Raw genomic sequence first — 57,671 nt, 5'->3', positions numbered from 1 at the left:
GTTTCATCCCGGAACATATCTTCTCCAGCAGTCACGCCTATTCCCGCCAGCAAAGGATAGGTATGCATCAATGCCTTGGTTCCGCAATATATATAATCCTTTGTTACAGGATTGTCCTGTCTGTCCGTGATTCCATACGGATTATGCTCCGTCCCAAAAGAAAACAGGTTCCAGGTAAAGATCATCACCTGAATACAACGCGCCTTCGCATATTCCATCACCCATTGCCAAAAGCTTATTTTCTCGTCAATACCTATTTTTTTAACAGTTACCAGACTGTTTTCAAAATCCGGGGAATACATATTTCTTCCTTCCAGGGAAGCTTTAAACGGCCTTGTAGTTCGTTTCACATCATCCAGTGATACCAGTGGATATTCCGGAATTCTTACCAGGGAAGGAAATGGTGATAACGTCCATAAAGACAGCGTATTATATTTATTCAGCGCCATCCTGTCCAAAAATTCCGTCCAGAAATTAGGATCCCACATATTTTCTATATTATGTGATGCGGAATCTGATGCGTCAGAGTAGCTGGGAGTTCTGGCATCCAGCGGAATATTGAATTTGATTCCCCTGCTTTTAATATAAGGTGTCACAGAAGCCGGCTGGATCCCTTTGATGCCGCCGTTATGCTCCACCTTTTTAGCGAGATCAAGAACTCCATACATAACTCCGGCTTCGTCGCCGCCAATAATTTGAAATCTGTCTCCTTCAACTGTCAGATGATATCCCTGTTCTTCTATAGTATCGTCCTGTTTTACCTCCAGCTGCAACACCTTATCGTCAGAGAGGACCTTTTCCAATTCCCCTAAAGCAAATTTGACTGCATCCGTTACACAATAATCATTCCTAATTAAGCTAAGCATATTTTTATCCCCCTATTTTAAGTCAATGGACAACATATCCCATACTTCCAGCTTATCTAATAATATTTCCACTCTGCCTGCAGATTCTTTGTATGAAACATTTTCTTCTCCAATTACAGATCTTACAGCCATAACATGTTTTTTCTCAGGTATTGCAATACTGCAGCTTAGCGAATATACCGGAATTGTATCCATCAACGGTCTTTGTCCTGTTTCATTAACAAGATGAACCAGGATCTGATTATCCTTTTCATATAAGGTTGTCTGTATTCCTGAGGGCATATTTGTTTTCAGCAGCATATCCTCTCCGGACAGCAGCTTTATCATATTGTAAGCCATCCGGTAGTGATCCTTCAGATGAAATGATGCAGCCAGCATATGATAATTGAAAGGAATCAGCAGCACTTTTCCGCTTCCATAACTATGCAGCATTGCCAGCGGTATATCTGTAACAGGTGTAGGTATGGATGCTCTTTCAGGCGGCGCACCGACTACTTCCATAGGGGCAAACGGAGGTACAAGAGTCATCAAAACTTCTGTCTCCCGGAACGGAATACAGTAATTTACCTCTCCCCTGAATGCGGCTTTATCTGTATCCATTCCTTCCTTTATTGGTGCGCCTTTCCCTTCAAAACGCATATAGCTGGCATACAGATATTCTCCCTTCTGGACATTTTTTTCCACACCGAAAAAGTCGGCCAGCTGCGTTATTTCATCCGGTTCGCATCGTTCCGCAAGCAAACTTCCGCCGGCGGATACATAAGCTGCGAGAACCTTATCCAGGCCATCCTTCACAGGAAAGCCCTCTGGTATAATTACCGCTTTATATGTCATCAGCCGTTCCTTATTAATGCGATAATCATGCATCAAATCAAACTGAATATGTTCCTTCATCAAAATATCGGCCCAGTTTTTCCCAGCTTTTGAACCGTTCCATAAAAGCAGGACGTCCGCCTTGCTTTTAGCGCCATGCATATCCTGTTCACATTTCACGATCATTTTATCAACAGCCGTTATTGTATGTATGATTCGCTTATCAGTAATCGTATCATTATAGCCGGTTACCGAATGCCAGATAGTTCCATTTGCCGCAGGCACCTGACACATCCAGGGGAGATATTCGTTTTCCGGAAGCCCCACATGTCTCCAGTCCATTCCCGGACAGGAATGAATAATTCCAAAAGGCAACAGTTCACCATCCTCGGTCTGCCCGGCTTTCATGGACAGCACCGGATGAATTGTTTCCGGAATCTCATTGATGCCATTGCTTAAAACATTCTGTGATTCCGTACATATCAAATCCGCCGTAGCATATCTGTCATAAATGTTATCTCTGTCAAACCTTCCAAATGCCTTTGTTTTGGAAGTAAACGGACAATAATATAAAATCATAGGAACTTCCGGCCTTACATCTTTTATGGCTTTATAGATAACACCGATATTTTCCTTGGTACAATAGGAAAGCCAATCCGATTCAAAATCATCCGGATTGTCCGGCATTTCTTTTCCATATTTCTGAAGATATTTTTCCTGGCACCTTTCACAAAAACAAGCGGAAGCAAAAGGTGCGTTAAAGAATATCCCATCTATATCATAGTTTTCCAGAACCTCTTTGATGACAGGAACTCCTACTTCCTCATTCCTGTATCCCCCAGTTGCACAGGTATTCAAAAACAGACTCCAGTTTCCCATCCTTTTTTCTCCCCTATAGTAGGGGCTTTTATCCTTATGCCTTGCAAACCACTGGGGCTTTTGCTGATATGTGGTATCATCCGTAATACTGAAGTCAAACCTGGCCACGAATTTAATATTCCTTTTATGAAACGCATCAATCCATTCCTGAAGCAAATCCCGTCCTTCCGGAAGAAACTCATTGACATGATGATATTTAACCTTACTCCGGTACCAGGCATAGATTCCGCCTACATTCATTACTACCACATTGGCAGCCATTTCTTCCGTTTCCCTGGCTATTTTTTCTGCATCCATTCCGGGCGTATCACGAACCTGCAAATTATACTGCAAAACTCTCATAGGTTCTTTCCACCATACATTCCCCATAGTTTTATCCTCCATCAGCCCTTAACCGCTCCGGCTGCAACTCCTTTAATTATATTTTTCTGTAATAAGAAATATAAAATCAAAATCGGTATTATTGTAAGCAGATAGGCAGCAAATGCGAGCTCCCACTTATTTCCATATTCTCCCGTAAAATAAAACTGTGATAATGCAATTGTCCGCAGATTTGACTTAGTAAGCATCATTCTAGGGAAAAGGAAATCATTCCACAAACTTAATGCATCCAGAACAATAATTGTGGTTGTAATAGGTTTTAGTATCGGAAATAACACTCTCCAGTATAATGTCCATACACTGGCACCATCAATCTTTCCTGCTTCAAGTATCTCTCCTGAAATCCCCCTGATAAAACCTACATACAGAAATACAGCCATAGGCATATTACGTCCACAATAATAAATAATCATTCCAAGCAGTGAATTTGTCATATGGATATCGGTCATCAGCTTAACAAGCGGCACCAGCGCTGTATAAAAAGGAATCATAATGCCACACAGGAAAAAGATATAAAGGAAGCTGTAGAATTTGGTATTCTTTGACCAGGCGATGATATAAGACGCCATGCCGGAGCATACTACGATTCCAAGAAGACTGACTGCTGTAATAATTAATGTATTTAGGAACACCCTTTCATAGCCCATAATTTCCCAGGCCTTTGCAAAGTTCTCAAAATGGAGCTCTGAGGGGAAGGTATTCGGGCTTATCAATGCTTCTTTTGTAGATTTCAGTGAGACAAAGATCATAATAAGAAAAGGATAAAGGGTAACAGCCGTTACAAGGATCATAATCACTTCAATAATCATTGTCTTTATTTTCTTGCTGCTCAGCTTCTTTTTATCTGTTTCGGCTTTAGTAATTGATGTCATTTTCCCGCCTCCTTAATACAAGCATCTGGAATAACGTAATTGCTACAATAATCAGGAAAAGAATTACACCCAGGGCAGATCCATATCCGGCTCTTTTGTTTGTAAAAGATTCATTATATATAGTCATTGAGATCAATTCGCTTGCCCGTCCGGGACCGCCACCTGTTAAAGCAAAGAGCAGGTCATATTCCTTAAAAGCTCTTTCTACGGAAAGTACCATATTAATAGTAAAAGCAGGGGCAATCAACGGAAACGTAACATAGCGGAATTTTTTCCAGCCGGTAGCTCCGTCTATATCTGCCGCTTCATAAAGAGACTGATCAATATTCTGCAGGCCTGCAATATAAATAACCATATACCAGCCCGCCATCTTCCAGGTGGCTACTAAAATCCCCATTGCCAAGACGAAATCCTTGCTTCCCAGAAGATTATTGGCCATAACATTAATTCCCAGAATTTTTCCCAATGCTGCAACCGGTTCGCCAAATACAAACTTAAATATGTATCCTACTACCAGGGAACTCAGGACAGCAGGTACGAAAAGCAGGGCGCGCATCAAATTTTTTCCTCTTGTCAGCCTTTCCAGGCCCACAGCAAAAATAAGTCCAAGGACATTCAGTAAAATCATAGAAAAAAATGCATATATGAATGTATTGGCTAATGGCTCAAGCACATACTTATCTTTGAATATACTGAAATAATTCTCAAAACCTATAAAACTCATATTCAGATCTATTCCGTTCCAGTTCGTAAAGCTATAGTAAATCCCGCCTATAAGCGGATATACAACAAACAGACAGAACAGGGCCAGCGCCGGTAACACCAGCATAAATTCTACTATTGTCGTCTTTAACTTTGGTTTCATTGCGCACCTCCCAAAAAGTACGGGCTGTCAGAATATGTTCCAACAGCCCGAAACATGTACAGCTAATCAGTATTACTTATCTTTGTAGTTAGCCAGGAAATTCTCAACCCATGCTGGATCAGCTTCCATTAATCTTGTATGCTCTTCCTGAATCTTATCGGCTACAGATTTGGCATCTTCACCGGCAAACCAGTTCTGCTGGCCTGTCTTCATAATTTCTTTCACACCGGGAATCCACTGACGGGATAAAATGGGGCTGTTAGGCAGCTCATCGTTCTTTAAAATACTGTAAATAAGGTCAAACGCAGGATCCAGTTCCATCTGGTTATCCTTTGTAGTAGGAAGGTAAGCCGCCGTACTCGTAAGAATTGTTGCCCCTTCAGCGGATGTAATAAAATCAAGAAAATCAAAACACAGCTCTTTGTTTTTTGCACTCTTGGTAATACTGATTCCTGAGTCAAATCCGGAAATAATCGTCTGATCCGCCGGATCATCCGTAAATGCGGAAGGAAGCAGCAGAATATCCAATTCAGGATCCAGTTCCTTCAGAGTTCCAACTTCACCGGCAACCTGGAAGTAAATAGGAGACTCACCAGTAATAAATTTCTTTCTCATACCATCAGCGCCGGTTCCAAGGGCGTCATCACCGATGTAGGGAAGCATTTCAGAATATTTATTGAACATTTCCATATAAAGATCATCATTCCAAGCGGCGTTTCCTCTGAGAATATCTGCATACCAGTTGGGATTCTGTCCGTAAATTGCCTGGTAAATATACTGGAAAGTCCACGCAGTTACCGCTGAAGCATCCTGGCCAGCAAGGCTTACCGGCTTCTCAATACCGGCATCCACACATTTCTGAAATAAATCCAGAAGATCCTGCCAGCATTTAGGATAATTATCATGATTCAGTTCAATACCGGCTTCCTTCAGAACACCATTATTTACAATAATAGCTGATACTGAAAGATTCATAGGGAACGCATATACATCACCGTTATAGGAAATAAGTTCTCTGTCACCCTCGACCAGTCTGTCCAGAAGACCTGAATCCGTTAAAGGTTCAAGATAACCATTCGCAGCATATCCCTGCTCCACTGAACCAACCTGTGCAATATACATATCCGGCAGCGTATCAGCTGCAATCCAGCCTGTCATCATCGTTTCAAAATCTGTAACTGTCTGAGTCACAATAATATCAAGATTTACATTTGGATTTTTTTCCTGGTAAAGCTTCAGAATCTGCTGCAAAGCCTCGGATTCCATCGCACCGCAGGCAATAGTAATTGTCCCTTCAAAAGGCTCCTGTTCACTTCCTGTCTCCGCCGAAGCTTCCTGTGTGTCGGCTGCCGGAGCCTCACTCGATACTTCTGCCGCTGCGGGTGCACTGCTCTCAGCTGTCCCACCGTTCCCCCCGGATCCGCAGGCAGTCAGCCCCAACGTCATTGCTACCGCCAAAATAGTTGCCAGTACTTTCTTCTTCATAAGTTTTCCCCTTTTCTTAAATAGTTTTTATAATAGTTACTTAATTAACTACATTCGTCCACTTACCGTCTGCAAATGCCTTCAAATTAGAAACCGCGACATCCATCAGCCTTTGTCGGCTTTCCTTAGGTGCCCATGCAATATGGGGCGTTATGATACTGTTATAGCAGCCAAGCAGCGGATTGTCCGGCAGAATCGGCTCTGTGGATACCACGTCACAGGCCGCTGCGTAAACCTTTTTCTTCCTCAGTGCATCCGCCAAATCTTCTTCCTTAATTAATGGTCCGCGACTCGTATTGATGATAATAACCCCATCCTTCATCTTACTGATGTTTTTCTTATTGATTATTCCTTCTGTTTCAGGGAACAGCGGACAATGCAATGAAATCACATCAGACTGTGCAAGAAGTTCATCTAAAGCAACATATTCTCCGATTTCTTTCCCGCTTTTATTCTGATTGGCATCATAGGCCAATACCTGCATTCCAAATGCTTTTGCCAGTTTACCTACAGCCTGTCCGATTCGGCCAAATCCTATAATTCCCATTTTCTTATCCGCCAGTTCAATCAGCGGATACTTCCAGAAGCACCAATCAGGATTATTGGACCACTCCCCTTTTTTAACGGCGTCTGAATGCTCTGCAATATGATGGCAGATTTCCAGAAGCAGGGCAAAGGTCATTTGTGCAACAGCTGTAGTTCCATAGGTCGGAATATTGCATACTGGAATTCCCCGTTCTCTTGCTGCTTTTATATCAATTACGTTATAACCTGTAGCCAGCACCCCAACATATTTAATTTGGGGACAGGCCTCAAACACACCTCTGTCTAATGGAGTTTTATTAACAATTACTGCATCGGCATCGCCAATTCTTTCGATTACTTCTTCTTTGGGAGTCCTGTCATATACCGTTAATTCCCCCAGTTCTTCAAACCCCTCCCAGCTTAAATCACCAGGATTTTCCGTATACCCATCTAAAATTACTATTTTCATAACTGCCCCTTTCTAATCTTCCAAAAGTGCCCATGCTCTATTGATTACCCTTTTTGTTCCTGCAAGTATTAAATCTCCATCTTCTCCTTTCCAAGGCTTTACTTCAAAGGATAATACATAAGGAGCTTCAGCATTTAAAAATCCTTCTTCCTTAAGAACCCGGAAGAAATCCAACAATTGTGCGATATCATTAGCGCTTTCAGGAAATCCGAATCTGGGATGCTGGTCCCCATATGCTTCACAACCCTTCTTCACCACCGCGTTTCCAATATGGAAATGTGTAATATAAGGTCTCAACGTCTGAACTACGAATTTGGATGTTTCGTATGTTGTAGGAAAATGAGATAAATCCACAATCAACCCAAAGTTACTGCACATACTCCTCATATCCGCCGCAAATTTTGCCGCATATGGTGCAGGCCCGATTAGCGCTGCTTTATCCATATCGTAATCAAATACTTCCAATTCTACAAACATTCCTTTACCGGCGGCGTAATCGCATACATTTTTAGTCGTTTTCAGCAGTTGCCGGTAAGCCTGATCTTTTGTTTTTTCTTCCCATTTTCCCGCCAGAAAGGCAATCCCCTTTGCCCCCAGCATTTCAGCCTCATCTACAGCTTCCAAAAGAGTTCTCTCTGCCTGCAGCCTGCCTTCTTCATCCACATTATTGGGATTCAATCCGGGGCCAAGCAACCTGGGCTGCGCTCCATAACAGACTTTCATGTGGGCCTGTTCAAGCATTCTGCCTGCCGCTTCGCGTACGGAATCCTCCTTTATCTGTGTTACTTCCAATGCATCGAAAAATTCATCACAGCAGATGGTCTTTATGGAATCCAAGACTTCATAATCCGCCGGTGGATGGCTCATCCATTGAATCGTCCCAATTTGAAAATACTTATGAATTGAATCTTTCATTAACCATACCTCCCATTTTATTTACAAAGAATGACTGCTATGTCATTCACATTTGTCCCCGTTGCTCCGGTTCTGACCAAACCTCCCGTCTTCTCCAAAGCATGATAAGTATCATTATTTTTCAGTGCTTCCTCACAACTTATCCCCAATGCTTCCAGAGCTGCGCAGGTCTTCCCATCCACAATTCCCCCAGCAGCATCAGTAGGACCATCTGTCCCATCGGAACTGATTGAAAATATTACTACATTTTCCAAATCTCTGATTCCCTGTGCAGCACTTATTACAATTTCCTGATTTCTGCCTCCCTTTCCTTCGCCTGAAACTCTTACTATCGTTTCTCCTCCTACAATAATTGCACAAGGCGGTCTGAGGCTGTAGTCTTTCTTTTCCATTACCGTACGAGCTATCGAAGCGATAAACTTACCCGCTTCCTTTGCCTCACAATCTAACGTGTTCGATAAAATATAAGACTTGTATCCCAGTTCTTCTGCATATTTAGCTGCTGCCCTGCAAAACTCGCTTACGCTGCCTGTAAGATATGTTTCAACATTATCTACAATTCTTGGAGTCTCCTGCCCTAATGCAGAAAGAATATGCTGTTTTAGTTTTAAATTATACTTTTCAATAATGCTGAATGCTTCCTCGCATGTAGAGGTATCTGCAAATGCAGGTCCCGATGCTATCATATCCAGCTTGTCGCCCAGAATATCAGACAAAACAATTGCGCATATTCTTGCAGGCGCACAATACGCAGCAAACTTTCCCCCCTTAACATCCGACAGTCTTTTTCTTATGGTATTAATTTCAGTAATACTGGCTCCACATTTTAAACACTGCTGTGTTACTTCCTGTATATCCGCCAATGTAATTCCGGGTACTGGTTTTTCAAATAAAGAAGACCCTCCTCCTGACAATAGAAAAATAATATTATCTTTCTCCGTCAAACTTTTTACCATATCAATAATTTTCTGAGTCCCCATAATTGAATTACTGTCCGGAATTGGATGCCCTGCTTCAACAATTTCAAAACCGGGCAATCCCTGCTCTGCGTGGCCATACTTTGTTAAAATGATACCTTTTCTTATATGACTGCCCAAAATTTCCTGACAAGTATGAGCCATTTTCCATGCTGCTTTCCCCACTGCCACAACATATACATTTTCCATTGTTTCCACATGGCTTAATACAGTGCGGACCGCTTTGTCCGGCAATACTTCATTTATGGCTTTCCGGATGATTGTTTCAGCGTCCCTGTAGTCTGTTCTCATGTTTTTCTCTTGCACCTTTCGCTTTCCCGAACTAAGCAAGATATTGATTTGCTCTTCTGTTTTGTATAAACTAATTATAGCCATCTGTCTTTTTTTCATCTCGTCCCCCTTCACCAAAGATTTCATCTGTTTTTTGTGTTAGCAACACAAAAAAATGGAGCAAAGAATTCTTTCATTCTTTACTCCATTCTCATTATTTTCTTAGCAGATAATAATAAAAACATTCCATAAATTCTCTGTCTGAATTTTTTGAAAGAGGATTCATATTCAGGATTTCCCTGATTTTATCCAGCCTGTACACCAATGTATTCTTATGCACATGCAGCCAGTCACTGGCTTTATTTAAATTATACTCATTCTCAATCAAAGCGCCTATTGTCTCCAAATAGTTATCAATAAACTTCTGCCCCAGTTTCTGTCGCAGCATCAGAAAAATCGTATGAAATTCAGTCATTGATGCCATTGACTCCAAATATTTTACAATATAATCATAAAAATAAAAACTTCCTGATTTTCTTATATTCTTCTGCATCCACAGACAATACAGATAAGCCTGTCGGTAATACATGATATCATTTTGCAGCGGCCCTATATATATGCTGGACTTAATATCTGCATTTCTTATATATTGCAGGAATGACGCCAAATACTCTGCAATCATATACTTATAATCCTGCATAATATATCCGATTGGGCAGTCAATAGATTTAAAAATTACCAGAAAACCTTCTCTTGTAATATCTACAAAATCCTGTCTTGAAAAGAATTTGTTATCCTCCAACAGCATCCTCAGTTTTTCGCCACTTACCGCACTATCCTTACATTCTATCAAGATGGGAACACGTACCATCTCTTCTTCCAGATTCAGTGCAACGATATATTTTGTCAAATCCTCTCTAACAAAATCATCACTATACAGGATAAGATGTACCAGCTGTTCCTTTAAATTGTATTTTCGCAGACTTTCAAACTTGTAGGACTCGTACTCAAGCATCAATTCAACAGACATTTTTACAATCTTTGCAACTGGCATAATCTCACGTGGATCTCCGGAAAGACCAACCACCCCCTCTTTTCTTTTGTTTACATGAACCACCATATTAACGCCGCATTTTACGCCTTTATCCGAATCTTCTTTCGTAACAACCCTGCTGTCCTCGTCTCCCTTCATCAGTTGAAATGCCACCTCATGGAATGAACCGACACGTTCTTTCATCCTGCTTGCAATAATAATCCCATCTTCATCCATAATATTAATATTATATTCTGTAAACTGTGATAATTTATCTATTAGCCGTTCTGCAAACAATCTGTCAATCATCTCTAATATCCCTGCCATTCCTTTTTACTACTTTTTTATAGTATAATTACTTTATGTCAATCTGGCTAGTGATAATTTTACATTCTCCAATCTATTTTCATAAACTTGTACTTTTCCAGATACACTCTTGACTTTTCTGCGCTGCCAGTTTATAGTAAATAAGAATTTAATACAGATGCACGCTAGGGGAGCCGATTGCTGAGACTGAAACCGATGGTTTCTGACCCTTACCACTTGACCCGGGTAATACCGGCGTAAGGAAGCACCTTTGTAAAAGCAAATAAAAAACTGCTTATACCTTCTACATTTGCCTTTACAAAGGAACGTCATATGATTGTAATTGTCCGCGATATAACTGTAATGGTCATTATCGCCGCCTACTTTCATTGTTTCCCCTCTTTGCGTACTAATACCAAGGAGGTTTTTTTATGAGTAAAAGTTCTATCACTGTAAAGCAGGTCGTTTATTCTGGCGTTGCCATTGCACTGGCAACTGTCATCGCCACCGTTATCAAGCTGCCCAGCCTTCCCAACGGCGGTTCCATCACTTTGTTTTCCATGTTAATCGTATGCCTGGTGGGCTATTGGTACGGCCCCAAGGTAGGTATTATCGCTGCGCTGGCTTACGGCGTTCTGCAGTTTATTACCGGGCCTTACGTGGTTCATCCCGCCCAGGTGCTCCTGGACTACCCGCTTGCCTTCGGCGCGCTCGGCCTTTCCGGCTTCTTCAGCAAATCCAAGCATGGGCTTCTGAAGGGTTATCTTGTAGGCGTGGCAGGACGTTTCCTGTTCCATGAAATTTCCGGATTTATTTTCTACACTACATACGTGGGAGATTTTGGAGGAAACATGGCTGCAATCTGGGCTTCTACCCTCTATAACCTGAGCTATATCCTTCCGGAAGCAATCCTTACGGTAATTCTGATTGCACTGCCGCCGGTTGAGAAGGTGATGGGCAGGCTGAAGGTTATGGCTACCAGCAGCAACTAAACCACATCATTATATAGCCTGATTTTATATGATAAAAAGTAACCGCAAGAGTACTGAACAGCTGTACTAAAGAAAAACAGCAGGCAAAATCCGCCTGCTGCTTTTCTTTATCCATGATACTTATACCACAAAAAAACGGCCCTGCCAAAACCCAACAGGACCGTCACACTTCACACCTTATATATTTCGTTCTATTGCAAAACAAGCACAGTCACTGCTCCATCCATCAAAATCCATCTATCGAATCTCAACACTCCAACCGTTCCTGTACACCCCGCCGCTCTGCACGCTCTTCAATCCCGGCTGTGTGGAAAGGTCTTCCACAATATCCTGTCTGGAAGGCAGGGAGGACCAGGGTTCAATGCAGACATAAGGAGCCTCCGAACGGGTGGCATGCCAGAAGCCCACATAATCCATATCCGGGTAGCTCACCGTCACGCGCCGCTCTCCCTTATCGGATTTAATGGAAACCGTTTTGGGCATATGGGTCAGTACAATCGCGTCATCATCAAAAAGACTGTGCTTCAGAGGAATTTTATTCCCATCGGTAAGGGGATAAGGCGTATCCTTGCCGTCTACAAAGCAGTTGGGTGAAATTCCAATTTTAACAGGGGTATCGTATTCCTTCTGTCCGCCGAATTCCAGATAGTAATCTTCAAAATTCAGCCCATCCTCCATTGGTACCAGGAATCCGGGGTGCCCGCCGATACCGAAATACATGGTTTTTCCATCATGATTCTCTACCTGGTAGGTGATGTTGAGCACATCCCCGTCCAACTCATAAATCACGCGGTATGTAAACTCATAAGGATAACAGGCTCTTGTCTCTTCATTGGCATCCAGCCGGAAAACAATGCGCTCCCCGCTCTGTTCCTCCATCGCCAGCTCCGTCACATGGATAAAACCATGGATTGGCATATGATAGGTCACGCCATCCAGCGTATACTTTCCTTCTGTCATACGGGCGATATATGGAAAAAGATTAGGCGCTTTCTCGTCCCAGAATGCCGGATCCGCCTGCCACAGATACTCCCTCCCGTCTCTGATAATTGACTGGAGCTCCCCGCCCCTGCTGCTTATCTGTACTGTAAGTCTGTCGTTTGCAATCGTATAATTCATGATCCTTCCCCTTCCTGGTTCTTATTCTTTTCGCCAGCATCCACCGATGCCGATGCACAGTTATCCGTCCATCACTGAAACGGATTATAAAATCTGCTCCCGTCATAAAATGTGAAAACCATAGCTGCAATTACAAAACAGATAACAAAAACAAGCGTAAGATAATCATTGCGCTGCAGTTTTTTCCCCATATACCAGGTTCTCTTTTTGTTCTTTCCAAATCCGCGCAGCTCCATGGCATTGCTCACTACGTCAATTCTGTCCATGCTGGAAAAAATCAACGGGAAAATGATGTTTGCCATTCTCTTCAGCCGTTTGAAAAAGGATGTCTTACTGGACATTTCGATTCCCCTGGCTTCCTGGGCATGCTTGATTTTGGAAAAATCCGCCTGTACGTCAGGCACATAGCGCAGCGCGATGGCAATGGAATAGCCGATATTGTAGCTGATCCCAAGGCGGTTCATGCTGGCCGCAAGCTCGCTGGGATTGGTGGTCACCATAAACATCAGAACCACGGGCACCACCGTAAAGTATTTGAGCATGATATTAAACTCATAAAAAAGCTGCTCCGTGGTCATGCTGTAATGGCCTGCAATGTGGAAAAGCACCGTTTTGGTCCCGTAAATTTCAGTCCCCTGGAAGGGGGAAAACAGGAAAATGGTAAGCAGGTTCAGGAACAGGAAAAACAGGATGAACTTGAAAACCGTTCCCACCTGCTTCCACTCGGTTTTGGACACTTTGAAAATGACAAGGCTGAAGGCCAGCATAACGGCCAGAACCCTTGTGTCATAGGTCAGCATGCCGGCAATTGACCACAGAAGGAAGAAAATCATTTTTGTCACGCCGCTCAGCCGGTGAATCCAGGTATCCTTCGGCGCATAGGTAAGCACTCTAGCCATTGGCCCGCTCCTCCCTTTCAAAAAATATGAATCTTTCCACGAAGCCCGACGGGTCGGAAATACCGCATTTTACCGCCAAATCGTATAAAGAGGTTTTCTTCAGATAAGCCTTGTCCGCAATGGCCTCGCTGGTAAGGACCCTGGCGGGAATATCATCCGCTATCATTTCACCGTCCGCTATGACAATGGCGCGGTCCGTGTATTCCAGCATCAGGTGCATATCATGGGTGATCATGATAATCGTAATTCCCAGACGGTCATTCAGTTCCTTGAGGAATTCCATAATTTCCGTGTAATGCCGGAAGTCCTGTCCCGCCGTGGGTTCATCCAGAATCAGGACCTCAGGGTTCATCACAAGGATGGACGCGATGGTCACTCTTTTCTTCTGTCCGAAGCTCAGGGCCGAGATGGGCCAGTTACGGAATGGGTACAGGCCGCAGATTTTCAGCGTTTCGTGGACTCTCTCCTTAATCTCGTCCTCCGGCACGCCTCTCACCGCAAGGCCCAGCGCAACCTCGTCAAATATCATGGGCTTGCTGATCATCTGGTTGGGGTTCTGCATCACAAGTCCGATGACTTCTCCACGCTCTTTAATGGATTTGTCAGCAATATCGGCCCCGTTCAAAAGGATGTTTCCCCGGTCAGGATTGATAAAGCCGCAAATCAGGTTGGACAGGGTGCTCTTTCCGGCCCCGTTTTTGCCGACTATGCTGAGCATCTCGCCTTTTTCAATTTTAAAATCAATATTCCTGAGGACCGGATTCCCCGTAATATAAGAAAAATCCAGATCCAGCACCTCCAGCGCCGCCTGCTTGCCGGGGCGGGGCGGGGGAAGCTGAGCTTCCTTGTACCATGCCTGCACTTTTTCCCGGTAGGGTGCAAGATCCATGGTCTCTATATGCTGGGGACGGGCATCCACGGTTACCTTACAGCCCGCATGCTTCAGGGCCGTGATATAAAGAGGTTCTCTGATACCTTCCTTTTGCAGAACATCCGTACAGAGCAGTTCATCCGGCGTCATATCGGCCACAATGCGTCCCTCTCCCACCACCACAATCCGATCCACATCCCGGTATAGGGCATCCTCCAAGCGGTGTTCGATGATGAGTACGGTTTTTCCCGTGGTCCTGCTGATTTTGTCTATCAAATCGATAGCCTTTTTCCCGGTGGCCGGATCCAGGTTGGCCAAAGGTTCATCAAATAACAGAATGTCCACATCGTCTATCATGACACCTGCCATGGACACCCTCTGCTTCTGGCCGCCGGACAGCTCCGTGGGCGCATGCTTCAGAAGCTTCTTCACATCTACGATTTCTGCTACTTCATCAACCTTTGAAAAAATTTCATCCTGGGGCACGCAGTCATTTTCCAGGGCAAAAGCGATATCCTCCGCCACCGTCAGACCGATAAACTGTCCGTCCGTATCCTGCAGTACGGTGCCCACCAGCTTGGACATTCCGAAAATCCCCGCCCTGGAAGGGTCTTCTCCCCCTACCTGCAGTTCTCCCGTGCTTTCCCCGGGAAACGAAAAAGGAACCAGTCCGTTGATACAGTGCGCCAGAGTTGATTTTCCAGAGCCGGACGGTCCCACAATCAGAACCTTTTCCCCGGGATAAACCGCAAGGTTTATATTATACAGGGTGGGGTCTACCTGTGAGCGGTACTTAAATGTATAATCCTTGAATTCAATAATCGGTTTCATCCTTTACCTCTCTTTATTTCCGCGGGCAACCGGCCAGACAGCCATGCCTGCATGGATATTTGGCGGCTGCCGCGAGGGTCAAATCAGCGCTCTGAGGCCTTCTGAGAACGCTGGATGATGCAGATAAAAGCATATTATATATGTCAGTATCCGCATCATCCGGTATTTTATCAAATATGGTAACGGTTCAGGACGGCCATCGTCATGAACTGTTACTAAGTATTAGTCTTCCTTGGACAGGCTGGAGGACTTTGCTCCGATCTTGGAATAGGCAAAGGCGAGCAGGGTTCCGAGCACAGCTGCCACGATAATGTTTCCGATGAATGCAAGAATGCCCTGGGTAAATACTTTTTTGGCAGGTTCCGCATAGATCAGGATGTCAAGGACGGGCGCAAGCAGGATCCAGGCGAGTGCATTGGCAATGACCTGGACTACATTGAACAGGGCGATAGCTTTGCCGTCGAAGCCGCCGTCTTTGATGGCGAACTTGGCAGCGAATACGCCCATGAGAATACCGAACAGGGCATCCGGGAATACCCAGCTCCAGTAAATGCTTCCGTAGAAAATAGCATCACCTAACGCATGGCCGATTAAGCCGATTGCGCCGCCTACGATGGGTCCGAACACTGCTGAGAAAAAGGTCAGGACAGCGACTCTGGACTGCAGGGCGGTGTTGGGAATGATGCCGAAGGGAACCTGTGCATTGGTAAGCACGATAAAAAGAGCGGTTCCGATACCGGTAGCAACAACTTCTTTTACACCAAATTTGAGTTTCATTTTATCTCCTCCTCATAGAGTAAAGTGTTTTCGGCATCTGTATGACCGTATTCTTTTTTGCATGAATGGCGGTGCAAAGATGCCGTTCTTCTGTAACCTGCGGAAGTATTTTACCCGCTTCCGCTTACCTCCTAACTATATCGGATTTCCACCTCTTTTGCAATGGTTCTTTTTATGCAAGAGGCACTTCTGCGGCCAGTGCAAAGGAGTATATGATCTTTTCTTTCACCTTTTTTCCGGTGAGCTGTTCCAAGGCGCGGGCGTAGTAATCCAGCTGGACCTGGTAGCGGTTTATCAGCTCCTGGGAACGTGTGACGGAATCCGTTTTGTAGTCGGCCACCACCAGGCCGTCCTCTTCCTCCAGGTAGACGTCGATGATTCCCTGGATGAGCACGGTTTCCTCCTCCGGGAAGCTGTCATCCAGTGTTTTAGCGGGCAGGCCCAGGACAAAGGGCTGTTCCTTGTACAGTCTGCCGCGGGCCGCCGCCTGCGCCATTCTGGCCGCCAGGGAGCTTTCGAGGAACTGCGCTATCTTCCCGGGATTTACGGCTTCGCGGAATTCCTTCAGAAGAGTTCCCTCCTCCGTCATGCGGTCCAGGATTGCTTTTACCTCTGCCGGGTCAGGCGCTCCGCCGGCAGCCTTCCTCCCCAGCCTTCCTGCGTATTCGGCAAAAGGAAACAGCTCCAGCGCTTTATGGTAAGCGCTTCCGCGGGCGGTCCCGCTGACCTTTTCTTCCTCCCGGATAAAGCGGGGAAGGTAGGGCACCAGCTCTTTTTCCTCAAAAAGGTGATAGGCTTCCTCGGCCGCTTCCTCCATGCCTGCTTTTTTCAGTTCGGAAACTGTGGTCTTGGTATACAGGTTTTTCAGGTTTTCGTGAGGGTAGACGCTTTCCATGCGTTCTCTGAGCAGGCGTATTTCCTCGTTTTCCTCCCCGGCGGAACGCCTTGCGGCCTCTTTTTCAAAGGAAAGCAGACGGGCCTTCAGCTGCTCGCGGCCCTGCTCCTCTCCCATCTGTTCCTGGAGAAGCTCCGATGCGGTGAGAATCTGTACCTGCTGTCCGCACACGGCCCAGGCGGGAAGCAGCCAGTCCAGATAGCCCGATGCCTCGGAACGCAGGGTAAAGGTAAGACGCCCCGGGCCGTACGGGGTATCTGATGCCGCCACCAAACCGGCGCCGCCCTCGTCCAGAATGCGCTGCACCTTTTCGGCGTCCTTGCAGCTGCCGGTGAGAATCAGTTTTTCCTGCGGCCTGGTCATGGCCACATAGAGGACACGCAGCTCTTCCCCCAGGCTGTCCCTGCGCAGCTTGCCGGAAAGCACGGCTTTTTTCAGGGTGCTTCCCCTGACGCGGGAGTCAATGTCCACGTAATCCAGGGCAATGCCGTAATCCATATCCATGATGACAGGCTTCATCGTATCCTGCATGTTGAATTTCTTGGAAAGGCCGGCCACAAAACAGATCGGGAACTCCAGGCCCTTGGACTTATGGATGCTCATGATGCGGACGGTATCCGCATTTTCATCCTGCACGTTGGCTTCGCCGTAATCGATATCGTATTTCTCCACCTGTTCCATGTAGCGGATAAAGTGAAACAGGCCGAAATAGCTTGTTTTTTCAAAATTTTCCGCACGGGTTAAAAGCATCTCCACATTGGCCCGGCGCTGTTCGCCGCCGGGAAGGGCGGATACGGTATACAAATAGCCGGTTTCCTTCAGGAATTCTTCAATCAGCTGGTGTATGGGCATGTAGGCCACATATCGGCGGAAGCGGTCCAGCAGCTGTAAAAAAAGCAGCGATTTTTCCTTCAGCTCCTCCTGCGTGCCCTCTGTGGCATAAACCGTCAGGCAGGTGTAAAGCCGCCTGCCCTCCGCCCCGGTTTCCGCTTTCATGCGGGCGATGTCCTCATCGGAAAAACCGGCCGCCTCCGATTTCAGGACGCCAAACAGCGGGATATCCTGCAGGGGATTGTTCAGCACCTTCAGGAAATTCAGGATCGTCTGCACCTCCGTTGCCGCAAAATACCCGGTTTTGGAGGTGATATAGACAGGAATTCCGCATTCCTCCAGCACCTTCTTAAAGGTTTCATCCCAGTTCGCCGTAGTGCGAAGCAGGATTACGATATCTGAGTAGCGCGCGGGGCGCAGCTGCCCTGTTTCTTTATCGGTGACAGGAAGCGTTCCCGTCAGCTGGCGGATTTTACCTGCAATGGCCAGCGCTTCCCTCTCCCGGTCATCAAGGCCGTCCTCCCCGGCTGCCGTCAGCAGGACCTCGGTTTCATAAACGTCCCCTTCCTCCTGCCCTTCAGGCTCCGGGAACGATGCTCCGGGATACAGCGCCGCGTCCCTGTCATATTCCACGCCGCCCAGATCCCGGCCCATCATGCAGGCAAAGCAGGCATTGACACTGTCCGTCACCTGGCGGCGGCTGCGGAAATTCTGTTTCAGGTCTATTCTGCGTTCTTTTCCCTCTGTTTTGCCGTATCGATCGAATTTTTCCATAAAAAGCTCGGGCCGGGCCAAACGGAATTTATAGATGCTCTGCTTCACATCCCCCACCATAAAACGGTTGTATTTTCCTTCCTCTTCCCCGGAAATGCTGCGCAGAAGATATTCCTGCACCAGGTTGCTGTCCTGGTATTCGTCGATCATGATTTCCGCATAAAATTCCCGCATTTCCAGCGCTGTGGCGGTAGGCTGCACCCCCTCCGGCGTCTTTTTGGTCAGTATCTGAAGGGCCATATGCTCCATATCGTGGAAGTCCATCAGGTTCTTTTCCCGCTTTTTCCCGTCCAGACGGATACGGAAGTCCTCGGTCAGGGCGAGCAGCCTGGAAACATAGGGCGCGCATTCCGCCATGCGTTCCGCCTGTACACGGGGAGAGGCGGAAAAATATTTTTTTGCAAGTCCGTTTAAAAGATCCTTGATGCCATTGCGCATCTGTTTTGCCTGCTCCCTTTTTTCAGGGGATACGCTTTCGTCCTTTTTGGAACTGATTCTGCCGAAAACAAGAGCTGAAAATGCCTCATACATCTCCTCCAGCGTATCCGCCGCCAGCAGCCTGTCTATCAGCAGCCCGTCCGCCTCCAGGGTATCCAGGTACATATAGGGGCCGCCCGGTTCCTCACACAGCCGCTTTGTCATGGCAAGAAGCTCCTGCGCCTCCTCCAGCATGGAACGGATATAGCTTTTGAGCAAAAGGATCCAGCTGCATTCATCCAGGCTGTCCTCCGTAACCGCATAGTCATCCTGATGCCCGGTGAGCCACTCTCCCGGCCAGGGATAGCTCATTGCAAACTCATACAGGCCGAGAATCTGCTCCTCCAGCCTTTTTTCCTTCCCCGCCGGGGCAAAATATTCCACACAGGAAAGGAATTCCTCATCTCCCGCAGCAAAATATTCCTCCAGCATATCCGCCAGCACGTCCTGCTGGAGCAGCTTGATTTCCCCGTCGTCCGCCACCCTGAAATCCGGGTCCAGGTCAATCTCATCAAAATGATTCCTTATAATATAAAGGCAGAAGCTGTCAATGGTGGTAATCTGCGCGTTGTGTATCAGCGTAAGCTGCTTAAGCAGGTGGGCGTTCCCCGGATTCGCATCCACCCTGCCGGAAAGCGCCTGGGTGATTCGCTCGCGCATCTGGGCGGCCGCCGCATTGGTAAAGGTCACCACCAGCAGCCTGTCGATATCCACGGGATGCTCTGCGTCGCTCACCATCTGGATGATCCGCTCCACCAATACCGCCGTCTTTCCGCTGCCGGCCGCAGCAGACACCAGAATGCTGCTGTCCCTGGCATCAATTGTCGCCTGCTGATCCGGTGTAAATGTCACTGCCATCGTCTTCTCCTTCCGTCTCCAAAGCCTCTTTCATCCGTTCCAGGGCTTCCTGTTCTTCCAGCTTTTCCAGCTCCCGCTTCCGGTAGCCGGGAATTTTCTTATCAAAGCCGCATACCTTGCTGTAAGGACAGTAGGTACAGGCATCCTTCGCCGTCTGGCCGCCAGACTGGACATAGGGGTTGAGGGCAATGTTTCCGTTCAGGATGCCGCTGCCGATTTCCCTGATTTTCAGGTTGACATAATCCGATATGACCCGGAAATCATTCTCTTCAAGAATACTGGAACGGGCGCTGAAAGAACCGTCCTTTTTCCTCTCCACAGGGATGACGTCGGATTTCGTGCCAAACTCCCGATCCAGGCTTTCCACGATTTTCTCGTCCGCATTTACCACGCCCGTCATCCGCAGGCCAGCCAGGATTTTTTCCTGGATCTGCTCCGGCGTATCCGTTTCCTCGCCTTCCACCAGTGGATCGTGCACCCGGTAATACAGCATGGCCGCCGGTACCACCTTCCGGTCAGGATAGTCTTTTTCCTCCATTTCAACCGCCGCGTTCATGTAGACCACCAGCTGCAGCTGCAGCCCGTAATACAGCGCCGCCAGGCTGAAATCCCGGTTCCCGGATTTGTAGTCTATGACCTTCACGTAAACCTTGTCTTCCTCCTCGCATACATCCACCCGGTCGATCCGCCCGCGCAGACGCAGCTTTTCCTCTCCGGTAAGGGAAATGTTCACCGACTCCAGCTCCTCCAGCACGGAAAAAGACACCTCAAACTGCTCCGGCCGGAAGGCTCCTTTTTTCAGCTGGTACTGCAGGGTGGACACGGTCCGCTTCAAAATCCGCTTCAGGCGGGTGATAATATACTGGTTGCGCGCATTGTCAAAAAGCACCGATTCTCCGTAGGTGACCGCATAGGCCTCCACCGCCTCCTCTATCAGGCTATCCCCCTCTTCCTTGGGAAAATCGAACCAGCTCCAGCCCTTTTCCTTCAGTTTTTCCCCGAAAATCTCCAGCACGCCGTGGAACAGGTTGCCCATGTCCACCGCCTCAAAGCTGTAGCCCTCCCTTTCCTTAAGCATCAGCCCATACTGCAGGAAGTGGGCATAGGCGCAGGAGGCATACTGCTCCAGCCGGCTGACGCTTCCAAGCAGGGTACGGCCAAACAGTGCCAGCGCCGCCTCCTTGGCCAAAGGCCTGTCCCGGTAGCTGTAGAAGGCTTTTTCCCGCATCTGCTTCGTCCAGTCCTGCGTTTTTTCCTCGGTAACATAGATCTGGTATAAATGACGGAAATCCTGCTCCTCCCTGCTGTTTTCCTTCATTCTCGCATCTGCGAACTGCCTAAGCCCCTGCACCAGTCCCGATCTGCCGTCCTCCAGCGTCTGCACCTGTGCAAGCTTTGGCAGCTCCTCCGGCTTTTCTATTCTTATGGAAGGGAAGAGCTTCTGTACCGTATCGATCAGGTAGGCCGGCCTCATGGAACGGCCTTCCCCGCTCATCCGTGAATAGGACAGGTACAGGCAGTCCGAAGGCTTGGTCATATTCATGTAAAGATACAGCTTCTGTATATACATCTGCTGCCTGGGGGTAGGCGCAAGCTCCATCCCGCTTTCCGCCAGGAATTCCCTGTCCATATCCGAAATAATGCCGCCGCTTCCCGCCTGTTTCGGGATATAGCCGTCGTTCACACCCAGGAAAAAGAGCGCCTTTACCTGTTTTAAACGGGTTCTTTCCATATCTCCGGCCACGACGCGATCTACGTTCTGAGGGATGGTTCCCACCTGGATTTCCTGGAAGCCCGCCTCCATAATCCTGGAAAACTCATCCATTTTTACCGGTTCGCTGCCAATCAGCTCCACGATGCTGTCAAGCAGGTCCATCACCAGCCTGTAAATCTGTGCATATTCCCTCTGCTTTACCGCATCCCCTTCTTTTTCAAACTGTTCTTCATAGACCTTCAGCTTCAGCTGTACCTGGTTTTGTTCGATAAAAGCATACAGCCCCATCACCAGCGCCTTCGTGTCCGCAAAGCGCCCCATCAAAGGCTCCAGCTGGTCAAGGAGCTTACGCCGGCTTTCGTTCAGCCCCTCCAGCTCCTCCAGTTCATTTTCCATATCCGGACGTTTACGCACGAAGAGTGTATTCCATCTCTTTTTCCCCCGCACGCCGGTGGCAAGCACATAATTTTCCAGCCGGTCCGCTTCCTCCGGGGTAAAATCGGCAAGGCCGCTTCTGATATAGTGAAATACCGATTCGTAGGTGAAGCCCTGGGTCACGATCTGAAGCGCGCTCTTCAGATATTCGATAAACGGATTCAGCACAATTCCCCGCGTCTGATCCAGATAGAAGGGAATTCCGTAAAGCCCGCCTTCTGTTTCCAGGAAGCTGGCATAGGCCGACAAATCCCCTGCAATTACCGCCACATCCCGGTAGCAGTTTCCCGTACGGCGCAGATATTCCCGGATCGCAATACAGACCTGGCGCACCTCCTCACGCTGGCTGGAGGCCTCCATGATCCGAATCTGCGTCTCTCCCTCATAAGGCCTTAGGGGGTAACGGAACAGATGTTTTTCCAGATGCGCCATGGAGGGGTTGTCCCGGAACCTGGGCACCGGATTATCCCGCAGGATCACATCCTTCCCCCTGGCCACGCCCGCCTCCGCGGCCAGCCGGGTCAGGGAGGCCGCCGTTTTTTTACTCAGATGGAACAGGTTCTGCTCCTCCTTTTCATCATACATATCCTCGCTGCCGTCCAGCACTGCTGTTACGATTACCTCCTGCGCCAGCTCCATCAGCTGCCGCAGAACCCGGTTCTGCACCGGCGTAAAGCCGGTGAAGCCGTCGAAGGCGATGACGCTTCCCTTCACCAGGCGGGATTTCGGCAGGAGCCTGGCAAGCAGATCCAGCGTTTCCTCCGTAGTGATATATTTTTCATGGATAAACTCCTGAAAGCCCCGGTAAAGCACGCCCAGATCCTTCAGCTTATGGTACAGCTGGCCTCTCTTTTTTGAAAAATCGGTGAGCTTTTCCAGCTCCTCCACACCGATCCCGTACTGCATGAACTCGGAAATAGCCGATTTTACTTCATGGATGTAGCCTGTCTTATTCAGGTTGCCGCCGATGACCGCCGTCTCCCCCTTCAGCTGCCCCGCAATCCGGCGCAGCACCAGGCTCTTGCCGGTATCATCAAGCACCGGCCGCTCATCCGCCCCCACCTCTTCAAAAATACGGTGGGAAAGCCGTCCGAAGCTGAGTACGTCAATGTTCATGATCCCCTGCCGCGGATGCATCATCACCAAATCCTTCTGCGTCTGCATCGTAAACTGATCCGGCACGATGATCAGGAAATTCCGATCCGGCTCCTGCTGCGACCGCGCAATGATTTCCTTATATAATCCGGTGCTTTTTCCCGCGCCGGATGCTCCTGTATAAAAACGTAATGACACGCTTTTTTCCTCCTGTGGTGATATGGCCTGACTGAATAATTACTCCCTAATTACTATACCATATCCGCTTCGCGGATATGGGCCTCCGGCGGAATTCAGCGCCTGATTTTCTGCGGTGAACGCAGAAAACAGTATGCGCAGGTATAATGTCGGCTACGTCGACATTATACCATATCCGCTTCGCGGATATGGGCCTCCGGCGGAATTCAGCGCCTGATTTTCTGCGGTGAACGCAGAAAACAGTATGCGCAGGTATAATGTCGGCTACGTCGACATTATACCATATCCGCTTCGCGGATACGGGCCTCCGGCAGAATTCAGCGCCTGATTTTCTGCGGTGAACGCAGAAAACAGTATGCGCAGGTATAATGTCGGCTACGTCGACATTATACCATATTTCCCAGGGCCTGACAGCTTCCAAATTCTATCCCTGCCTTGTTTTCTTCCATGATAAAAAGTAAAATATAGGTAATACTATCGTAACTGGAAACGTGCTGGACAATTCCGGGCCGTTACTAATTATGACCGGCCGCGCTGTTTTCCCCGGCTTCCCGGAATTTTACAAATAAAAAAAAGGAGACAACTATGAGAAAAGTGATTCCCTTCAACGAAAACTGGTCCTTCCGAAAAGAAGATACGGGACTTCCCCTGACGCTTCCTGCTGACTGGGAAACCGTGACGCTGCCCCACACCTGGAATGCGGTGGACGGACAGGACGGCAAAGGCAGCTACTACAGAGGCGCCTGCTGGTATGCAAAGGAATTCCCCACGCCCTCCGGCTTATGTGACAGCCGCTTGTATGTGGAGGTCCTGGCCGCTTCCCTTTCCGGAAGGGTGTTCGTCAATGGCAAAGAAGCCGCTTATCATGAAGGAGGTTTTTCCTCCTTTACCGCTGATATCACGGACTATCTCCACCCGGAAGGCTCAGGGAAAGCCAACCTGATCGCCATCGCAGCGGACAATTCCGACCGCCCTCATATTTACCCGCGTATGGCGGATTTCACCTTCTATGGCGGACTGTACCGCGGCGTTAACCTCATTATCGTTCCCCGGGTACACTTTGACCTGGAATACTGGGGCGCGCCCGGCCTTTCCGTCACCTCCCAGCCGGATGGGGAAAGCGCCTTCCTGAAGCTGCAAAGCTGGGTAAAAAATGCGGATGCCGATTATACGGTATGCTATACCATTACGGACGCACAGGGCAAAAAGACGGCCGAATGCTGGCGGCCTGCCGAAAATCCGGGGACAAGCGTCTTTCTGCCCAAAGCCCATCTGTGGCAGGGTGTGGAAGATCCTTATCTGTATACCTGCACCGCAGCCCTTGTTTACCGGAACGAAACCGTGGACGAAATCAGCTGCCGTTTCGGCATCCGTTCCTTTGCCGTGGATCCTGAAAAGGGATTTTTCCTTAACGGTAAACCTATGATGCTGCGCGGTGTTTCCCGCCATCAGGATCGCCTTTATAAAGGAAATGCACTCACCAGGCAGGAGCACTATAAGGACGCCGCCCTCATCCACGAGCTGGGAGCGAATACCGTGCGTCTTGCCCATTACCAGCACAGCAGGGATTTTTATGATGCCTGTGACGAATATGGTTTTATAGTATGGGCGGAAATTCCCTATATCAGCAGCCAGAGCGACGACCCAAAGGCGCATGAAAACTGCCGGACACAGATGCAGGAGCTGGTGTATCAGAATTATAATCACCCATCCATCTGTTTCTGGGGAATTTCCAATGAAATCACCATCGCCGGCGAAAAACCAGGCCTTGTGGAAAACCATAAGGATTTGAACGCGCTGGTAAAAGAGATCGATCCCACCCGCCTGACTACCATGGCCCATGTGAGCATGGTTCCCCTGGACAGCCGTCTTCACGGCATCACGGATCTGGAAAGCTATAATCATTATTTTGGCTGGTACGGCGGAAAATACACAGATAATGAAAAATGGCTGGATAATTTTCACGAAAAGCATCCTGAAATCTGCCTTGGACTGTCGGAATACGGCGCGGAGGGTATCATAACCTATCAGCCCGATGAGCCGAAATGCCGGGATTACTCGGAAAGCTATCAGGCGGAGTATCACGAGCACATGGCCGAAATCCTTATGGCCCGCCCCTATTTATGGAGCACCCATGTGTGGAATATGTTTGATTTCGGCTGCGCGGCGCGCAACGAAGGCGGCACTGCAGGCCGGAATAATAAGGGGCTGGTGACGCTGGATCGGAAAATTAAAAAGGATGCTTTTTATCTTTATAAAGCGTATTGGAGCAGGGAGCCCTTTGTGCATATGTGCGGACGGCGGTATGCGCAGCGACCCGGGGATACGGACCGCCTGGATGGTACAAACCCCGCTGAGAATAAAAAAGGCAACGGAAACAGCGTCCCGGAAGCTTCCATGGCCGGCGGCGGAAGTACCCGTGTAAAGGTGTATTCCAATCAGCCGGAAGTGAGCCTGTATGTAAACGGGGAGTTATATCAGACCTTGAAGGGTGATAAGGTATTTTTGTTTGAGCAGGTCCCTCTTTTTGACGGTTTTACCTGCCTGACCGCCTATGCGGGCGAGTGTTCCGATACTATGACGCTGGAAAAGGTGGAGACAAAGCCTGAAATCTATACGCTTCCTGTGGAAGAGGATGAGGACGATATGGAGGGCGCCGCTAACTGGTTTGACGAGGCTGCGGTTGTGGATGCCAATGCGGCTATGGAATTTCCGGAGGGGTTCTTTTCCATAAAGGACACGGTGAAGGAGGTTCTGGACCAGGAGGACGCCGCAGCTGTGCTGGCCGGTGCGCTCTATGCCATGACGGGAATGAAGCTGAAGAAGAGTATGATGGGGATGATGGGCGAAAAAAGCGTGGAAGGGCTGATGGAAATGATGACCGGAATGGGCATGGGTGATAATGTACCGGAAAATGCCCTGCAGGTGGTGAATGCGGAGTTGAATAAGGTCAAGAAGAAATAACACCGATAATCAGCATTCGCAGGAGTTTTATGAAGATATTATTGTAACTATCCGGCAGGCCAGCGCAAGTAACTGCGCTGGCCTGTGCTTCGCGCTGACCGTAAACAAATGATTCACGAGTGCTAAAAAAACATCCCTGAAGGGGATCTGCTGTGAAAGTTCCTGCAAGCGGCGATGTGAATGGGCAAGCTTGCTTGCAGCTTCACATCGACATTTGACAGAGCAAGCCGGTTGGAACACAAGAAAGCCGGCATACCGAACTGTGAATGCCGTCTGCAAATTACAGGAATGCACGGTACGGAGCAATCAACTTTCATTTATGTTAATGTCGCACAGGCAGACATGTTCGTTTTGTATGGATTCAGATGGATATGAATAATAACCGTAATGGCACCGGACAGCTACATATTATTTATAAATAAGGCTTCCCCCCAGTATACCAATCCCGATTCCAATCCAGTTCAAACGCACATCAAACCAGGAAAAATGACGTCCCTGAATCAACGGTTTGGTTGCCTCATCCGCCCATGCCCAGAAGGCTGACAGGATTAATCCCACCGCCATACCGGCGGCGGATACCTTAGCCATACTCAGGGTACCTGTGAGTAAAATTGTAAGGACTGCAAAAAGAATCACATGGGCCGACCTTCTCAACTGTTTGTTAAGTTTACCGATATCCTTTACCGGGAACCAATACTTCATATGATTTGCAAGCTCCAGACTTGTTTTGCTGGTGTGTTCGCCGTCCTGGTGGGACAACCAGGTCATGAAGAGAAACCATAGAATGGTAAACAGCAGATGGATATAAAAAGGCTTAATCAATGAAAGTGTCAAACAGCAGTACCTCCTACACTATAGCTTAATCTTTGCGCATGCTCCAAAACTTCTTTCTTATTCTTCCCGGATTTCAAAAATCCCAGCCTCCAAATGTTCCATTTGCAGCATACGGATATACGAATTATATTCTTCCTATCATATGTTGCATCAGACATCTTGTCAATAAAGTAATCCGCTTTAACTAATAATCAATCCGTACAAAGGCACATATCAAAAAAGGAATTGAGCGAACAAAATCTGCTCAATTCCTTCCTGCTATTTACTAATCACCTTACACAGCTTCTTATAAAAAGCAATCCCATATTTCACAAATGTTTGGTATCTTTCCAGCCGTAATTGTGCATCATACCATTTTCTTCCACCTTCTGTAAGGCTTCCTCTGCATTTTCTTCAAGCAGAGCATAGGTATGCGCCACCTTTAGTTCCAGGATTATAGTTTGCACATGCTTGTAGATTTCCGGTGTTGTAACTGTTCGAGAACTGAACGGATACCCGGCGTTACTATCCATGCCCATTTAAACATTGGAATAGATACAGGTCCCAATTATTTCCTCCCCTCTGAGCAATCCCGACAAACGTTCTGGATGATTTCCATTTACAATATAGACAGGGCAAGATATTTCTGTATTCATAGCCATCATAACTTTTCCGTACATACCGCCGGTCACATCATATCCGTCTCCACTCTTTCTGAATATTTCCCATTGGTTAAATCGTGTTTTATCAATAAAAGGAAGCAACTCTCCTTTTAAATTTTCTATTCCATCTTTATTTGTGCAAAAGATAATTTTATCTATGGAATACCCCCAGTCCGGATTCAATATAACGGCCCTGTTTAACAAGGAAAAAACAGTTTCTGTAGAAACAATTTTACATCCTTTTACCGAATCATATATTATATCTCCATAGACAGCTGGTAAAATGCCATGTTCAAGATAAGTAAACAACTGGTTCCACCGATTGATACCTTCTCCCTTGTTAATATTATCGTTCATAATATTGTCAATTGGATAAGGACATGCTAAAATTCCCTGATTTATAAATTCCTCTATTAATTTTGTATGAAGGAAAGCATTCCCATTTTTCCCTTTGCAAAATCCCATCCATCCATCTTCATTGGTTATTCCATCCATCAGAGAATACTTTTCCGCAAAATAATGTCCGAAAGAACCTCCTCCATTTCCAATGACTACAGAACCTTTCAAAAAAGGCAGACACTCCCGTATCTGCCCTGTAAGTTCTTTTATCAAATCATATCGTATGACACATGGCTTTGACTTATCAGTCAAAATCGCTCCACCCATTTTTATCAGAGTTAACTTTTTCATAACTATCCTATCTTCCCATATTTATACTAACACCTTCATAATCAGCTACAATTTGATAAAATTCTTCCCTAGAAAAATCAGGCCACAACGTATCCGTAAAATAAATTTCCGAATATGCGGTCTGCCATGTAAAAAAATTACTGAGTCTGTGATTACCACCCGTGCGAATTACAACATCTATGGAAGGTATATCAGCTGTATCAAGACAACTCTCTATCGTTTTTTCTGTAATATCATCCGAGCTGATTTCCCCCAGCTTCAGTTTTTCCGCTATTTTCCTAACCGATTTGGTGATTTCATCCTTTCCCCCATAACTGATTGCAATCTGAACTACCAGATTTTTGTATTCAGCAGTCTGATGCTGTGCATCGCTTATCAAAGCCTGTTGCTTTTTTCCCAACCTGCCAATATCTCCAACTGCCTTTATTCTGATTCCTTTCTCAATGCAGTCCCTAATTCCTCACGAAAAAACTTCTCCATGATAGCAAACAAGCCTTCAATCTCTGGCTGCGATCTATTCCAATTTTCTGTTGAAAATGCATATACCGATAAATATGGAACAGACTTATCAAGACACCAGGTACATAATTCCATTAATTTATTAACACCCTTCTCATGCCCCATCAGTACTGATTTTAGCCCTTGCTTCTTGGCCCAGCGCCGATTACCATCCATAATAACGCCCACATGGTTCAACTTGTTCTCGCCCATATTATGCCTCGCTTTCCATCGGCTTTTCCTGTAAATTTAGGTCATAAATATCTCTGACCATTATTTGGTATAAATTTCGGATCTCATCCATGTCCAGTTTTTCGCTTTCTGCCTGATGTTCCCTCACCCAGGAAATAAGAAAATTATATTCCTCCGCCCCGGTAACAATTTCCACAAATCTGTCCTGACTGATAAATCGCTTCATTATGATTTTCTCAGTTTCCTTCAGTTCATCCTGTTGAATATCTGCCTCTTTCAAAATTTCCAAATAAACAGCATTGCTTATAGGAGATATAAGATATCGCTCCTTACGTTTCCCGAACCATTTTGAAGCATTCTGCATGGGCAGTGCATCCACCCGCAGATTATCATATTCAGGGCAACTGATATTTTTTCCGATATATCGTACCCGGTTCCATCGAAATGCCTTTTTTAAAAACGCTTCTTTTTCAACTATTATCTGATCGCAATATTCCCAATCACCGTTAAATCCAACAATCATAGCGTAAATACACTCTTCATCTTCTGTTAATCGGAAGAAAGACATATCAAATTTATATTCCTGTCTTCTTCCCTCAGCTTTTCCACTCTTGCCCCTTTATAACAAAATGTATTCAGCAATGTGGTAGCCATCGTTCCCGCCCCGGAAATTTGACTGGGCCAGCTTTTTATACAGACGAAAGAATTATCCTTTACATCCCATATCCTAACAGACATATTTTCCGATATATGATATCGATATTCCTCATCACCCCTTTTTATTTTTTTAATTTGCAAGGACCAAACCCTCCTCTTTTTTCATCTGCAAATAAGCTTTTGTGGGTATATACCTTTCCGTCTCCTTCATAAAGCTGTATGGGAAATAATGTATCCGGAAAAGCTCTTGCAACATAATATTTCAAAAATCGTATCATATAATCTGTTATGTTTTCTTTACGAAAGCCGTCTTCACAATCCTTATCAAACGTAAGATTTAATTCGGTATGCCTATCCAATTTCAGTTCAGCTGCTTCTTTGATCAGGCCTGACATCTTATCCAGCAATACCTCAAAGGTAATTTCTGTCCCTACCGGAACATCTCCTTCCTCCGATCTGGTTACGGTTCCCTTCCTGGCAGGTGAATCCAATATCAACTTATGACTTTTTATTTCCTGTACGGATCTAGTCATTATCTTTACCTGATCTGTCAACATAAATGCGGATTGTAAACCAATCCCAAAACCACCTGTAGGTTTCAGCCATGCCGGCATTTCAACTGCTGCTTTTTGATATAGGCTACGGTTTTTCCAGCTCCTTCCAATTACTGACAGATTGTTGATGCATTCCTCTTCCATTCCGACCACATATTATATTATTCACTTCCGAATCAAGCCATTGAAACCATTCTCCTGTTACGCGGCAAACTTCTTCCGTGTCTGAAAAAGATTCTGCCATTATCTGCTGTTCCTCAATGCAGAAATTCGTAAGCGCCTTATGCTTTTTATAATGAGTTTCGCTTAAGACGGGCAGTTTACCGAAATGTTCTATTGCACGGACATTGACTCCATGTTTTCACGGGCTTTTTGGGGATGATTTTTACGGATAAATTCCCCTGTCAAAAGAGTGATATTCTTTTCCATTTCGACTGGCCAATCCAAAGGAAACTCTATCTTAGGCCCACTCAGTTTCCTTCCCGCCAAAAGATCATTCATCTGCTTATAATACAAAGCAGCCTGTTTCTTATCAAAATCATTAGTCTCCATGGCTGTATACAAGAAAGATTTAAATTCGTTATTTCCGGTCCAAAGTTCCCTGATTTCTTCGTTGCTTAATGCCATTCCTGTATCATGAAAATAAGCGCACTCCAATAGAAGCCATAAATCGCTTGCTGACAGCTCCTTTACTCTCTTGCGTCCCAAAACCAGTTCGATTGCATTCAATATATTAATCGAATGAGACGCATCATGCTCCGCTGAAGTACATGGTAATCATAAAGAAAATCATCAGATACTTCCGGCCCTTCAGGTCATTTCTGGACATGGCATAGGCACAGGGGAGGGTCGCCGCCAGATTCAGTACCGTACCCACGAACACATAAAAAATGGTATTCATATAACCGGCCCAGATTTCTTCATACTGCAGCAGGTATTTATATCCTTCCAGGGTAGGCCGTATCGGAAGGAGCAGCATCTCCCCGCCGGAGACGGCCTTGGGATCGCTGAAGGAGGCGCTTAATACAAAAACCAGCGGGTACAGCATCAGCACTGCGAGAAAAATCAACAGGGCGTATACGATAAAATTAAAAATCCCGTTATTTATTTTCGTCTTACTCAGCCTTTTTATTTTCATCTCTTCTTTCCCCTCCCATCAGAACAGGCTTGTTTGCGTAGTACGCCTGGAAATCGTATTGGCAAGCACCAGCACAATCGTGTTCACAACTGAATTAAACAAATCTGCCGCCGCTCCGAAGGAAAAGTCCGCCTTTTCCAGACCGGATTTATATACAAAGGTTGAAATCACTTCCGAAGCGCTCAGATTCGTAGGATTCTGCAAAAGGTATACCTTTTCATACCCTACGCTTAACAGGGAGCCGCAGTTAAGTATCAGCAGTATCAGAATCGTCGCCACCAGCACCGGAAGATTGATATACCAGATCTCCTGCAGCCTTGAAGCGCCGTCAATATCGGCCGCCTCCAGCAGCGCCCTGTCCACTCCGGATAATGTGGCAAAGTATATAATGCTTCCCCAGCCCATCTCCTGCCAGATGCCGCTGAGCACGTAAATCCATTTGTACATGGCCGGTTCCTGAAGGAAATTGACCGTATCGCTGCCCAGCATGGAAAGAAACCTGTTAATTACGCCGGAGGTCGGATTCAGAAACAAGGTAAGCATACCGCATAAGACAACCGTTGATATGAAATGCGGCGCATAAGACAATGTCTGAAAGCCTTTTCGGAAACGTTTGTTTGATACCTCATTAAGGGTCAGCGCCAGGATGATCGGAATCGGGAACCCCAACACCAGGGACAACCCGCTGAGGGTTAACGTATTTTTTAATATGATGGGGAACCAATAGGAGCTGAACAGTCGTTGAAAATTGTCAAAGCCGCTCCATGGGCTTCCCGTGATCCCCTTTCTCATGCTGTAATCCTTAAAGGCAATGATAATGCCATACATGGGCTTATAAGCGAATTGCTTTTTCTGACCCGTCTGAATGGATTTGCTTTTTTTCCAGTTCATATTTTTCCCTCCTGCAATTTGTTAACTGATTCTAGCATGGAGGATCGCTTTTTTAACATGGATATTGTGTTACTTCCGGGCATAAAAAAATGGAGAAAACAGTCCACATCCGTGACAGGGCTGTTTTCTCCATATATTTTGCAAAAATTTCCATCTCTAGCTTATTGATGATGCGTAATCATCCCCGCCGCCTTGGCGATTTCCAGCACCACCACCGGCACCAGCGCCAGGCCGAGGGCCGTCAGATACAGATGCCCGGGCAGTGCAGTCAGGCCAAAAACCAACGCCAGCGGGGGCACAAAGGTAATCAGTGCAATCAGCACCAGCGACAGGGCAGCCGCGCCGTTTAAATACTTATTGGTAAAAAATCCGGTCTTAAACAGCGAATGGCTGGATCGCATATTAAAGGCATGGAACACCTGCGTGGATGCCAGCACCATGAAAGCCATGGTACGGCCCGCTTCCACCGTGCCCGTTTCATTCCATCCCAGCCAGAAGCCAAACAGCGTCAGGGCAGCGAACATGGCGCCCTGCAGAACGATCCGCACGCCCAGCCCATGGGCAAAAATGCCTTCATTCTTCGGCTTAGGCTTCTTCTCCATCACATCATCAGGCACAGCCTCCATACCCAGCGCAATGGCGGGCAGGCTGTCTGTTACCAGGTTGATCCACAGAAGCTGCATGGAAAGCAGCGGGCTCTGCTTCCAGAACAGCATGGATAAAAATACCGTCAGCACCTCGCCGATGTTCGTTCCCAGCAGGAACGCCACCGCGTGCTTGATATTGCCGTAGATCCCCCGGCCTTCCTTCACTGCGGAAACGATGGTGGTAAAATTATCATCTGTCAGCGTCATATCCGCCGCGCCCTTTGCCACATCCGTACCTGTAATGCCCATGGCGCAGCCGATATCCGCCGCCTTCAGCGCGGGCGCATCGTTTACGCCGTCTCCCGTCATGGAAACAATTTCGCCCTGTGCCTGCCAGGCCTTGACGATGCGGATCTTATCCTCCGGAGAAACTCTGGCGTATACGGATATATGGCGTACCTTCCGGTTCAATTCTTCCTCGCTCATCTGCGCCAGCTGTGCGCCGGTAATGGCTTCGTCGCCTTCCTCCATAATTCCCAGATCCTTTGCAATGGCGGAAGCCGTCACCACATGGTCGCCGGTTATCATAACAGGCTTAATGCCGGCCTTCCGGCAGACAGCCACAGCATCGCGTACCTCCGGGCGGGGCGGATCGATCATGCCCACAAGCCCCATAAAGGTAAGATTGCTTTCCAATTCTTCAATGGTGGGATTTTCAGGCACGCTGTCGATTTCCTTATAGCCCACTGCCAGGACGCGGAGGGCGTTGGAGCTCATGGAGTCAACCAGCTCCTGCGCCTTTTTCATATCGCCTGTGGTGCAGATGGGCAGCATGGAATCAAAGGCGCCCTTGGTGATGACCACATTTTTCCCATCGATTCTGCAGACAACGGTCATCAGCTTACGGTCGGAATCAAAGGGCAGCTCCGTCAATCTGGGATATTCCCTGGCCAGGGTTTCCTTGGGGCTGCCGTTTCTCATGGCGGCATATACAATGGAGGTTTCCGTGGGATCCCCGATATGCTGTACTTCTCCGTCCTTGACAATCACTGAACCGTCGCAGCAAAGGGAAGCATACTGCAGCAGCCTGCGGATGGCAGGCGTATCCTCATCGGAAATGTCCTCCATCAGATCCTCTGCCGCATCATAGGCCTTCACCAGGGTCATGCGGTTCTGGGTCAGCGTACCGGTCTTATCCGAGCAGATAACAGAGGCGCTGCCCAGCGTTTCCACGGCGGGAAGCCTGCGGATGATGGCATTCTGCTTCACCATACGCTGCACGCCGATGGAAAGCACGATGGTAACAATCGCCGGAAGCCCTTCCGGAATCGCGGATACGGCAAGGGATACGGCTGTCATGAAAATCTCCATCACGGCCATGCCGTCAATCAGCCCAATGACAAAAATGACCGCACATACGGCAATCGCCAGAAAGCCTAGGTATTTGCCCAGCTGCGCCAGCTTCTGCTGCAGGGGAGTCTGTGTATCCGACTCGCCCTCCAGAAGCCCTGCGATATGTCCCATTTCCGTCTGCATCCCAGTGGCCGTAACGATAGCTCTGCCCCGTCCGTAGGCAACGCTGCAGCCGGAATAAATCATGTTGGCCCGATCTCCCAAAGGCGCTTTTTCTTCTATTTGAAGAGATGCATCCTTTTCACTGGGCACGGATTCTCCGGTGAGCGCCGATTCCTCCGATTTCAGGCTGGCCGATTCAATCAGCCTGGCATCCGCAGGGATATTGTCGCCTGCTTCCACCAATATAATGTCGCCGGGAACCACCTTATCGGCGTCAATGAGCAGCTCTTTCCCGTCACGGATAACCCTGGCATGGGGCGCCGACATACTCTGCAGCGCTTCCATGGCTTTTTCCGCCTTGCTTTCCTGCACCATGCCCATAACGGCGTTCAGAATCACGATTACCAGAATCAGCAGCGGTTCAAAAAATTCCGATGTATCATGGCCGTTGCAGGCAACGATAAAAGAAACGACTGCCGCAGCAATCAATATGAGTATCATCACATCCTTGAACTGCTCCAGAAATCTCTGAAGATTGCTTTTCTTCTTCTTAGCCCGCAGCCGGTTAGGTCCGTACTGCGCAAGCCTCTCCTCAGCCTGTGCCCCCGACAGCCCTTCCGACCGGCTGCTATGCAGTTCACTTATTACTTCATCCAATGGTTTACTATACTGAGCCATTTTCAATCCTCCTTGTTTTCCGAAGGAAAATGCGAGCTCTATGCGAGCAGAGGATTTTCCTCCTTGTTTTCCGAAGGAAAATGCGAGCCCTCTGGCGAGCGAAGATTTTCCTCCGAATTATCCGTTCTCTTTTTACTGCGGTCCGTTCAAAGCCCTGTGCTCCTTTTGCCAAACCATTTCGTCTTTCAGTGACCCGGTCGGCAGATGCATGGTCTGCTCTACGATCGTAATCACCTGTTCCATGGAAAGGAGCCGCTTCCTGGACTGCGCCAGCAGTCCGAAAATCAGGACTCTTACGGTTTCCTCCGGATACTCAATGGTCAGATGCCCTTCCCTGACCCCCTGCCGGATCAGCCGTTCCAGCTGTGCCTGCAGAAGCTCATTGGCATCCTGGGCGATGGGGTTATGGGAAATGATTTCCAGCATGCTGTCCAGATTCTCTTCCTCATCTCCTGAAAACTGGTCAATCATGTGCATATAAAGCGCAACGAATTCCGACGTTTTCTGATAAAAAGTAAGCTGCGTATCCGCCAGGATTTTCAGGGAGGCTTCCTTAAGCTCCGACATTACCAAATCCACAACCTCATTAACTATTTCATCCTTGGATTTAAAATAATAGTAAAAAAGTCCCTTGGCAACGCCTACCTTTTCCACAATCTGGCTGACCTGTGTGTTTTTGATTCCGTTTTTGTCAAACAGCTGCCGGGCCGCTTCTATCAGCTCCGCCCGGCGTATTTCCGGTTCCTTCGTTACCCGCATTCTGTCACCTGCCATTGTCTGTTCTGCCGTCTTTTTGTGTATTATAGCAACTGACTGACTTTTTGTAAATAGTAAGTCAGTTATTTATTTTATTTTTATTAAACAGTCTCCCCAAAAGCTTTCTTTTTATATTTTGGAAAGAAATCCTTCATACTTTTTATAAGATTTTTTGATTTGCGTCACACTTAGGACACACTTTTCCTGTATCATAAAAAACAGATAGACAAACAATAACTCACAAGTTTTGTTAAACTATCTCCCCCCTCATAAGAATAAGAAGCCTCCACATTTTTTGTGGGGGCTTCTTATTTGCCGTGTACTATGTTCATTTTAAAAACTGCAGGCAAGCCGGTTTAACCCTTTCCGTTTTCCTTCCATAAAAGTTCCCTCTGCGCATACCGAAGCAGCTCATCCGGGGTGGGAATTTTTCCTTTTTTCGGCACCTTGCTCTGCCATGCTCCGGTAATTCCGTCATTTGGCGTATTTTTGTATGTATGCTCCAACGCTGCCTGCATTTCCTGCTTTACTTCCTGGACGCTTACCCCATACTCCTTTGCCACCTTCCGATAAATACTTTTTTTATTCATTTATTATTTTCTCCTGTCGGCAGACGTCTGTTATGTGCATCTGCTACTTCATTATAGACGATTCCAGCGTACGTTTCAACAATATCAGACGCTATAAATATTCGTAATTATAACAATTGTATATTATGATTATCACATGGAGGGAGGCGATTTCATGGATGAACAATTTATTCGGGATCGGATAACCGAGCTTCGGCTCCAAAAAGACGTTACAGAGAGAAAAATGAGCATTGAACTCGGACACAGTACAAGCTATATTCACAGCATTGCCTCCGGCCGGGCTCTGCCTTCCATGACAGAATTTCTTTACATATGCGATTATTTCAACATTACGCCCATGGAATTTTTTAACGATACGGAACATACTTCGGCCCAGCAGCAAAGGGCCATTCAGTATATCCGCCTGTTAAATGATTACGATACCAAGCTGATCGCAGATATGTTGGAAAGGCTGTACAGGCCAGAATAAAGATTTAAAAAAACAGACTGATAAAGCCTGGCCGGATTCCGGCCGGTTTATTCAGTCTGTTCTTATTTCCGCCGTCCTGGACAGCTGCTTGTTATGATTCCGAAACGGTATTGGCCTGCAGCTTGTGCTTCCGGTTCCCTTTTTTTACAAAGTCAAAGGAAAAAAGGATCATCAGCTCATGGGCCAGCAGCGGGAAGGCCGCCAGGATGCCAAGACGCAGCCATTCCCGCAGGGACAGATGCGCGGTTCCGAACGCCGCCGTCAGGAACGGTATTTCCGTCACGGCAAACTGCAGCAGGAATCCGATCACACAGGCCGCTATCATCAGCTTGTTGTTAAAGTGGTTCATCCGGAATATGGATTTGCGCATATCCCGCATTCCCACCGCATGGAACAGCTGCGACATGCCAAGAACCGTGAAGGCATAGGTCTGCGCCCGGTTCAGGATAGCTTCATGGGAAAGCACCGTGGCAAAATTATTGATGGTCAGCGGAATCTGTTTTTCGAGAATTACAGCATAGGGAATGGTAAAAAATGCCGTCAGGCTGATTCCCGCAATCAGCAGTCCGTAAAAACAGGTGCAGGCCAGGCCGCCGCCTGCGAAAAGACTTTCCTTCGGATCCCGGGGCGGCCGGCGCATCAGGCTTTCCTCATCATTGTCGTCCACCCCCAACGCCAGCGCCGGAAGGGAATCTGTAATCAGGTTAATCCACAGGATGTGGCTGGATTTCAACGGGGAGGCCAGGCCGCACAGCACCGCCAGGAACATGGTCATGATTTCGCCCAGATTGGAGGAAAGGAGGAATATCACGGATTTTTTGATGTTCTCATACACCCCTCTGCCCTCCACAATCGCCTTTTCTATCGTGGCAAAATTATCGTCCGTAAGGATGATGTCAGAGGCCTGCTTTGCCACATCGGTTCCTGTCATTCCCATGGCAATCCCGATATCCGCCGCCTTCAGGGAGGGAGCGTCGTTTACGCCGTCTCCGGTCATGGCCACGATATTTCCTTTTTCCTTAAAGCCCTTTACAATCCTCACCTTATGCTCCGGCGACACCCTGGCAAACACCCGCACCTGATCCAGCTTCTTCAGGAAACGTTCCTCCGGCAGATGCGATACCTCCTCCCCTGTCATGCACTGCTCCGGGCGGCTCACTATCCCCAGCTGCTTTCCGATGGCAAAGGCCGTATCCACATGATCCCCGGTTATCATCACCGTTGTAACGCCGGCATCCCGGAACCGTTCCACGGCATTCGCCGCTTCCGGACGGGCCGGATCCTTCATTCCCACCATCCCCACAAAGGTAAGCTCCGCCTCCACCGGGCCGCTGCCGCCGGTGCGCATGGCTACGGCAAGGGTCCGCAGCGCCTGGGAGGACATTTCCTCCACCGCTTTTTTTATCTGTCTTCTCTGCTGGTCCGATATGGGCACAGGCTTTCCGTACAGCAGGACGCCGGTGCATTTTTTCAGGATTTCATCCGGCGCGCCCTTCGTATAGGTAACCGTCTGGTTTCCCCGCTGATGGAAGGTGGACATCATCTTGCGTGTGGAGTCAAAGGCAAGCTCCCTGGTTCTAGGATATTCCTTTTCCAGCGCCTGCCGGTGCAGGCCGTAGCGCGCGGACAAATCCAGAAGCGCCAGCTCCGTGGGATCCCCGATTCGTTCCCCGCCTTCCAGTACGGCGTCGTTGCACAGGGTCATGCCCTTTAAAAATTCCCGGTATTCTTCCCGGGCCAGTTCCTTTTTCCCCACCATTTTCTGGTTGGTAAAGCAGGTTTCCACCGTCATTTTATTCTGGGTCAGCGTGCCTGTTTTATCCGTGCACACAACGCTGACCGCGCCCAGGGTTTCCACTGAGGGGAGCTTTCTGACTATGGTATGTACCTTCACCATTTTTGTAACGCTCAGGGCCAGGCAGATGGTGACCACCGCGGGAAGCCCCTCCGGCACCGCCGCAACCGCCAGGGATATGGCGGTGATGAGCATTTCAATCATATTTCTCTTCTGAATCAGCGCTATCAGGAACAGCGCCGCGCATAAAAGCAGGGAAAGCAGGCTCAAAATCTTTCCCAGTTCCCCAAGACGCTTCTGCAGGGGAGTGATATCCTCATGGCTTTCGTTGATGAGGGAGGCGATTTTCCCAATTTCCGTGTCCATGCCCGTGGCGGTAACGATCCCCTCTCCTCTTCCATAAGTCACAATGGTGGACATGTAGGCCATGTTATACCGGTCTCCCAGGGGAATGTGCATCTCCTTCTGTACTTTTGCTTCCCGTTTGCCCGCAGCCGTCAGGCCGGAATCCGCTGCCGCCAGATCGGACATTTTCCCGGACTGTGAGCTGCGTCCGAAGGCGGCTGCACCCCTGGCGATGAAAGCGGCGTCCTTTTCAATAGGCAGGGACTCCCCGGTAAGCGCTGATTCCTCCACCTTCAGGCTGCTTGTTCTGGTCAGGCGCAGATCCGCGGGCACCTGGCAGCCTGCGTCAAGGCAGACAATATCGCCCACCACCAGCTGTGACGCCGGAATCTCCCGCTCCTTCCCTTCCCTTATCACGTAGGCCCTGGGACTTGTCAGCTTTTTCAGGGAATCCAGGGCCTTCTGTGCCTTTCCCTCCTGAATCATCCCCACTATGGCATTCATGAATACCACAATGGCTATGATCACCGCATCGCTCACCTCATGAAGCAGGAGGGAAATGATGGCCGCTGCAAGCAGCACATAAATCAGCGGATCGTTAAGCTGCTCCAGGAAGGATTCAATCACAGTTTTCTTCCGCGGTTCCTTCAGCTCATTTTTTCCATATTCCTGGTATCGCCTCGCCGCTTCCTTTTCCGTCAGTCCTTTGTCTATATCGCTGTCTAGCTGTATGCATGTTTCCTGAATGCTTTTTGACTCAAACACGTTCCCACTCCTTTATCTTGTCCTGATGCCTGTCTGAAGCGTCCGCGCATCCGGTTGGAGGGTGCGGTGATTTTTCAGACATGCTCTAATAAACCTTATGAAATACAGGACAGGAATATGTCTGCCGGGTAAAGGAAAAATCAGCCGTCGGTGAGTTTGTAAGCATGGGGATGGGTGTCCATGATCTTTTTATAGAGGAAACAGCCCCGTTCGCGGTCGTTTATTTATTTGCCGCTCCCGCCGCTATTCACCGGTTCCGCCCGTATCCGCCGATTCCGCCTTATCCACCGGTTTTGCTTTATACACCGGTTTCACCGCTCTCCGCCTGTTCCGCCGCCTGTAAGGGAAAAAAGACGTCTGGATGCTGCCGCTATGCGGAAGTACTCAGACGTCTTTTTATTTTGGAAATGTAACAGTCCAGGCCGGACATCTTCTTTCATGGCTCTGCCGTTCTGAGCTGTTACCTATAACCTGTAAATTATGCAGGTCAGTTCAGCACACTGTCGTCCCCTTCAGGAAGGATGAATGCCAGAATGATGCCAACAACCGCTGCCAGCGCCAGGCCGGAAATGGTAACCGCGCCGTATACGGGAATGCTGTCGCAGCCAATTCCCAGAACCAGGATGATAGCGGCCACCAGCAGGTTGCGGCTGTTGCCGAAGTTCAGCCTGGAATTAATCAGGATACGCACGCCCACTGCGGAAATCATACCGTAAAGCACGATGCTGATGCCGCCGGTAACGGGTGACGGGATGCTTGTGATAAATCCGCCGAATTTTCCGAAGATGCCCAGAATCATAGCAAACACAGCCGCGATACGGATAACGGAAGGGTCGTATACCTTGGTTACGGCCAGAACGCCCGTATTTTCTCCATAGGTTGTGTTGGCAGGGCCGCCCAGAAGGCCTGCCAGCGCGGTTGCAAGACCGTCGCCCAGAATCGTTCTGTGAACGCCCGGATCCACCATGAAGTTCTTGCCTACCACGGCGCCGTTGGTGGTGATGTCGCCCACATGCTCAATCATCGTAACCAGTGCAATCGGGGCAATGGCGAGGATGGCGTCCAGCTTGAACTGAGGTATGCACAGCAGCTGCGTCACAATGTCCTTATCCATAAAGGAAAGGAAGTGCGCCTCTCTCACTGCGGTAAAATCGCAGAAGCCAAGCGGCAGGCAGACAAGGTAGCCTGCGATAATGGCAAACAGAATCGGCATCAGGTTGAAAATTCCTTTTGCAAAAATGGATACACAGATGACCACCGTCAGAATCACCACCGTAACCAGCACGGATTTCAGGCTGAATTCTCCGTTGTAATAAAAAGCGCTGTTGATGGCGGTGCCGCTCAGACGCAGGCCGATAACAATGATAATCGGGCCGGTCACGATAGGAGGCAGCAGCTTGTTCACCTTTTCATAGCCGAAAATCTTGATCAGGCCGGCAAACAGCACATATACCAGGCCGGCAATGATAAGCGCGCCCTTGACCGAGGCCAGCTTCTCCATAAAATCCGGATCCCCCATGCGTGAGTCCCCGATAATTGCCATGATTCCTGCCATAAAGGCAAAACTGGAGCCCAGGAATACGGGCACCTTTTTCTTCGTTACCCAGTGGAACAGCAGCGTGCCGAGTCCGGCACAAAACAGTGTGATTGACGTATTCAGCCCTGTCAATGCCGGAACCAGCACCGTGGCGCCGAACATGGCAAGGGTATGCTGAATGCCGAGAATCAGCTTTTGCTTCTTGGTTCTTTCACCCATTTTTTTTAATCCTCCTCATAAGTATAGTATTAAACAGGTTATTTAAAAGCCTTTCGGCTTTTTGACAAATTGAGATGACAGACGACGGCTAGAAACAGATCTCCGTCTGCGCCGGTACGGTTTGGGCAAGCATTTTCCCGCCCCGGAAGGAATAGAGCACCTCGCTTTTGGTTCAGGGCATCGTAAAAATTATCCGCGTTCAGGATGATGAAATCCGCGGGATTCTTTTCCCGGATGCCGTAGTTTTCTCCCAGATGGAGGGTTTTGGCGGCGTTTAGGTGTCGGATGCCGAAGAAGGCCGAGCCAGTCATACAGATACCCGCAAGGGCCACCAGCAGCGGCACCACCCACGGCTTGTCCGGCGCAATCAGTTTGGCAACCGGAATGGCAAACATGGCCACGCCCACGCCGAACCAGCCTATCTGTGTGAAGCTGATGATGGCGGAAGGCAGATAAGAGCCTTTTTTACCAAAAGAATGCTGGGCCAGCAAATCCATGGATAAACCGGTTTTACAGCCAACATAGGCCAGTAGTGCCGTATAAATACCAAGAATTGCGCCGCCCAGCAATAATGCTTCGACGAAACCTTTCAAATCAAGTCCGATTCCCAGCTCCTGTCCGGTCCACATACTGGCTGAGAAAAAAGTGAACCCCAACATGATCATGAACATTGTCACGATGTTCCGGCGGGCATGTCTGGGAACGGGCATCAGCGAATAATCCGCATCCACTTTTACTTTCTGTTCTTTCGTGCTCAAAATCTTGTCTCCTCTCCTGTTGTTTTCCTCCAAAATACTCTTCCTAAGATACTACCATATCCGGCGGGCGTGCACAACGGTAAATTTTGATGAAAGAGGAGTTAATTTTTTGTAGGAAAGAACCGTCCGGTGGACTGCTCTTCACACCGCGGGAATCTTCTATTAAAGACTGTTTCGTTCCCAAACCATTCACTGCCCTTTGCACTGTATACCGGAACTATGCTGCTTTTAAAATTTAAAGGGTATTTAAAGCTTATATGTGATTGTATTCTGTCCCCCAATCCGATACAATAGAAACAGAGCGTCCGAAATACCGGACGCAGACGGACGCTGCAGCCTGGCCTGCGGCCAAACTGCAACAGGCAACAAACATACACCTATACCCGGAGGAAAGATTAATGAAAGAAAAACTATACACCATCCCGCTCAACGATGCCATGAATGCGGAGGACGAATGTCCCTTCTGCTTTATCGAAAGAAATGTGGAGCAGGATATCATGGACTATGTTCTCGGCTCCTGCGCATCCTATATGGAAAGCGATACCAGGGAGGCCACCGACAAAGCCGGCTTCTGCCGCATGCACTACAAGAAAATGTTCGATTATGGCAACACGCTGGGAAATGGCTGGATTCTGAAGACCCATTATAAGAAGCTCATTGCGGAAATGAAGGATCAGTTCTCCCACTTTACTCCCGGCAAAACCTCCCTGATGAATAAGCTGAAGGGCAGGCCCGCGGATGCCAACGCCATCGCCTCCTGGGTTGTGGAAAAGGAAAAAACCTGCTATATCTGTGATTATTTCACCAAGGAATACGCACGCTACATGGATACCTTTTTCTACCTGTATAAAAATGACGAAGCCTTCCGTGAAAAGCTGAAAAACAGCAAGGGCTTTTGCCTCCATCATTTCGGAGATCTGTGCGCAAATGCGGACGCCCATCTGGGTGATGCTGAGAAAAAGGACTTCTATCCTCTGGTATTCCGCCTGATGGAGGAAAATATGGAACGCGTTTCCGGTGATGTGGACTGGCTTATTGAAAAATTCGACTACCGGAACAAGGACGCGGACTGGAAGACCTCCAAAGACGCGGTGCAGCGCGGAATGCAGAAGCTCAAGGGCGGGTATCCGGCGGATCCGGTGTATAAAATGAATAAATAATCAAATACAGGTGCAGAAAGAGCAGATTATGAATAATAAAATTTTAATACGAAATTTCGGCCCAATCAAAGATGCTGAGATTCATCTGAATAATAATTTCCAAATCCTGATCGGCTCCCAGGCCTCCGGAAAAAGTACTTTATGTAAAATCGTATACTTTTGCCAAAAAATAAGGGATTATACCCTGGATTTTCTGATGAACTCAGAGCAATTTACAAAAAATCATAAAAATGAGTACTTCAACAATTATTTAAAATATATGACGAAACAGTTCATTGGGTGTTTTGGAACTACAAAGCATATGAAAAGGTTCCGTATCACTTATTTGTTTGATGAAAAGAAAATAGAGATCTGTCTAAATAATGATGGTTATGTCCGTTTCTCTTTCAACGACATTTTAAAAATGGAGATTTATTCTCTGATTGAAGAAGCTTCAGATATGTTCCTGAACCGGCTCAACAATGAGGTTGCTTCTATTATGGATAATATAACTGCAATCGGAGTTATGAAGCGCCATTTAACCGAAGTTCTATTCTCCATATTCAAAAATGAAGCTGAAATCATTTATATTCCGGCAGGAAGAAGCCTGCTGGCTACTATGTCAGAGCAGCTACATGATATCTCTGTTAGTGAAATGGATTTGACCATGCAGGAATTTGTAAAGTTAATCAGAGCTACAAAAAGCCAATTTGGTACAAAGATACCAGAAATGGTTCAGAACTATACAAAAACAGTGAAAGGACAAATTAATAATTCAGCAGTCACCCATGCATATGAACTGATTAAAAAAATATTGAAAGCCGATTATGTAAATGACAGCGACGGTGAAAAAATTTATTTTGATGAACATCATTGGGTAAAGCTGATGTATGGATCCTCCGGACAACAGGAAGCCCTGTGGATTTTAATGCTGACCCTAATCATTATTTTAGAAAACAGACGGGCCTTTGTTGTTATTGAAGAACCGGAAGCCCACTTATTTCCCATAGCCCAAAAAGATATGATAAGCCTTATTGCTTTAATGGTAAATGCCACCGACAGCCGGGTAATAATCACCACACACAGTCCTTACATTCTTACTTCCTCAAATATTTTATTATATTCAGAAAAGGTGGAAAATAACTATAGAGGAGAAGAAAAACCGGTAATTCCCCGAAGCATACGATTATCCTATCATAAATTTGCTGCATATAAAGTAGAAAATGCAGCAGATTCTTTAACATCTCTCATGGATGAAAACAGCCATATGATAAGTACTAATTATATTGATAAAGTTTCCGAAATCACCAATAACGAACTGGAACACTTGCTTGATATGGAGATAAACGATGATATGTAACAAACTTCAATTATGCGTAAACAGCCAGCTCTTCGTAAAAACTCCACCTGAATGTACAAATCACAACAAAAGTTTTTGTATTGAATCCTCCGACAAAAGGCCTTCTGTAAAATGTGTAGAGAAAAAGAAAAAATATATTCTTGAAAATACTATGAAGAATCACATTATTTCCTATAAAATGGATGGCGGCATTATTGCTGTTGACAAGTACGTTCCGGAGGGTACGAATAAATGTGATTATCTTTATGTTATCAATAATTCAGAATCCATTGCCATATTAACTGAACTTAAAGGAGTTAATGTATCCAAGGCTTTAAAACAGATAAGCGATACACTTTTCTTATTTAAAGACTTTTTCAAAAAGTTTTCCCATGTGTATGGCCGGGCAATCGTTACTTCTTCAACTCCTGATTTAAAGGCCAGCCCGGAATATGTAAATCTGGTAAAATTAATCCGTAATACTTATCACGGGAACGTTAAAATCTCTAAGCAGCAATTTTCTGAAAAAGATATTGAGCTTTCTAAAGATTAATATGATCAAGTCCATTACGGAATTAAAAGCAACATATGCACAGATATGTTCATCCGGTAATAAACGGAAGCGTATTAATACCAACTGGATGGCAAGGACGGCCGGAATTGCTAGAAACTCAAATGATAGGATACAAAAGCCGTGAAAGCTGATGTATCCTTTTTTGTACCAAAAGTGTATTGGAGGTGGCAATTACATTTTATTCAACCGATTAGAATACCCGTACAAACATAGACCGGGGCATGCGGGAAACTGTTAAACATATAGCTTCCCAATGTAACAGCAAAAAAGAGCCGGCGTGAAAGGTCATAACTCCTCCTTTCTCCCAGCTCTTTTTATAAATTACAGGCCAAGGTTCTACAGTCCGGCTTACAAACAAATTTCGCTCTCTGTATCCGCTATCCGGATTAATCAGCATCCATCATTCCCCTGCTGTCACCTGACACTCCATTCATACCGCCCGGAAGGCACCCCATCAATTCTGATATACCCATCCCCCGTTTTTACAAAATCATGGAATTCCTCTTCGTCCAGGAAACACCGTTTTCCCTCTTCAAAGGGCACAAAGACCTCCGCTTTTGCTCCCACAGGAATCACAGTTACCATCAAAATCTGTCCGTCCCGTCTGCTGCATTCCACTTTAACCTTTCCGCGCACGGTGAATACCGAACCCTTCACCCGGCTGATTTCCTCATTCAGCCACGGCCGGATCCTCACTCTGCCATACCCTGGCTCAACAGGCGTAATTCCCAGCACAAATCGGCACAGCCATTCCTTCACATGCCCCATCATCGCATGGTTCCGGGAGCGTCCCAGCCCGTTCCACAGCTCCGTATAATTCCAGAACTCCGGCAGTGTGGTCAGGCCCTGATCCACATGGTGCCTGTAGCTGGGGGCTGTAGGGTTCATAACCATACGGTACACCGTATCATTTTCCCCGCGGGAGGCCAGTGCATGAAACACCTGCTTTAATCCCACCTCGCCGGAGGATAAATGATCGCCCCGCGCCGCTACCGCAGCCATAAGCCCGCGCAGCGCGGCCTCCTCCTTCTCCTGCGGCACAATACCGGAAAACAATGCACAGCCAAAGCTTGCCTGGCTGCCGTTTCCATAGCTTTCCTCCTCCGGCCGCCAGCACTCCCCATCCTCATAAAATCCGCTCCGTATCCGCTCCGCCAGGTTCCGGTAACGCTCCTGCAGTTTCGTCTCCTCCAGAATCCCGGCTATCCGGGAAAGCGTCACCGCCTGCAGATAAAAAGCGCAGGTTGCCACCAGCGTAGTGGGTGTCTCCTCATTCAGCTGTCCCCACTCTCCCATATGGGCATACCCCTTCAGCACGCCGTTCACGGACTGCCGTTCCAGATGATCCACATATCCCCTCATCATGCCGAAATTCTTCCGCAGGATTCCCTCGTCGCCATATTCCATATAGTAATACCAGGGTGTCATCACGCAGGACCCGCCCCAGTTGGGATCCTTAAAAAGACGTCCAATCCTGAAATATTCAGGCGCTATCCCCGGCACAAAGCCCGCCTCCTCCGTCTCCCTGTTGTCAAAACGGTCATACGCAAAGCCCGGATAGCTTTTCGGATCGTTTTTCATGGGCGCTTCCCCAAGCAGCTCCTCCGTTACCTGCGCATCCTGCATATCATCCATGATTTTCGGAATCCAGCTGCGGATATCATATCCTGCCGCCATGGAAGAAAACATCAGCTGCGTTGTTTCCAGCCACCCCAGTTTTTCGATCTGCGGACAATCCGTAAAGCTGCACATCATGTTACTCTCAATGGAACGGTCTGTCATCCGGTTCACCGCATTCAGTATCTCCTGATCCGTTTCAAAATCCGAATGCTTTTCATTCATCAGCCTGACCGCACAGCCCTCAAAATTTTCCACGGTGGGAATGCCCGGGAAGCCCGCCACCTCCACATACTGAAAACCATGATAGCAAAAATGCGGATGCCACTTCTCGCTTCCGGTTCCGGCCACAACATAGCTGTCCATCACCCTGCACTGATACAACGTATCGCAGCTCTGGGTACAGGAGGCCTGATCCACACCGCTGCCGTCCGCCTTCAGCACCTCGCCCGGATACAGCTCAATTTTCTGCCCCGCATATGGCTGGGTATTCTCCAGCCTCAGGCAGACAAAACCCGCGCTGTTTTTCCCCATATCCACCAGCCAGTTACCGTCTGGAAGCCTGACAACACTCGCGGCAGTCCATCTTTCCCAGATACGTATGGGCAGGAATTCCCTTGCCGCCAGCTTTCCCTTGGGCGGTTCCATGACTGCCGCATTCCCCCAGCCCTTAAGTTCTGCCTCCGGCGTATCCCAGCCCTTCATCTGAAGCGCCTTCACCCCATCATAATCCTCTCCGCCGTACCAGTTCTGAAAGGTCACAGGACTTTCCCCTGTTTTCCAGGCTTCACTGCTGGCCGCCGCTATTACCACAGCTCCGTCCTCCATGGTCAGCTCCACCTGGGCAAGCAGCTTCTTGTTCCCGCAGATGCCGTCCTTGAGAAAAATCGTGTCATCCTTCTGGTAACGATGCTTTTCCGACAGGGTTCCATCCCCTTTTTTCATCACAGGATCCACGGCAAAATTCACATACTGCCCATTTCCCAGAACCACACCCACCGCATTCTCCCCCTCTTGCAGAAAAGGGAGGATATCATAAGTAACATAATATACCCTGCGGTTAAACTCACTCTCCCCCGGCTCAAACAGGTTTTCGGAAAGCGGCTTTCCATTGACGCCCGCCGTAAAAAGCCCCAGGCCGCTGATATATAGCCTCGCCCTTTTTACCCTGTCCCGGGCCTTTACCGTAAAACGGCCCACAATGGCCGGCGCCGCCGACTTATCTCCGGTAAAATCATCCCCCTGGCCGATCCAGGCCGCTTTCCAGTCCTTCTCCTCAAGCAGCCCCATTTCAAAAGAGGCGGGTCCGCTCCACGGCGAAACGTTCCCTTTTTCATCCCACACCCTTGCCTTCCAGAAAACCTCCTGCCTGGACGCAAGCGGCGCGCCTTCATAGGGAATGGCATAATTTCTTTCTTCCTGCATTTTTCCGCTGTCCCACAGATCGGCCCGTCCTTCCTCCAGAAGCTCCGGCGAGGATGCGGCAAGTATCTGACAGGCAGTCTGCCTGCTGCCCCTTTCCTCCGACTGCAGGGTATAGCAAAAGCAGGGTTTTGTACATCCCAGGCCAATGGGATTATCTAAATTCTGTGTTAAAAGTCTGGTAAGCTTCATTATAAAATCCTTCTCCCGGTATGTAATCTCATTTCAGCTGCCTTTGCGCCGTTTCCGTAACTGCTTCGTACCTTCACAGTTACTTTTTTCCTCCGTTCCCGGCGCTTTCCCACGAAACAATGGCTGCGGGCGGCAGCACTCAGCCCTTCACGGATCCCACCGTCATGCCCTTTACAAAATACTTCTGGGCAAACGGATAAATCAGCATAATGGGAATCAGCGCAATAAAAATCTGCGCGCAGCGGATGGTCCTGTCATCCACCAGCGAAAGCTCCCTGATCTGCTCCATGCTCAAAAGGCTCATATCCCGCTGCACCACCACCGTATACAGGAAGGAAGCCAGCGGATAGCTTTCCGGGAAATTGGAAAAAATCAATCCATCAAAGTAGCTGTTCCAATGAGTAATAAAACAGAACAGGGTCAGCGTCGCAATGGACGGCTTGGCACAGGGCACATAAATCCGGAAACAGGTCTGGAACTGGTTTGCACCGTCAATCAGGGCAGCCTCCTCCAGCTCATGGGGAATACCCCGGAAAAAATTCAGCATGAGCACGATGTTGTAAACCGGCACCGCCATAGGCAGGATTAGCGCCCAGATGGTATCCATCAGGTGCAGGTTCTGTATCAGCAGATAACCCGGGATCAGCCCGCCGGAAAACAGCATGGTGAAAAAGAAAATCCAGGAATAAAAGCTTCTCAGCCTCAGCTGCGTGCGTTCCTTGGACAGCGGATAGGCTACCAGAATGGTAATCAGCATGGAAAAAGGTACGCCGATACATACCCTTTCCACGGATTTCAGCAGAGAATTCCAGAAATCCCGCTTTCCGATAACATAGCTGTAGGCATAGGTATTAAACTCCACCGGCCAGAGGGAAACCCTTCCCGCAGATACCGCCGTTGCGCTGGAAAAGGACATGGCCAGTATATTCAGCAGCGGAAACAGGCACAGGACGGACAACAGAATCAGAACCGTATAATTGATAATTTGAAAGACAATACGTCCCTTTGTCATTTTTTTCACTGTGATTCCCTCCCCTAAAAAATCCGGTAATCCGCAAACCTGTAGGCCAGCCAGTACGAAACCGAAATAAACATCGTGGAAATGATCGATTTAAACAGCCCCACGGCGGTCGCCGGCCCGTACTGCGCGTCTATCAGGCCCAGACGGTATACAAAGGTATCCAGGATATCTCCTGATTCATACACGGCCTTGCTGTACAGGTTAAAAATCTGGTCGAAGCCCGCATTCAGCACATTCCCCAGGCTGAGCACCATCATCAGCACAATGATCATACGCATTCCCGGAAGCGTCACATGCCACACCTGTTTCCAGCGGTTGGCCCCGTCGATCTGCGCCGCCTCATACAGATCCGTGTCGATTCCCAATATGGCTGCCAGATAAACAATTGCTCCATAGCCGAAATTTTTCCAGATATCCGTCACGATCAGCGTAGGCTTGAAATAACGGTTATCCCCCAGGAAGAAAATACTCTTTCCTCCCAGCGCCGTAATGATCTGATTGATGATTCCGCTGCTGGGGGAAAGCATATCCAGGAAAATACCGCCCAGTACCACCCATGATAAAAAGTAGGGTAGATACACCACAGTCTGCACAGTTCTTTTGAAGCCATTTCTGTTAACTTCATTTAACATCAGGGCAAAAACAATCGGCACCGCCAGGCCCAGTATGATTTTCCAGAAGGCGATAACGATCGTATTTTTCAAAGCCTGGTTAAAACCGGGAAGGCTGAACACATAGCTGAAATTTCCCAGCCCCACCCACTGCTGATCCCCGAACATCCCCTTGCTGGGTATGAATTTCTGGAATGCAATGACTAGCCCCGCCATTGGCGTATAGCTGAGCCGCCGCTGCTGCGCTTCCCTCCGTCCCCTTTGTTTCGGCCGGCGCCGAAGCCGCGGTATCCGTACTTCCGCTTCCGCAGCCTGTCAATAATGACAATGATAATGCTGCCGCCAAAACTATTGCTGACAATTTTTTAGCCATTTCCATTCCCTCCTTGATAATTTTACAATACAATCCCCTTTTATTTGGATCCGTTTTGTATGTTTTGTGTGGTTTTATTATATATTTAGCATCTTACTTTATCACTCTACACAAAACTTGTTTTATATGACCTTTTTTGGCCATTCTCTTTCAGGCATCCTCTATTAGCCAAGCCCCGTCAGTACAGAAAAAAGCCGGTACAATCCAATGATCGTACTGGCTCCTTTGTCTGAATTTATTACAGTTTATGATATTTTTTCTCCTGCCAGCCGTCTTTTCCCTCAAATCAAAATCTCTTCCCCGTTTTTCCTGAACTCCAGAGGCGTCTGCCCGAAATGCTCCTTAAAGCTGCGGTAAAAATTATTCATATTGCTGTACCCGGTTTCCTCCATAATTCTCTCCATACTCAGGTTGGTATTCCGCAGCAGCTCCACCGCCCTTCTCAGCCGCAGATCCCGCAGCAGATACCGGTAGGTATAGCCGCTTTCCCTGACGATATACCGTTTTAATTCACTCTCACTCATACCGAACTGCCTTGTCAGCTCCTCCAGCGTAATACTCTTCAGGTTCTGCCTGATCGCCTGGATGATGGCGGGAAGCACATAAACCTCGTCCGTCAGCTCTTCCTTCAGCTGCAGCTGCGGCAGATGCTCCCTCATAACGATACCCAGGAAAATCATGGCATAGCTTTTCATCAGAAGGTTGCTTGCCGCCTGCTGCCGCGCTGACTCATCAAACATCCTCTCCACCCACCGGTCCAGCTTCGGATCATTATTGCAGCCAAACATCAATACCCGGTTGCTGTGCTTCGTATAAAGGATTTTCCAGAAAAAATCAGCCAGGATATTCTGTTCCATCAAGATCCCCGAAAACGCATTGGCAAAGGAACTGATGCGCATGAGGATATTGATGATCACATCCTCATCGTGCCTGGAAAACACCGTATGCCGGATTCCTGGCGTAATTATGCAGAAATTCCCCGATAAAAGCTCATATTTCACATTATCCAGATACACGGTCACGCTTCCGCTCCACACATAAATAATCTTGATGAACTCCAGCTTATGAAGAAACGGCGGACAATACCTGAGGTTATTAAAGCAGACAACCTCCTTGAAATTCTCTGTGAAAAAATCATCCTCCGTCAATACGCTGCCCATCATGGAAGGCGCTTCATTCGGAATATCGTTTATTCCGGCCTTATGACACCGCCTCACCAGCCCGGCCCAGTCCTCCACCGGCTCCTCCCAGACCTCAGGGCACCTTGCATACAGGCTTTTATATAACTGCTCCTCTTCTCCCAGACCTTCACTCAGCCGCAAACCGTTCCCCCCTGTTTTATGTATACATGAATTCCGCCTGCCGTTTTTTCTTCCTGTAAACAAGAGGCGTCATCCCATAGGCTGCTTTAAAATTCCTGAAAAAAATACTCTGATCCGTATACCCGATCAGCGCAACAATCTTCTCTATATTGCATTCCGTCTTTATCAGCAGCTCCGCCGCCCTTTTCATCTTCATTTCCTGCAGGAGTTGGCTGAAGGTAAATCCCGTTTCCCTGCGGAAATACCGGCTCAGATACCCCTCGCTCACATAAAAATTCCCCGCCAGGGAAGCAAGAGACACCTCGTCAATATGCTCCTTCATGTACAGCAGATACTGTGCCAGGGGATACTCCCTGTGCTTTTCCTTTTTTCTGAGCCATACCACGTCCTTTTCCTTCCATCTGAGAATATAGGCAAATATGGCCATCATCATACTCTTCATGACCAGGCCGCTTTTCACCGGCTGCAGCAGCGCTTCTTCATAGAGATCCATCACGCTCTCCTCCAGCAGCATATCCGGCCTGCTGTTAAAAAGCAGCACCTCCCCGCCCGGCTTATGATAAAGCATCTTCCAGAAAAAATCCGCAATCACGCCGCCGTCATTGGATTCCAGCAGCTCCCAGAAGGACTCCGCAAAGGTACTCCTGCGAATCAGCAGATTCAGCACAATATCCTCATCCGCACAGGAAAAAACGGTCTGCTCCACCCCCGGCGCCACAATACAGGCATTTCCCTCCGTCATGGATATCCACCTGCCGTCAATATAAAAAAAGCAGCTCCCGCGGAATACATAAATAATTTTGATAAACTCCAGCTCATGCAGAAAAGCCGGGCAGTAGCGGGCGTTTACAATCACGCTCACCTCTCCCCAGTCCTCCTGCGGAAAATACTCCTCCTCCGAAAAAACAGGCGCAATCGGCGTGGGCGGCACCGGAGGGAGCTTTGTCTTTCCCTCCCCCTCCAGCTCGTTATAACGCCCGCAGAACTCTTCCCAGCTCCTGACCGGCACCGCAAAAGCCGCCGGATTCTGAAAGTACAGCTCCCGATATGTATCATGCACATCCAATGGCGTCAATATCTTTAAAAAGGCCTCTCTGTCCATCGTTTTTCCTTTATTGAAACACTGCGGCAAACATCCGCAGATAATCCTCTATTTCTTTCTTCAGAGCCTCTGTTTCCAAACCGCCCCTGCCGCTGAACTCCTCCGTCAGGCCGTTCAGCGTATATTCCACACATTTCATCACCATTTCCGGTTTTGCCTTCGGTACAAACCTGTCAAAATCGGCCTGTCCTATGTATTTATTCAGGCTTTCCTGATATTTTTCCCGGATTTCCCGTACGGCCTCCGCCGCCTCCGCACAGTCTTCCTTCTGCACCGTATCCAGGAAACGCCTCATGTAGGGATACATTTTCATCACCCGCATCCGCGCAGTCTCCATTTTCCCCACCAGCACAAAGAAATCCGTATCCACAGCCTTAATTTCCCTGGAAAACTCCAACAGCATAAATCTAGTGCTGTAATCATACAAAAACACATACAGCCCCAGCTTACTTCCAAAATAATGGAACAGCAGCCCTTTGCTGATAGCCGCCTCCCTCACCATATCATCCGTACTGGCATGCCTGTAGCCATTTAACGCAAACATCTTCAAGGAAGCATTAATTATCCTGTCCTGTTTCTCTTTTTTCACATCAAAGAACTTATCGTTCATCATCCTGCCTCCTCTTTGGTATACCCCTGCAATACTAATTGTTATCTCCCGCCAGGAACCGGCCCAATACTCTCCTGAAATAGTAAATACGACGCATTAGCAACCAACTATCCATAGAGCCCTCCGGCACCTTGCCTCCAACAGCTTCTATCGTCTCCATCAGCCAGTCCGCATCCGCCAAAACCATAAAAAAGTCCTTAAGCCTCTCTACTGTCTCATAGATCCGCAGTATATCTTTTCCCGTTCCATACGTTTCCCACTGCTTTAGATATGTATTCTTTATTTTTTCCTGCATTTCCTGCGGAAGCTGTCTGCGCGTCACATGCACATCTACCGCATTGGACTGTTCGTTCAAAAATGCAAAAATGCCGGATACCTCTGACGGGAAGTTATCAATTCTCTTCATAATCCCTTCAGCAGTGTAATTATGTAATAATGGTATTTTGGAGGAAAATGCATCCTGTTTCTCTGTCACCACAGCTTTCAGCAGGACTGTTAAGCTGTTCCCCACAATAAATTTATCTAAACTGCCGCTGTCCATCCAGATAAACTCTTTTCCCACATTACCTTCGCCATACAGCTCAAATACAGCGGCACAATAATCCATATAAAAGCAAATATAACGCCGGTATACAAGCAGACCGCAGTTTTCCCAAAACCACCTGTTTTCTTCCTGTGGTGAACCAAAGCCAAAGCCCTCATCAACCTCGGCCCCATTCGTCGGAACAGAATATCCCGATGGGTTCCTGCACAGCAGAATCTGCCCCTGCTTATCAAACAGCACAAGCAACATCTTCATATCACGATTCTCCAATCATATTTTTCTACCTGCAGATTTATGCCATCTATGATTCTGCCGCCAATCACATAACGCCATTATACCATATCATTCACCCTTTTACCCCGTTTTTTCCTTCGTTTGCCACCCATTTTTCAGCAAAGAATAACAGCAGGGCATAATCCATCCCGGCAGCCCCCTTATTGGCCGCGAAGTCACGACCTACCACCTCATTACATAACAGCGCCCGCTCCTCTTCCTTGTGCAGCGTAATAAATGCAGATACGATATCGACAGCCTTTTTTTCCGCTTCGCCCTCCTTTGTTTCCTCAAGTCCTGTCCCCAAAATGCCAATCCTGTGCAGCAGGGCGCAGACAGCCAGTGAATTACGCTTTGCTTCCAATGTATCCTCATTATCATGCAGAAGAAGATAGGCCATGTCCTCCATGATTCCCAGAACATACAAGCTCTGCGCTGCCAGGCTTCCGCCCGCCGGAGAGCTTTGGCTGTCACAGTCCGGCTCATCATAATAGCCGTTTTCCGCCATCCATTCCAGAAGCTTTTCCATCCCCTCTCTTCCCAAAGACAACAGCAGCTTTTCCACACGTTTCCTGTATTCCATTTTATTTCCTCCAATCACAAAAAGGTCATTTAGTATACACGTCATCTTACATCAATACACCCTGAAAAAACATATTTTTTCTTTTTTGGGATATCTTAATAGGTTCTCCGTATCCACACCCCTGAAATCCCTGAAAAATAAACATTTTAAACCAGGAAATCCCTGTTCTTTCGGTTATCCTACCTATAATATTGCAGGCATTTATATATGACTCATACCTCATACACTTATATCCCACAGCATCCCGCAGTATACAGTAAATGAAGCATATAGGGAAGCACCGCCTTCTCGATAAATACGGTAAAGATATGGTGGATATGGTATTAGAAAAGGAATTAATTCGCTGTAAGAATACCGGCGGCAGCTAAGGTTTTTCAATGATTTTTAATATATTTACCCGGGCAGCCGACAGTGGCGGTTCATTACCCATTCTGAGTCTTGCAGAAAGGGGAAATGCTTATGAGTACATATGAGACACTAATGATTATTTTGACAACAGCCAGCTTAATCGTAGCAATTCTCAAATATACAAATAAGAAATAGCCGCCCTGGTCTCTGGTAAAAGATAGGCGGCTATTTCTTATAGCTGAATAATATTGCCGGAACGGGTAGTGTGCATCTACTCGTCGGCTGTCTTGCTAAGTATATTATAAATTAAACCGTCCGTTATGTCAAAAGGAAACATTCCTCCACGCATTTTAACAAATATACGGAAACCCTGTCATAAAAATATTGGGAAATTAATACAATTTTAATACATATTTTCTTTTCAATTCCGCAAAATAGTATTAAAATAACACTAAGCGGATTTCGCCGCGAAGGGATTTCAGGTCCGGTGCATCCGGTCCGTTTTATAGCAGTATAGCGCCCTGCCGTTCAGGGATTACTTTTCGTCTGAACCTGTCCGCAGGGTGCTGCTCAGCTTAATCACAGCCTTAAGAAAGGGGTATTTTACGATGGCCAGAAAGTCAAATGGATTTGGAAGATTACTCGCTGCAGCAGCTGTAGTCGGCGCAGCAGCGGCCGGCACCTATTACTACCTGAAAAACAGGGATTCCCGCGTCAATAATGACAGTGACGACAGCGGTGATGAATTTGATGACTTCGATGAGTTTGATGATGACGAACTCAACGATGACGATACGGACGTAGCCTCCTCCGCTGCCGGAGAGACACAGGAGAATGCGGATGCCGGCAAGGAACACCAGACACACTCCTCCGAGGCTCATACGGAAGGAAACCGTTCCTATGTTTCTCTTGATTTGAAGAAAGCGAAGGAAAAGGCGGACGCCCTCCTCAATAATGTTTCTGAAAAGGTGGAAGACACCGTTCAGAAAATCAAAGCCTCCGAAGAATATGAGACGGTGACAAGCAAAGTGGACGAAGCGGTTACCAAGCTGAAGAATTCCGAAGAGTTTGAATCGGTCACCCACAAAATAAATGACGCGGTAGAGCGAATTATTAACAGCAATGAATACGCCAATGTTGACGAACAGATGGAATCCGCCCTCAATAAGGTTAAGGAAGCCACGGAAAGGGCAGTCAGCAAGGTCGGCCAGAAAATAAATGCAACCATGGGCGCTGCGGAAGATATGGCCGGAAAGGCCGACAGCTCCACTTTCGAAGACGGCGAAAATACTACCGATGAATCAGCAGCTCCTTCCCAGGAACCGGCACAGGCGGATGACACTGTCAAAGAAGCGGCGGATGACATTACAGACAGCGTTAAGGATGCCGCACAGCAGTACCGCCCGTGAAGCAGCGGAAAATGATAACAATACTGAGGATGACACTGAAATTTAACACTGCGGATTAAATTTACATTAAAATAATCAATATTTACGGGAGCCGTTCCTTTGAGCAGCTCCCGTATTTTATCCGGCGATATAAATTATTATCCTACCACGCAATCTGCCTGAAAAAACGATCACGCATCACAAGCCTGTTTTCATCTGAATGAACAACAGGCTCTCCCGGGTTAAAGCAGAAATCCAGCCCGATATATTCTCCCGGGCCAATGCCCGCTCCATTTTCCCCGAAAGCATCTTCCCTGGAACTGCCCTCTGGAACTTTTCCTGGCGCTCTCCTCTGAAACTTTCCCTGGAAATGTCCTCTGAAACTTTCCCTGGCGCTGTTCCCTGAAACTTTCCCTGGTGCTGTCCTCCGACCCCTTCCTCCTGCGCTTTTATAATAACTGGCACCGGCTGATTTTATCTTTAATCTATCACCTTCCTTCTCTCCTGTCCACCCGGTTCCTCCTGTTTCAGCGCCGAAAGGCGCTGGCAGGTTGTAAATAATCCTCTCGATACTTTTATACTTAAATATTCATTTTCCACATCGCTACGCCCTTTTCATGTTTTTATCCACACCCTTTAGGCATTCGTAGCCTTCGCTAACTTCTTCGATGTTTTTTTATGTTTTTTCCTCTTTTCTCTTCCCTTTTATCACTCCCTT

Annotated in this window: 45 protein-coding genes, 1 pseudogene and 1 riboswitch (1 of these 47 running past the window's edge); of the genes and pseudogenes, 8 read left to right on the top strand and 38 right to left on the bottom strand. The window is 47.6% G+C overall.

What is annotated here, in order from left to right; all coding sequences use genetic code 11:
- From FYJ45_RS01440 to FYJ45_RS01400, 9 genes are all read right to left on the bottom strand, one after another.
- Positions 1 to 866 carry the 5' portion of a glycoside hydrolase family 20 zincin-like fold domain-containing protein gene (locus FYJ45_RS01440; protein WP_154463131.1) on the bottom strand. The gene continues 1,174 nt to the left of window position 1, outside the view, so 866 of the gene's 2,040 nt are visible here — the first part of the coding sequence; the start codon lies at positions 864 to 866; its stop codon lies beyond the left edge, outside the window.
- Between the two features lie 12 nt (positions 867 to 878).
- Positions 879 to 2,927 (bottom strand): alpha-amylase family protein, encoded by a 2,049-nt coding sequence (locus tag FYJ45_RS01435; protein WP_195841599.1) that lies wholly within the window; start codon positions 2,925 to 2,927, stop codon positions 879 to 881.
- 14 nt (positions 2,928 to 2,941) lie between these two features.
- Positions 2,942 to 3,748 carry a carbohydrate ABC transporter permease gene (locus FYJ45_RS01430; RefSeq protein ID WP_195841598.1) on the bottom strand — a complete coding sequence of 269 codons (807 nt, stop codon included), beginning with the start codon at positions 3,746 to 3,748 and terminating at the stop codon, positions 2,942 to 2,944.
- 46 nt (positions 3,749 to 3,794) lie between these two features.
- Positions 3,795 to 4,676 carry a carbohydrate ABC transporter permease gene (locus FYJ45_RS01425; protein WP_154463128.1) on the bottom strand — a complete coding sequence of 294 codons (882 nt, stop codon included), beginning with the start codon at positions 4,674 to 4,676 and terminating at the stop codon, positions 3,795 to 3,797.
- Between the two features lie 72 nt (positions 4,677 to 4,748).
- Positions 4,749 to 6,161, bottom strand: a complete 1,413-nt coding sequence (locus FYJ45_RS01420) for an ABC transporter substrate-binding protein (protein WP_154463127.1) — start codon at positions 6,159 to 6,161, stop codon at positions 4,749 to 4,751.
- Between the two features lie 40 nt (positions 6,162 to 6,201).
- On the bottom strand, positions 6,202 to 7,155 hold the full coding sequence (locus FYJ45_RS01415; RefSeq protein ID WP_154463126.1) for a D-2-hydroxyacid dehydrogenase: 954 nt from the start codon (positions 7,153 to 7,155) through the stop codon (positions 6,202 to 6,204).
- A gap of 12 nt (positions 7,156 to 7,167) precedes the next feature.
- Positions 7,168 to 8,070 (bottom strand): sugar phosphate isomerase/epimerase family protein, encoded by a 903-nt coding sequence (locus FYJ45_RS01410; RefSeq protein WP_154463125.1) that lies wholly within the window; start codon positions 8,068 to 8,070, stop codon positions 7,168 to 7,170.
- A 17-nt stretch (positions 8,071 to 8,087) separates the two neighbouring features.
- Positions 8,088 to 9,437 (bottom strand): glycerate kinase type-2 family protein, encoded by a 1,350-nt coding sequence (locus tag FYJ45_RS01405; protein ID WP_330588479.1) that lies wholly within the window; start codon positions 9,435 to 9,437, stop codon positions 8,088 to 8,090.
- Positions 9,438 to 9,531: 94 nt separating this feature from the next.
- A complete protein-coding gene (locus tag FYJ45_RS01400) occupies positions 9,532 to 10,659 on the bottom strand; it encodes a CdaR family transcriptional regulator (protein WP_154463124.1) in 1,128 nt (375 codons plus the stop codon).
- Between the two features lie 174 nt (positions 10,660 to 10,833).
- A riboswitch (TPP riboswitch) is annotated at positions 10,834 to 10,937 on the top strand.
- A 150-nt stretch (positions 10,938 to 11,087) separates the two neighbouring features.
- Here FYJ45_RS01400 and FYJ45_RS01395 point away from each other — a divergent pair.
- Positions 11,088 to 11,648 (top strand): energy-coupled thiamine transporter ThiT, encoded by a 561-nt coding sequence (locus tag FYJ45_RS01395; RefSeq protein ID WP_154463123.1) that lies wholly within the window; start codon positions 11,088 to 11,090, stop codon positions 11,646 to 11,648.
- A gap of 237 nt (positions 11,649 to 11,885) precedes the next feature.
- Here the strand turns inward: FYJ45_RS01395 and FYJ45_RS01390 are convergent, their stop codons facing one another.
- From FYJ45_RS01390 to addB, 6 genes are all read right to left on the bottom strand, one after another.
- Positions 11,886 to 12,767 carry an aldose 1-epimerase family protein gene (locus FYJ45_RS01390; protein ID WP_154463122.1) on the bottom strand — a complete coding sequence of 294 codons (882 nt, stop codon included), beginning with the start codon at positions 12,765 to 12,767 and terminating at the stop codon, positions 11,886 to 11,888.
- Positions 12,768 to 12,838: 71 nt separating this feature from the next.
- Complete coding sequence (locus tag FYJ45_RS01385; RefSeq protein WP_021638278.1) at positions 12,839 to 13,666, bottom strand: energy-coupling factor transporter transmembrane component T family protein; 828 nt, start codon at positions 13,664 to 13,666, stop codon at positions 12,839 to 12,841.
- Positions 13,659 to 15,368 (bottom strand): ABC transporter ATP-binding protein, encoded by a 1,710-nt coding sequence (locus tag FYJ45_RS01380; protein ID WP_154463121.1) that lies wholly within the window; start codon positions 15,366 to 15,368, stop codon positions 13,659 to 13,661. The genes FYJ45_RS01385 and FYJ45_RS01380 overlap by 8 nt, the downstream gene beginning before the upstream one ends.
- A 222-nt stretch (positions 15,369 to 15,590) precedes the next feature.
- Positions 15,591 to 16,145, bottom strand: a complete 555-nt coding sequence (locus FYJ45_RS01375; RefSeq protein WP_154463120.1) for an ECF-type riboflavin transporter substrate-binding protein — start codon at positions 16,143 to 16,145, stop codon at positions 15,591 to 15,593.
- Positions 16,146 to 16,317: 172 nt separating this feature from the next.
- The gene (gene addA / locus FYJ45_RS01370) at positions 16,318 to 19,980 is read right to left on the bottom strand and encodes a helicase-exonuclease AddAB subunit AddA (protein WP_154463119.1); all 3,663 of its coding nucleotides are present in this window, start codon (positions 19,978 to 19,980) and stop codon (positions 16,318 to 16,320) included.
- Positions 19,940 to 23,422, bottom strand: coding sequence for a helicase-exonuclease AddAB subunit AddB (gene addB, locus FYJ45_RS01365; RefSeq protein ID WP_276890522.1), 3,483 nt, complete (start codon positions 23,420 to 23,422; stop codon positions 19,940 to 19,942). Before addB ends, addA begins: the two co-directional genes overlap by 41 nt.
- A gap of 585 nt (positions 23,423 to 24,007) precedes the next feature.
- Here addB and FYJ45_RS01360 point away from each other — a divergent pair.
- Positions 24,008 to 26,386, top strand: coding sequence for a glycoside hydrolase family 2 protein (locus FYJ45_RS01360; protein WP_154463118.1), 2,379 nt, complete (start codon positions 24,008 to 24,010; stop codon positions 26,384 to 26,386).
- Positions 26,387 to 26,794: 408 nt separating this feature from the next.
- Here FYJ45_RS01360 and FYJ45_RS01355 read toward each other — a convergent pair whose 3' ends face one another.
- From FYJ45_RS01355 to FYJ45_RS01295, 12 genes and pseudogenes are all read right to left on the bottom strand, one after another.
- Positions 26,795 to 27,220, bottom strand: coding sequence for a VanZ family protein (locus tag FYJ45_RS01355; protein WP_154463117.1), 426 nt, complete (start codon positions 27,218 to 27,220; stop codon positions 26,795 to 26,797).
- A 308-nt stretch (positions 27,221 to 27,528) separates the two neighbouring features.
- The gene (locus tag FYJ45_RS01350; protein ID WP_154463116.1) at positions 27,529 to 27,666 is read right to left on the bottom strand and encodes a hypothetical protein; all 138 of its coding nucleotides are present in this window, start codon (positions 27,664 to 27,666) and stop codon (positions 27,529 to 27,531) included.
- A gap of 72 nt (positions 27,667 to 27,738) precedes the next feature.
- Positions 27,739 to 28,551: an isopentenyl phosphate kinase gene (locus FYJ45_RS01345; RefSeq protein ID WP_154463115.1), complete on the bottom strand. Its 813-nt coding sequence runs from the start codon at positions 28,549 to 28,551 to the stop codon at positions 27,739 to 27,741.
- A 7-nt stretch (positions 28,552 to 28,558) separates the two neighbouring features.
- A pseudogene (gene uppS, locus FYJ45_RS01340) lies at positions 28,559 to 29,175 on the bottom strand (polyprenyl diphosphate synthase).
- 88 nt (positions 29,176 to 29,263) lie between these two features.
- A complete protein-coding gene (locus FYJ45_RS01330; RefSeq protein ID WP_154463112.1) occupies positions 29,264 to 29,764 on the bottom strand; it encodes a hypothetical protein in 501 nt (166 codons plus the stop codon).
- Between the two features lie 256 nt (positions 29,765 to 30,020).
- Entirely contained in the window at positions 30,021 to 30,596 is a 576-nt protein-coding gene (locus tag FYJ45_RS01325; RefSeq protein WP_154463111.1) for an ATP-binding protein, read from the bottom strand.
- A gap of 189 nt (positions 30,597 to 30,785) precedes the next feature.
- A complete protein-coding gene (locus FYJ45_RS01320; protein WP_418884623.1) occupies positions 30,786 to 31,160 on the bottom strand; it encodes an HD domain-containing protein in 375 nt (124 codons plus the stop codon).
- A gap of 43 nt (positions 31,161 to 31,203) precedes the next feature.
- Complete coding sequence (locus FYJ45_RS01315) at positions 31,204 to 31,590, bottom strand: carbohydrate ABC transporter permease (protein ID WP_195841596.1); 387 nt, start codon at positions 31,588 to 31,590, stop codon at positions 31,204 to 31,206.
- A gap of 18 nt (positions 31,591 to 31,608) precedes the next feature.
- Positions 31,609 to 32,481, bottom strand: coding sequence for an ABC transporter permease (locus tag FYJ45_RS01310; RefSeq protein ID WP_154463109.1), 873 nt, complete (start codon positions 32,479 to 32,481; stop codon positions 31,609 to 31,611).
- Between the two features lie 161 nt (positions 32,482 to 32,642).
- On the bottom strand, positions 32,643 to 35,261 hold the full coding sequence (locus FYJ45_RS01305) for a calcium-translocating P-type ATPase, PMCA-type (protein ID WP_154463108.1): 2,619 nt from the start codon (positions 35,259 to 35,261) through the stop codon (positions 32,643 to 32,645).
- A 132-nt stretch (positions 35,262 to 35,393) separates the two neighbouring features.
- The gene (locus FYJ45_RS01300) at positions 35,394 to 36,035 is read right to left on the bottom strand and encodes a TetR/AcrR family transcriptional regulator (protein ID WP_154463107.1); all 642 of its coding nucleotides are present in this window, start codon (positions 36,033 to 36,035) and stop codon (positions 35,394 to 35,396) included.
- A gap of 338 nt (positions 36,036 to 36,373) precedes the next feature.
- Positions 36,374 to 36,607, bottom strand: a complete 234-nt coding sequence (locus FYJ45_RS01295) for a sporulation initiation factor Spo0A C-terminal domain-containing protein (protein ID WP_154463106.1) — start codon at positions 36,605 to 36,607, stop codon at positions 36,374 to 36,376.
- 154 nt (positions 36,608 to 36,761) lie between these two features.
- On the opposite strand from FYJ45_RS01295, the gene FYJ45_RS01290 reads away from it, so the two are divergent.
- Complete coding sequence (locus FYJ45_RS01290) at positions 36,762 to 37,076, top strand: helix-turn-helix domain-containing protein (protein ID WP_154463105.1); 315 nt, start codon at positions 36,762 to 36,764, stop codon at positions 37,074 to 37,076.
- Positions 37,077 to 37,167: 91 nt separating this feature from the next.
- On the opposite strand, the gene FYJ45_RS01285 is transcribed toward FYJ45_RS01290, so the two are convergent.
- The 3 genes from FYJ45_RS01285 to FYJ45_RS01275 all read right to left on the bottom strand — a co-directional run bounded on the left by FYJ45_RS01285 (position 37,168) and on the right by FYJ45_RS01275 (position 42,495).
- A complete protein-coding gene (locus tag FYJ45_RS01285) occupies positions 37,168 to 39,981 on the bottom strand; it encodes a cation-translocating P-type ATPase (RefSeq protein WP_276891980.1) in 2,814 nt (937 codons plus the stop codon).
- 487 nt (positions 39,982 to 40,468) lie between these two features.
- Complete coding sequence (locus FYJ45_RS01280; protein ID WP_154463104.1) at positions 40,469 to 41,737, bottom strand: uracil-xanthine permease family protein; 1,269 nt, start codon at positions 41,735 to 41,737, stop codon at positions 40,469 to 40,471.
- A 38-nt stretch (positions 41,738 to 41,775) separates the two neighbouring features.
- Entirely contained in the window at positions 41,776 to 42,495 is a 720-nt protein-coding gene (locus FYJ45_RS01275; protein ID WP_235930491.1) for a cytosine permease, read from the bottom strand.
- 398 nt (positions 42,496 to 42,893) lie between these two features.
- Here FYJ45_RS01275 and FYJ45_RS01270 point away from each other — a divergent pair, with 398 nt between their 5' ends.
- From FYJ45_RS01270 to FYJ45_RS01260, 3 genes are read left to right on the top strand one after another with little or no spacing between them, the layout of a single operon-like run.
- Complete coding sequence (locus FYJ45_RS01270) at positions 42,894 to 43,655, top strand: DUF6062 family protein (RefSeq protein WP_154463103.1); 762 nt, start codon at positions 42,894 to 42,896, stop codon at positions 43,653 to 43,655.
- A 28-nt stretch (positions 43,656 to 43,683) separates the two neighbouring features.
- Complete coding sequence (locus tag FYJ45_RS01265; RefSeq protein ID WP_154463102.1) at positions 43,684 to 44,994, top strand: AAA family ATPase; 1,311 nt, start codon at positions 43,684 to 43,686, stop codon at positions 44,992 to 44,994.
- Entirely contained in the window at positions 44,984 to 45,526 is a 543-nt protein-coding gene (locus FYJ45_RS01260) for a hypothetical protein (protein WP_154463101.1), read from the top strand. Before FYJ45_RS01265 ends, FYJ45_RS01260 begins: the two co-directional genes overlap by 11 nt.
- Before the next feature lie 435 nt (positions 45,527 to 45,961).
- Here the strand turns inward: FYJ45_RS01260 and FYJ45_RS01255 are convergent, their stop codons facing one another.
- From FYJ45_RS01255 to FYJ45_RS01220, 8 genes are all read right to left on the bottom strand, one after another.
- Positions 45,962 to 48,778 carry an alpha-L-rhamnosidase gene (locus FYJ45_RS01255; protein ID WP_154463100.1) on the bottom strand — a complete coding sequence of 939 codons (2,817 nt, stop codon included), beginning with the start codon at positions 48,776 to 48,778 and terminating at the stop codon, positions 45,962 to 45,964.
- Between the two features lie 139 nt (positions 48,779 to 48,917).
- Entirely contained in the window at positions 48,918 to 49,790 is an 873-nt protein-coding gene (locus FYJ45_RS01250) for a carbohydrate ABC transporter permease (RefSeq protein ID WP_102288587.1), read from the bottom strand.
- Between the two features lie 23 nt (positions 49,791 to 49,813).
- Positions 49,814 to 50,626 (bottom strand): ABC transporter permease, encoded by an 813-nt coding sequence (locus FYJ45_RS01245; protein WP_235930490.1) that lies wholly within the window; start codon positions 50,624 to 50,626, stop codon positions 49,814 to 49,816.
- A gap of 438 nt (positions 50,627 to 51,064) precedes the next feature.
- Entirely contained in the window at positions 51,065 to 52,105 is a 1,041-nt protein-coding gene (locus FYJ45_RS01240) for an AraC family transcriptional regulator (RefSeq protein ID WP_102287813.1), read from the bottom strand.
- 16 nt (positions 52,106 to 52,121) lie between these two features.
- Entirely contained in the window at positions 52,122 to 53,207 is a 1,086-nt protein-coding gene (locus FYJ45_RS01235; RefSeq protein WP_154463099.1) for an AraC family transcriptional regulator, read from the bottom strand.
- Positions 53,208 to 53,217: 10 nt separating this feature from the next.
- Positions 53,218 to 53,820 carry a TetR/AcrR family transcriptional regulator gene (locus FYJ45_RS01230; protein WP_207708380.1) on the bottom strand — a complete coding sequence of 201 codons (603 nt, stop codon included), beginning with the start codon at positions 53,818 to 53,820 and terminating at the stop codon, positions 53,218 to 53,220.
- A gap of 31 nt (positions 53,821 to 53,851) precedes the next feature.
- A complete protein-coding gene (locus tag FYJ45_RS01225; RefSeq protein ID WP_154463098.1) occupies positions 53,852 to 54,616 on the bottom strand; it encodes a hypothetical protein in 765 nt (254 codons plus the stop codon).
- Positions 54,617 to 54,707: 91 nt separating this feature from the next.
- Complete coding sequence (locus FYJ45_RS01220; RefSeq protein WP_154463097.1) at positions 54,708 to 55,217, bottom strand: hypothetical protein; 510 nt, start codon at positions 55,215 to 55,217, stop codon at positions 54,708 to 54,710.
- Positions 55,218 to 55,670: 453 nt separating this feature from the next.
- On the opposite strand from FYJ45_RS01220, the gene FYJ45_RS33010 reads away from it, so the two are divergent.
- On the top strand, positions 55,671 to 55,760 hold the full coding sequence (locus tag FYJ45_RS33010; RefSeq protein WP_390579874.1) for a putative holin-like toxin: 90 nt from the start codon (positions 55,671 to 55,673) through the stop codon (positions 55,758 to 55,760).
- A gap of 413 nt (positions 55,761 to 56,173) precedes the next feature.
- Complete coding sequence (locus FYJ45_RS01215; RefSeq protein ID WP_154463096.1) at positions 56,174 to 56,974, top strand: hypothetical protein; 801 nt, start codon at positions 56,174 to 56,176, stop codon at positions 56,972 to 56,974.
- Positions 56,975 to 57,671: the final 697 nt, after the last annotated feature.

It is taken from the genome of Eisenbergiella porci (assembly GCF_009696275.1).
GTDB lineage: Bacteria > Bacillota > Clostridia > Lachnospirales > Lachnospiraceae > Eisenbergiella > Eisenbergiella porci.
This window is presented reverse-complemented; position numbering and strand designations above follow the sequence as displayed.

Coding starts and splice junctions, on each gene's coding strand:
- FYJ45_RS01410 (WP_154463125.1), bottom strand. CDS start 8,070: ATGAAAGATTCAATTCATAAGTATTTTCAAATTGGGACGATTCAATGG.
- FYJ45_RS01400 (WP_154463124.1), bottom strand. CDS start 10,659: ATGATTGACAGATTGTTTGCAGAACGGCTAATAGATAAATTATCACAG.
- FYJ45_RS01390 (WP_154463122.1), bottom strand. CDS start 12,767: ATGAATTATACGATTGCAAACGACAGACTTACAGTACAGATAAGCAGC.
- FYJ45_RS01375 (WP_154463120.1), bottom strand. CDS start 16,145: ATGAAACTCAAATTTGGTGTAAAAGAAGTTGTTGCTACCGGTATCGGA.
- FYJ45_RS01220 (WP_154463097.1), bottom strand. CDS start 55,217: ATGGAATACAGGAAACGTGTGGAAAAGCTGCTGTTGTCTTTGGGAAGA.
- FYJ45_RS01280 (WP_154463104.1), bottom strand. CDS start 41,737: ATGGGTGAAAGAACCAAGAAGCAAAAGCTGATTCTCGGCATTCAGCAT.
- FYJ45_RS01415 (WP_154463126.1), bottom strand. CDS start 7,155: ATGAAAATAGTAATTTTAGATGGGTATACGGAAAATCCTGGTGATTTA.
- FYJ45_RS01270 (WP_154463103.1), top strand. CDS start 42,894: ATGAAAGAAAAACTATACACCATCCCGCTCAACGATGCCATGAATGCG.
- FYJ45_RS01325 (WP_154463111.1), bottom strand. CDS start 30,596: ATGGAAGAGGAATGCATCAACAATCTGTCAGTAATTGGAAGGAGCTGG.
- FYJ45_RS01435 (WP_195841599.1), bottom strand. CDS start 2,927: ATGGGGAATGTATGGTGGAAAGAACCTATGAGAGTTTTGCAGTATAAT.
- FYJ45_RS01395 (WP_154463123.1), top strand. CDS start 11,088: ATGAGTAAAAGTTCTATCACTGTAAAGCAGGTCGTTTATTCTGGCGTT.
- FYJ45_RS01250 (WP_102288587.1), bottom strand. CDS start 49,790: ATGACAAAGGGACGTATTGTCTTTCAAATTATCAATTATACGGTTCTG.
- FYJ45_RS01310 (WP_154463109.1), bottom strand. CDS start 32,481: ATGAACTGGAAAAAAAGCAAATCCATTCAGACGGGTCAGAAAAAGCAA.
- FYJ45_RS01430 (WP_195841598.1), bottom strand. CDS start 3,748: ATGATTATTGAAGTGATTATGATCCTTGTAACGGCTGTTACCCTTTAT.
- FYJ45_RS01425 (WP_154463128.1), bottom strand. CDS start 4,676: ATGAAACCAAAGTTAAAGACGACAATAGTAGAATTTATGCTGGTGTTA.
- FYJ45_RS01360 (WP_154463118.1), top strand. CDS start 24,008: ATGAGAAAAGTGATTCCCTTCAACGAAAACTGGTCCTTCCGAAAAGAA.
- FYJ45_RS01245 (WP_235930490.1), bottom strand. CDS start 50,626: ATGGCGGGGCTAGTCATTGCATTCCAGAAATTCATACCCAGCAAGGGG.
- FYJ45_RS01225 (WP_154463098.1), bottom strand. CDS start 54,616: ATGAAGATGTTGCTTGTGCTGTTTGATAAGCAGGGGCAGATTCTGCTG.
- FYJ45_RS01265 (WP_154463102.1), top strand. CDS start 43,684: ATGAATAATAAAATTTTAATACGAAATTTCGGCCCAATCAAAGATGCT.
- addA (WP_154463119.1), bottom strand. CDS start 19,980: ATGGCAGTGACATTTACACCGGATCAGCAGGCGACAATTGATGCCAGG.
- FYJ45_RS01315 (WP_195841596.1), bottom strand. CDS start 31,590: ATGAAAATAAAAAGGCTGAGTAAGACGAAAATAAATAACGGGATTTTT.
- FYJ45_RS01345 (WP_154463115.1), bottom strand. CDS start 28,551: ATGAAAAAGTTAACTCTGATAAAAATGGGTGGAGCGATTTTGACTGAT.
- FYJ45_RS01380 (WP_154463121.1), bottom strand. CDS start 15,368: ATGAAACCGATTATTGAATTCAAGGATTATACATTTAAGTACCGCTCA.
- FYJ45_RS01260 (WP_154463101.1), top strand. CDS start 44,984: ATGATATGTAACAAACTTCAATTATGCGTAAACAGCCAGCTCTTCGTA.
- FYJ45_RS01300 (WP_154463107.1), bottom strand. CDS start 36,035: ATGGCAGGTGACAGAATGCGGGTAACGAAGGAACCGGAAATACGCCGG.
- FYJ45_RS01330 (WP_154463112.1), bottom strand. CDS start 29,764: ATGATTGTTGGATTTAACGGTGATTGGGAATATTGCGATCAGATAATA.
- FYJ45_RS01215 (WP_154463096.1), top strand. CDS start 56,174: ATGGCCAGAAAGTCAAATGGATTTGGAAGATTACTCGCTGCAGCAGCT.
- FYJ45_RS01290 (WP_154463105.1), top strand. CDS start 36,762: ATGGATGAACAATTTATTCGGGATCGGATAACCGAGCTTCGGCTCCAA.
- FYJ45_RS01420 (WP_154463127.1), bottom strand. CDS start 6,161: ATGAAGAAGAAAGTACTGGCAACTATTTTGGCGGTAGCAATGACGTTG.
- FYJ45_RS01235 (WP_154463099.1), bottom strand. CDS start 53,207: ATGGACAGAGAGGCCTTTTTAAAGATATTGACGCCATTGGATGTGCAT.
- FYJ45_RS33010 (WP_390579874.1), top strand. CDS start 55,671: ATGCTTATGAGTACATATGAGACACTAATGATTATTTTGACAACAGCC.
- FYJ45_RS01305 (WP_154463108.1), bottom strand. CDS start 35,261: ATGGCTCAGTATAGTAAACCATTGGATGAAGTAATAAGTGAACTGCAT.
- FYJ45_RS01295 (WP_154463106.1), bottom strand. CDS start 36,607: ATGAATAAAAAAAGTATTTATCGGAAGGTGGCAAAGGAGTATGGGGTA.
- FYJ45_RS01255 (WP_154463100.1), bottom strand. CDS start 48,778: ATGAAGCTTACCAGACTTTTAACACAGAATTTAGATAATCCCATTGGC.
- FYJ45_RS01405 (WP_330588479.1), bottom strand. CDS start 9,437: ATGAAAAAAAGACAGATGGCTATAATTAGTTTATACAAAACAGAAGAG.
- FYJ45_RS01230 (WP_207708380.1), bottom strand. CDS start 53,820: ATGATGAACGATAAGTTCTTTGATGTGAAAAAAGAGAAACAGGACAGG.
- FYJ45_RS01385 (WP_021638278.1), bottom strand. CDS start 13,666: ATGGCTAGAGTGCTTACCTATGCGCCGAAGGATACCTGGATTCACCGG.